Here is a 47362-nt window from a genome sequence, read left to right as displayed (position 1 = left end):
GTCATTGGTCATTGGTCATTGGTCATTGGTCATTGGTCATTGGTCATTGGTCATTGGTCATTGGTCATTGGTCATTGGTCATTGGTCATTGGTCATTGGTCATTGGTCATTGGTCATTGGTCATTGGTCATTGGTCCTTTGTCCTTTGTCATTGGTAAGGGTTTGAGCGGTATTTACATAAATTCATATCGTTGAGTTCATGTTTTCCAACCTACTTACTTTGGTTTAAAGTGAGAAGAATAATGAGTAATATGACAATGAATCGACTGCAAAAAGCTATTACAGTTTTCGGCATAACTGCCACAGTGAATGTTTTAGGTATCCTTGCTTCTATTGACCCAAACGGGACATTATTTAGTATAGCGACTGCTCAGGCGGGACAAACTGGGGAAGAGGAGGTGCTGGTTAGGTCTACAGCGAGGGATGTTCACGTTCCACTCTCAGAATCACCCCATCAACTTACCCAGTCGAATCCTGCGCCAGGAATGAGCCGTCCTGTGACGGATGACCTTGATGTTAGTCTTTTAGCTAAAACCGTTGCGAAGTTTATTCAAGCTGAACGCTATCAAACGGAATCTGAAATGCAATTCAGCTTTGAGGCACAGGGTTTTACAGGTCAATTTTCGGTGTTGGTTAAAACAATTGCCCAATCTCCCCAGCAGTTTCGCACCGAAATTTCTACACCTGAGTCGGGGGAATTTGCCCAACCGAGTTATATTGTGGTTTCTGACGGGAGTCAGGTATGGATATATAACCCAGAATTAAAGCAATACGCCGTGAGCGATTATGCACAATTTAATCAGTCGAATGATAGCTTTTTAATTGGCTTTTCTTCGATGTTATTCCTGGAAATGTCTGCCCCATTCCGGCAAGCTTTTGCTGACGGAGAAGTTTCGTCAGAGGGGATCATTGAACAGCTTGAATCAGTTTTTCAGGCGGAAGGTGATCTGCCATTGCAGGGTAATCGCCTAAATCAAGAGGGGCAAGATTATTATACTTATAGTTATCAGGATCGCGAAGCTGGATTTACGTTTACATTTTTGGTGGAACCGAATACAGCAGAAGTGACTCAGCTACAAATGAGTGGAAAAGCAGATGGAATGGATATCAAGGTGACTGAACAAATTCTTGACCGTGTACCCTCTCCTAGGGTGGCGGCTGATATCTTTACCTTTGTGCCACCAGCCGGGGTCATGCAAGTGGAATCTATGGCAATTGACATTTTTTAGATAATGTCTGAGGATTAGTAAGAGTTGGCATTTGACTTTTTTTGTACAGGACTTACGCAGCCACACCAAATATATTGGTTAAGGTGCGTTACGCTTCGCTAACACACCCTACATATAGACTTTTTGCGTAAGTCCTATTGATTCATCTTGAAGTAGATTACAACTTAATTAGCTATGACCTTGATTAATAGACCCCTGAGAATTATCGCGATCGCGTTTTTTTCCAGCCTACTACTGTTTGTGTATGGCTGTCAGCAAGCGAACAATGTGACTGAGGAACCTGTAACTGAACCTCAAGAAGAAGTGACGGAACAACAAGCTAGCACCGCTACTGCGATCATCAACAGCACAACCGATCCCTCAGCAGTTTTGGGAGAGGCTGAGTTTACCACAACGGCGGACGCTATGTTGATTGAAGTAATGATGACCAATGCGCCAGCAGGAGAACACGCTTTCCACATCCATGAAACCGGGAATTGTGCGGAGCAAGGGAATGCGGCTGGCGGTCATTTTAATCCCGATGATGTGAAACATGGATTAATTACCGAAGATGGCTTTGAAAATGCTCATGCGGGAGATTTAGGCAATATTACGATTGCTGAAGATGGTACGGGGACAAAAAGTCTAACGGTTGAGAAACTCATGTTTACTGAAGGGAATTATGCGATTGGGAATCTGTCGGTGATTCTTCATGACAAACCTGATGATTTTGGTCAGCCGACGGGTAATGCTGGCGGACGAGTTGGCTGTGGAATTATTGAGGTGACTGACTCGTAGGAGTTGAATAAAATCCAATCGGGTTAGGGATTTGTTTGCTTACCTTGAAATCCAATGGCTTGTCATCGAAGCCTTGCTCTAGCTGTTTACAATGATTCATGAAGGTAAATCCCCAATTTCTTTAAGAAGTCGGGGATTTAAATCTCAAATGACGCGATCGCAGATTGCAGCTATAATATTATCAGTGTTGTTCCCTGTGGCTGGATCGGATTATGCTCCACTTTAAAAAACTACTTGATACAATTACTTTAGCCCTTGCGGACTGGGAAACGTTACATCAGACAATATTAATCCCTAACACCTATTTCCACCACAAGACTTATTCAACCTATCTAACTTAATAATAGTAAGGATTATCGGGTTCAGGTACTGTTTCAATCTCACTCGCGTCAATCACCAATTGCCGTTTATCTTGTAATGTTTCTGTCATCATTTCTCCTTTAACTTTTATCCAGGTATCCGGTTTATAAGCGTTACGATTTCCCTTAAGTTTCACGGGTAAACTGACTGGATAAGCATCCGCTGCACAGCAGGTAATCACAAAGCGAGTTACTAATAAATAGTTCGAGGATAGGTTTTGGGGATAAACGACAAACCCTTTAACATTAACCGCTTGACCCGCATATTCATCAGGTTCAGGATAAACACTCAGGGTGCGAATCCATTCAATCAGCGATCGCGCTTCGGGTTTGCTGGCGCTGCGAAAGGATTGAGGCTGGGTGCGGGTGGTGGTTAAAGATTCCATGACACCACGTTGAATGGCTGTCTGGCTGGTGAAGACTTTGGGTTCGACTAATAACCCTAGAATCGCTGTGGCTAGCAGTAATCCTGTACTCCAACCCGGTGGAAACCAGCTAATATGTTGCATCATCGGCATGGTTTTGGGATTTCGGGGTGGTAATTGACCGATGACTTGAATGGCTTTTAACACCGCCAATACTAGCAAAAGTATCCCGGTTCCTAGAACTAAGCCAAAGTAATTCGGGTGAATGAGTAACTGTAATTCGCCAGTGATCCAGTATTGAATCAACAAAATACCCCATATTCCTAGGGTGATAATATCAAGGATGGGGAGTAAAAGACGTTGTTTTTTAATCATTGGTCATTCATCATTCGTCATTGGTCATTGGTCATTGGTCATTGGTCATTCGTCATTCGTCATTGGTCGTTTGTCAAATAATTCTCTCATGCAAAATTTAGTCAGGGCGGGTTTTGAACAAACATTATTATCAATGGCGAAACGCTAGTCCCTAAACCCGCCCCTACAAACCTTTCTAACTAACTCAGATGTAAGTTAACCATTAAGGTGAGCAAAAAGGTTAATTGGGCGGCGAGGGCAAATAAGTAAAGAATTGTCCTAGCTTTAAAGACGGAGAACATTAAACCAATTGCCTTGATGTCTATCATTGGACCAAAGACTAAAAAGGCTAATAATGAACCACTGGTAAAGGTTGAAGCAAAGGCGAGGGCGAAGAAGGAGTCAACCGTTGAACATATAGAAACGACGGCGGCTAATAGCATCATCGCCAAAATTGAGGTGACAGGACCCGAACCCAAACTGAGGATGATTTCACGGGGAACAGCGACTTGAATCGTCGCCGCGATCGCACTCCCAATAATTAACACTGCGCCTAACTCGCGTAACTCTTGCACCGTATTGTCAAGGAACAAACGCCAGCGATCGGACCAAGGCTTTCGGGCGGGGGTAGCGGCGAGTGAAGCTTGCAGAACTGTTGCATCCATGGGGAGGGGAGTTCCCGGTTGACCCAGTAAAAATGTACCGGATTGCAGGAGGGCGGGTTCCGGTTCCTGTTGCGGTGACGGTTTGATTATTTGTTCTCTGGGAAGCACCATGGAACGGGTAACAGCCTGTTGCAACAAAGGGTGCATATCTTTTTGAATGCTGAAGACGCAACCGATAACAATCGCAATACCCAGGGAAAATAAGACCCGTAAGACCACAATTTCCGGCTGATCGCGAAAAGCTACCCAGGTTGACCAAATCACAATTGGGTTAATTGTCGGGGCGGCTAGCAAAAAGCCGATGGACACCGATACGGGTGCGCCTTGTAGCAGTAACCGCCGGGACACGGGTACATTCCCGCATTCACACACCGGGAAGAAAAATCCCGCACAACTCCCCACAACCGCACCGAGGAAGGGGTTCTTCGGTAAAGCAGCAATCAACCGTCCCTCATCGACGAATAAAAGCAGCAAGCCGGAAAATAAGACGCCAATGAGTAAAAATGGGATTGCCTCGACCAGCAAACTCAAGAAAAGGGTAAAGGCGTTGTTTAGCTGACTCATGCGTTTCGCGATCGAGGGTGTTTTTACACGTAAGCGCTATTGTATCAGATAGTTTACAGCCAGTGAGGGCAACGGGGATCAAGGGAGACTTAGTACCATTCACGGTGCAATAAATCAAATCAGGATTTACTGTTCCCTGTTCACTAATCTCAACCGTTAACTTTAACTTTGTCTGACTACTTAGGACATTTCAGGAATGACAACCAATTACTTAGAATCAGAAAAGGCTCGTCTAATTGCGTTTTATCTGCCGCAATTTCATCCGATTCCTGAAAATGATCAAGCCTGGGGAAAAGGGTTTACAGAATGGACAAATATTGCCAAAGCCAAGCCGTTATTCCCCGGACACGACCAACCTAAAATTCCGGCTGATTTAGGATTTTATGACTTGCGTTTACCCGAAGCCCGACAAGCGCAAGCGGATCTGGCAAGGGCGTATGGAATTGAAGGGTTTTGTTATTGGCATTACTGGTTTGGGGGTAAGCGGGTTTTAGAACGACCGTTTAATCAGGTCTTAAAATCAGGTGAGCCAAATTTTCCGTTTTGTTTAGCTTGGGCAAATCAAACTTGGACGGGAATTTGGCACGGTTGTCCGGATCGGGTTTTAATTGAGCAAACGTATCCTGGTTTGGCAGATTATACGACTCATTTTTATACCCTATTGGAGGCGTTTACTGACCCTCGTTATATCACGGTTGAGGGTAAACCTTTATTTCTGGTTTATAATCCGGAGGAGTTGCCAGATCCGAAAATTTTTACGGACTGTTGGAGAGACTTAGCGATTAAATCTGGGTTAAAGGGACTCTATTTAATTGGAGTTTCCCGACATGAATACTGGTTTCCTGAACCTAATGGGTTTGATGCGTCTATTATTATCAATCCGGATTATGTTTTTACACAAGATTCAGCCCGAATTTTTCCAGAGAAGCAGGGTTTAACTAAAGTTAAGCAAAAGTTCAGTGCGTTTTCATCGCGGAGGTTCTACCAAAAATATAAACAGTTTTCGGATTATCCGCTACTTTATTCTTATGAAAAAGCGATTAAGTGTGCGTTTAAGGGAAGTCATCCGTATTTTGTGACTTATCCCTGTATTTTTCCGAACTGGGATAATACGCCGAGAACAGGTATCTATGGGTTGGTGTTTCTCAAATCAACGCCGGATTTGTTTAGAGTTCATCTGCAAGAGGCGATTGAAACGGTATCGGAAAGGGAATCTGAAAAGCGGCTAATTTTTATCCGTTCGTGGAATGAATGGGCGGAAGGTAATTATTTGGAACCTGATCTGAAATTTGGCAAGGCATTTTTAGAGGTTATTCGCGATGAAATTTATAGTTGAAATAAAAATCAGAATCTGCGACTGAAGTCACAGCTACACAAACTTGCGTCCGCCTGCGCGGACTGGATAATAAAGAGGTTTGTAAACCGGGATTTGGTATGATTGTTGTGTTCCCTATTCAGCAATCCAATGGAAAATTGTAGAGCGTTAGCGAGTTGGGTGCATGTCAACGCAAGTAGGTTAAGCTGTTCGGCATTTAAACCCTAATGTCTGTCAAGAATTGTAAAATCCTTGTAGTGCGTTAAGCGAAGCCATGCCGCAGGCTTTGCATCTTGCTCGCTACCCATTCCCAATTTAAATGCGTGACAGCTTAGTCCCTTGGAACGTAGGCTCTCGCCTTCTCGTACTCGCCTAGGAGAACCTGAAGAGTAGAGTAACCCAACGAGAGCGGGTGAGCTTGAGTATCTTGTGCTTTCCCTGACATGCTCCCTAGTGAGTTCACGAAAAATGGTCTTACTTTTCACGGGAAGAAACCTGCGAAAGTCTGGGCGGGTTTAGTCACATCTAGGTGCAACCGAAAAGATAGTAGTAAAACCCGCCCCTACAAAAGCGCCAGATTCCCTCGAAGGTTGTGAAGGGTCACACGCCATGTTCGACTAGCGATGTGAAGGCTCAATGTCGTGAACACTAAAGAAAAATATTCTCTTTTATTAGGATGAATAGCATTTAGGAATAGAGGTGAAAAATAACCATGTCATACAGTGATTTTACCTTAGAAAATCTAGAGAACGACTTTAATCTGATTATTCAAGAGCGAGTTGAACTCTTTGACTCAGTACAACCTGTCCCGCCTAGCCCACTATTGAGTGAAACATTAGAGGAAAATATCCCTCTGGCATTAGAGATTAATACGGAAAAAGCACGTTCTGAGATGATTATTACTCCCATCCTCATCGAAGTTCGCCGAAAATACAACCGCCAGATCAGCCTATTTTCGGGAACTGACTTTAATATTGATAAAGACAGAGGACTGAATGGTAGATGTGATTTTATTCTCAGTCATTCGCCCAAACAGTTAGAAGTGACAGCACCAGTCGTCACACTGGTGGAAGCTAAGAACGATAATATTAAATCAGGAATTCCCCAATGTATTGCCGAGATGCTCGCGGCTCAGATTTTTAACGAACACAAAAATAATGAAATTGGTTGTATTTATGGAATTATTACAACCGGAAGTATTTGGAAATTTATCAAATTAGTCAAAACGACAGTTTCTATTGAGCGCGGAGAACATTATCTGAATAACTTGGACGCGATTTTGGGGATTTTCTCACAGATTATTCAGACAACTCGTCCTCTATCTCTACCCTTAGAACTCTGAGGGTTGCGATAACGTTTGACCTTTTAAGACCAAATCCGCCTTGATCACCCCATGCAAGCGATTGAAATCGCTGCTACACAAACTTGCGTCCGCCTGCGCGGACTAGGTTATAACGGGGGTAGCTAACCCAGATTTGGTATAAGACGTTTCGCCGGAACATCTCTACTCTGGATCTCTGGCAGCAGATAATGGTACAATTCATCCCGATAAACCTAACCTTTGCTGTGTCTACCACCGTTATCGATTCAGTGCAAATTGAACGGGCTGATGTGTTGACCCGCTATTACGCTTGGCAAGCGCCAACGGTTATCATCTCAGATGGTGCTTATGGATTAGGACTTTTCCCAGGTGATCCGCCCACACCAGCAGATTTAGCTGATTGGTATGCGCCTCATATTAAGGCTTGGTCATAAATGGCATCATAGTCATGGAATTACGAATGTTTGGTCGGAACCAGCAGTTCGGGGTAAGGAACGCCTGAAAAATCGGCAGGCAAAATGTCTTCATGGAAATCAGAAGCCTTTACGTTTAATTGAACTGAACTAAATGTTTGTGCCGTTCCTGTCTACCCAATGCTTCTATCTCCTCAACCAAGTTGGGAATATCTAACTGACTCCACTTTTGTTCCTGGAGAAGTTTGGCTTGTTCCTGTGTCCATCCATAAAAGTCGAGTTCGTAAGCTGGAGACGATTTATTGGTTGTTTTCATCGGTTTATTTCGTGGCTAATCTAATGATAGTTTAGATAATTGCTGGTCAATAATTTCTACGGCTATGGGTTATCGGGTCACTACATCCTATAATTTTGATTCAGGGAAGGGGACTGGGGAATTAGATTTTTCAAATGGCTCATCTTTCAGGGGACTGATGCCAATCCATGTCTGATGGCGCAATAATCAAAGATGGCGAAATAGGGAATAACTGCTGTGCAACCGACAAAGCGACGCGAACAAATTGAACAAATTGTAGTCACCGCTGAGCAGATGCGCGATATTGAAGGGCGTATCTTTGAGGCGGGAATGCCTGTCGCGGCGTTGATGGAAAAGGTGGCGGGGTTGATTACGAGGCGGATTCAAACCCTTTATCCCTACCCGCAAACGCGGCGCGTGGGCGTGTTAGTGGGTCCGGGACATAATGGTGGTGATGCTTTGGTGGTAGCGCGGGAGTTACGGTGTCAGGGCTACGAGGTGCTGATTTATCGTCCGATTAATAAGCTTAAGGAACTAACATCCCACCATGCTCACTATGCTGAAAGTTTGGGGATTCCCTTTTATGAGCAGATTCAGCCGTTGCTGGATTGTGATTTAATTATTGATGGATTGTTTGGCTTTGGGCAAACGCGATCGCTCGAAGGAAATCTGGCGGATACGGTTAAGCAATTGAATCAACTATCTCAACCTATCCTCAGTATCGATTTACCCTCTGGAATTCACACGGATACCGGGGAAGTCTTGGGTACGGCAATTCGGGCAAGTCGCACATTCTGCTTGGGGTTATGGAAGCAGGCTTACCTGCAAGATCAAGGATTGGATTATCTGGGGGAGGCGGAATTAATTGATTTCGGTATCCCCTTGGCGGATATTTGGGCAGTTTTGGGTCAATCACCGGGACTCATGCGGGTGACTTCCTCAATGGTGCGGGATTGTCTGCCGTTAAAACGTTCAGCCGCTACCTATAAATATAAGGAAGGGCATCTGCTGCTGATTTGTGGCTCAACCCAATATTCTGGCGGTGCCATTTTAACCGCACTGGGGGCGCGGGCGTCTGGGGTGGGAATGCTGTCTGTGGCGGTTCCGGATTCGCTGAAACTGTTATTAGTTAGTCATGTGCCGGAATCGCTGGTGATTGGGTGTCCGGAAACCCCCAGTGGCGCGATCGCACAACTTCCTGATTCTGTAAACTTAAGTAAATTTAGTGCGATCGCCTGTGGTCCGGGTTTGACGCTGGATGCTAAGTCTTTGGTTCAAGGATTAATGGGGGTGGAATGTCCCCTAATCTTAGACGCCGATGGCTTAAATAGTTTGGCGGAACTGAAAACGATTCCCACGTTAATTCGGCGTCAGGGGGCGACGGTTTTAACCCCCCATATCGGTGAGTTCAAGCGATTATTTCCTGATTCGGCGGAGTTACTTCCAAATCGCGTAAGCGCGGTACAGAAGGCATCTCAGTTGAGTCGATCCGTGATTTTATTAAAAGGCGCCAGAAGTGCGATCGCGAATTCCCAGGGATCGGTTTGGTTGGTGCCAGAAAGTACACCCGCCCTAGCCCGTGGTGGGAGTGGAGATGTTCTCACGGGGTTGATTGGCGGTTTAGTCGCACAGCCCGCTACAGCCAAATTTCCCCTAGACGCCACCGTCGCGGCGGCGGCTTGGTGGCACGCCCAAGCGGGAATTTTAGCCGCACAGGAACGCACCGAGTTGGGTGTGGATGCTTTTACCTTGTCAGAGTATCTCATACCTGTGTTTCAACAAGGCAGAGGGTAGTGATGGGGGACACCTCGACTTCGCTCGGTGTGTCAGATGGGGGACACCTCGACTTCGCTCGGTGTGTCAGATGGGGGAGATTATGTAGGGGCTCACTTTCACTACTATCTTTTTGGTTACACCCAGATGTAACTAAACCCGCCCCGACTAAATGACGAATAACGAATAACGAATGACGAATGACGAATGACGAATGACGTTCCCGAAATTTGAGATATAAGAGATTCAAATAGAAAGACAGGGGTAGGATAACACCAAAGATTTTGTGAACCTTTACTAAAGTCTACAGCCGTTAGACGAAATTCTCTACTCCAGAAGTGTTTATAGCAGTAGTTTTCCGGAAGGTTCATTCCTTGAGCAGTCTTTCCTTGCCATGGTTATAGGGGTAGAAACAAGGTCAGCCATTCTTGATTCTGAGTTTTTCACTCAATCGTTACGTTTACCTTGAACACTTGCCTTGACAAATGGTCTCCGCACAGATAATATTTTTGACTTTGTTCAACAACCAACAATCATCAAATCCGGGGATTTCTTATTTGTCAAGTATTTGGCTGTCTGGCAACCGAACGATGACTAACTGAACCCTCCATCCTTAAATTCCCCATTGTGTGTTTCCCATGACTAATGAACTACTGCAACAAGTCCGGATTTTAGATCCGGTGTCTGGAACCGACGAACTCGCGGATGTGCTGATTACAAATGGCATGATCAAGGCTGTTGCACCAAAAATTGCGGACTGGTCAAGTGATACTGTGGTGCGGGATTGCCAAGGTCTAATTTTAGGGACTGGCTTAGTTGATCTTTACAGTCATTCGGGGGAACCCGGATATGAGGAACGAGAAACGTGGGCATCACTCCTAGCGGCGGCGGCGGCGGGAGGCTTTACCCGACTAGCCATTTTGCCGGATACAGTACCACCATTAGATAATCCCTCTGGACTTGCCCCTGTGCGCCAGCAGGAACATTCCCATCCCAGCCACTCTTCTCCTCACCTATATTACTGGGGGGCGATAACCCAGGGCGTGGAAGGACAACAGATGACGGAACTGGCTGAGTTAGCCGCCGCAGGCGTCGTGGGTTTCGCCGATGGGCGTCCTTTATCGAATCTGGCTTTACTGCGGCGAGTGTTAGAATACCTGCGCCCGTTACAACTACCGATAGCGTTATGGGCGTGTGACCCAAAGTTAAAGGGAAATGGGGTGATGCGGGAAGGGGCGAACTCTATCCGTTTTGGTATCCCCGGAAATCCCGCCATGTCAGAATCAGCCGCCTTATCTGCCATCTTAGAAGTGGTGAGTGCGATCGCGACTCCGGTACATTTGATGCGAATATCAACCCGTCGCGGTGTAGAACTGATTCAAGAAGCGAAAGCACGAGGGGTTCCAGTAACCGCGAGTACCTCTTGGATGCATTTGCTGCTGGATACTCAAAAGTTAAGCAATTATAATCCCAATTTACGCCTAGACCCCCCATTAGGCAATCCCGATGACCGCATCGCCCTCATCGAAGGCATTCGGGATGGCGTGATTGATGCCATTGCCATTGACCATACCCCCTACACCTACGAAGAGAAAACCGTGCCCTTTGCCGAAGCGCCCCCTGGAGTCATTGGTTTAGAGTTAGCATTACCCCTACTTTGGCAAAATTTAGTGGACACGGGCGTATGTTCAGCGTTGCAACTGTGGCAAACTCTTAGCACAAATCCAGCGTTTTGTCTAGGTCAATCCCCCGCCAAGATTGCCAATGAGCAACCCGCCGAACTGGTGTTATTTGACCCGCAGCCGAGTTGGACAGTGGCACAAGATACCCTGAAATCCCTCTCCAGGAATACACCGTGGTTTGGGAAAAAACTTAGGGGACGCACGGTTCAAACTTGGTCAGGACAGGGGAAGTAGGGGAAGCAGGGGAAGTAGGGGAAGCAGGGGAAGCAGGGGAAGTAGGGGCGGGTTTGACGGATAACTTATGGCGCCAAACCGATAACTTAACTAAACCCGCCCTTTCGTTACCCAGTTCGATAAGGAAATGTCTCGGTTGAGGCTATGCTTCCCTTGAAATATAACATTTAAATACATAACTTTATAAACCCACTTATTTTCAATTTTTGGAAAAGATCAAAAATTTATTATCTATTGCCTTTAATGAGAACGATTGCCTTAAATACCAGTGAAGCTGATCGTAAAGATCAAACCGTGTCAAGCCGTGGGCTACTTATATTGTTATACTGCCACTGGGAGATACTATTCAATCAAGACTCGATAACCAGATAACCACTCATGCAGCCCACCGACGCCAGCAAATTTACCGACAAAGCCTGGGAAGCGATCGTTAAATCCCAAGACGTTGCCCGCCGCTGTCGCAATCAACAGCTAGAAGTTGAACATCTGGCGATCGCACTCTTGGAACAAGAGGGGTTAGCCGCCCGGATTCTATCACGGGTGACGGTTGATGTGCCAAGGTTTAAGCAGCAGTTGGAAGCCTTCGCCAACCGCCAAGCTAAGGTGAATAATGTTGACCAACTCTACCTGGGGCGAGGCTTGGATATTATGCTGGATAATGCCGAGGCATCTAGAGTCGCCCTGCAAGATGACTATATTGCGGTTGAGCATTTACTTTTGGGATTAGCCGCCGATGAACGCATCGGACGCCGCTTATTTAAAAGCTTTGACCTGGATAGTACCAAACTCGAAGCCGCCGTTAAAGCAATTCGGGGTTCGCAAAAAGTCACCGATCAAAGTCCAGAATCCCGCTATGAAGCGCTAGAGAAATTTGGGCGGGATTTGACCGAACAAGCCAAAGCCGGGAAACTTGACCCGGTAATCGGGCGGGATGAAGAGATTCGTCGAGTCATCCAAGTCTTATCCCGCCGTTCCAAAAATAACCCGGTGCTGATTGGGGAACCCGGTGTCGGCAAAACCGCGATCGCAGAAGGATTGGCACAACGCATAATTAATGGAGATGTACCCGAATCCCTCAAGGAACGCCAGTTGATTTCCCTGGATATGGGGAGTTTAATTGCTGGGGCGAAATATAGAGGGGAATTTGAAGACAGACTCCGCGCCGTCTTACGGGAAGTTACCCAGTCCGATGGGCATATTGTCCTGTTTATTGATGAATTGCATACCGTTGTCGGTACCGGATCAGGTCAAGGAACCATGGATGCCGGGAATTTACTCAAACCCATGCTAGCACGAGGCGAATTGCGCTGTATTGGTGCCACCACCTTAGATGAGTACCGCAAGCATATTGAAAAAGACGCCGCCTTGGAACGACGGTTTCAACAGGTACTGGTGCGACAACCAACGGTAGAAAATACGATCTCTATTTTACGGGGACTCAAGGAACGCTACGAAGTTCACCATAATGTAACCATTACCGACTCCGCCTTAGTCGCCGCCGCGACACTATCGAATCGGTATATTAGCGATCGCTTTTTGCCCGATAAAGCCATTGATTTAGTCGATGAAGCCGCCGCCAAGCTGAAAATGGAGATTACCTCCAAACCCGTGGAACTCGAAGCCATTGATCGCAGGCTGATGCAGCTAAAGATGGAAAAGCTGTCCCTAGAAGCTGAAAGTCAGCGCCAAGGTGTCGCAGCCGTAAGTAGTGCCTATCAGTCGTCTCAGGAACGGTTAGATCTGATTGAGCAAGAAATAGAACAACTTGAAACCAATCACGAACAGCTTAACGGACAATGGCAATCGGAAAAACAACTTTTAGAAGAAATTAATGACCTGAAAAAAGAAGAAGACCAACTTCGGGTTAAAATTGAGCAAGCAGAACGCGCTTATGATTTAAATCAAGCCGCCCAGCTTAAGTATGGACAATTAGAAGTACTCCAGCACGATCGCGAAGCCAAAGAGACGATGATGCTGGAACTCCAGGCAAAGGGTTCCGCCTTACTCCGGGAACAAGTCACCGAAGCCGATATTGCCGAAATTGTCGCCAAGTGGACAGGGATTCCCCTAAAACGATTGCTGGAGTCGGAACGCCAGAAACTGTTGCAGCTAGAAGGACATTTGCATAAACGGGTGATTGGGCAAGGCGAAGCCGTGGAAGCCGTCGCCGCCGCCATTCGTCGCGCTAGGGCGGGGATGAAAGATCCCGGACGCCCTATCGGTTCATTCCTCTTCTTGGGACCCACAGGAGTGGGTAAAACGGAATTGGCGCGGGCTTTGGCACAGTTTCTCTTTGACAGCGAGGATGCATTAGTCCGGATTGATATGTCCGAGTATATGGAGAAACACGCCGTTTCCCGGTTAATTGGCGCCCCTCCAGGATATGTGGGCTATGAAGAAGGGGGACAAATCACAGAAGCCATTCGCCGCCGCCCTTACTCGGTGGTGTTGCTGGATGAAGTGGAAAAAGCACACCGGGATGTATTTAACATTTTATTACAAGTCCTTGACGATGGACGCATCACCGACTCCCAAGGGCGAACCGTGGATTTCCGCAATACGATTATTGTCATGACCAGTAATATTGGCAGTGATCATATTCTCAGTGTGGCGGGAGATGATGCCCAGTATGAGGAGATGCGGAAACGGGTAACTGAGGCATTGAGAAAGCAGTTTCGTCCCGAATTTGTCAATCGTGTCGATGATATTATCATCTTCCATACCCTGACGCGCAAGGAACTGCGGCAAATTGTCGAGATTCAACTCAAACGGATTGAACGGTTGTTAGCGGATCAGAAAATCTCCATTGAACTGTCCCCGGCGGCTCTAGACTATGTGGTGAATGTCGGCTATGATCCTGTTTACGGGGCGCGTCCTCTGAAACGGGCAATCCAACGGGAACTCGAAAACCCCATTGCCACGAAGTTATTGGAAAACACATTTGGGGCGGGAGATACAATCCTCGTCGATTGTCCGGATAACGTCCTCAGCTTTAGTAAAAAGGAAACGGTAAATTTGCCGGAACCGCAATCGGTACATTGAACAGGTTTCGTAAAAAATCTTCATCAAATTTCCCTTAAAACCTCTCCCGAATTCAGCTACTATTCAGTTATTAATTAGGATTCGGGACAGGAGCATCTCGATAAAAAAACCTTAAACGTTCGTAGTCAGCGCTTTAGCGCCATCATTAGCGCCATCAGTGCCTCAGCACTAACGACAAACACTTAAGCAGATTGTCTTCTCAACTAGGCAAAAGTGACATTTGACTTTTGACCTTTAACTTTTGACTTGTTATGTCCCTTACCTTCACCGTCGCGATTCCCACGTATAATGGCGGAATCCGAATCCCCGAAGTATTAGAACGACTGCGCCGCCAAACGGGTACAGAATCGATTCGCTGGGAAGTTATCGTTATTGATAATAATAGTACCGATAACACAGCAGAGATTGTTAAAGCTTATCAGGAAAACTGGTCTCCCGACACTCCCCTACGATACTGCGTTGAGGCAAAACAAGGAGCAGGATTTGCCCGACAGTTAGCCGTTAAGGAAGCCCAAGCCCCCCTAATTGGCTTTTTAGATGATGATAACATTCCCGCCCTCAACTGGGTGGCTGCCGCCGTTGCCTTTGCTCAAGCCTATCCCCAGTCTGGGGCGTATGGGAGTCAAATCCATCCCGACTTTGAAGTACCGCCTCCAGACAGCTTAGGACCTATCTTACCCTTTCTCGCGATCGCAGAACGCGGCGAGGAACCTTTTCGCTACGAACCCCGCCACAAATTATTACCCCCTGCCGCCGGATTAGTTATCCGGAAACAGGCTTATCTTGACAGTGTTCCCAGTCACCTGATTTTAACAGGCAGAATTCAGGGAAATATGCTCACCGGCGAAGACTTGGAAATGTTATGTTATATGCAGCTCAACGGATGGGAAATTTGGTATAACCCAGCCATGGAAATAGACCATAAAATTCCTCAGAAACGCTTAGAACGAGACTATTTAATTCCCTTTATGCGCGGCATTGGACTCAGCCGTTTTGTCACCCGCATGTTAAGTGTTAAGCCTTGGCAACGCCCCTTAGCTTTTGTTGCCTATACAGTTAACGATTTGCGGAAAGTCATCATTCATCGCCTTAAATATCAGGGTAAACTTCAATCGGATTTAGTCGCCGCTTGTCAATGGCAACTCGTTTTGAGTAGTTTAGAGAGTCCATTCTATTTATACAAAAATGGCTATTTTAATCGCCCGAACCAAATCATTACCCTGAAAGGTAAGTAAGTGGGTAGAAAAAATTCCCCCATCAATAGTGCTTGATTAAGGGGAGATAGGGAAGATGGGAACAGTAGGGGTTTGGTCTCCAAACCCCATTTCATAGGTAGGGGGAGATGGGGAAGATGGGGAAGATGGGGGAGAGATTTCCTAATCAACAAATGACGAATGACAAATGACAAATGACCAAAAAATGTCTATAGACTTTACAGTAGCGATTCCTACATATAATAGTGCCAGCCGTTTGCCGAAGCTGCTGGATAAACTGCGACAGCAAACAGGTTTAAACCAACTTTATTGGGAAATAATTGTTGTTGATAATAACAGTACCGATAATACCGCCCAAGTGGTGCAGGAGTATCAAGGGAATTGGTTACCCGGTGTTCCCTTAACTTACATCCTGGAACCGGAACAAGGTGCCGCTTATGCCAGATTACGGGCGGTACAAGCGGCGCAGGGGGAATTAATTGGATTCTTAGATGATGATAACTTACCCAATCCCGATTGGATATCTCAAGCGTATACCTTTTCTAAAAACCATCCCCAAGCGGGTGCATTCAGTGGTCAAATTCATGGGGAGTTTGAAGTTGAACCGCCGGAAAACTTTCAACGCATCCAAGCCTTTTTAGCCATTCGAGAACATGGTTCCACACCCCATCAATTTGAACCGCAAAACTTGAGATTACCCACAGCAGCGGCGTTAGTCGTTCGTCGAAAAGCTTGGCAAGAAAGCGTTCCCCAGCGTCCTCAATTAAAAGGGAGATTGGCGGGTTCAATGTTGGGTGGAGAAGATTATGAACCTCTATTGTACATACACAAAGCTGGGTGGGAAATTTGGTATCATCCCGATTTACATACCTATCATCAAATCCCAAGCTGGCGATTAGAATGGAAGTACTTACTGTCTATTTCTCGTGGCTGTGGGTTAGCCACCTGTCAACTGCGCCTGATTAATGCTACCCCTCGACAAAAACCTATCATTGTTATCCGCACGTTACTCGGTAACTTGCGTCGCGTTATCTGGCATGTGATCAAATATCGAGGACAGGTTAAACGGGATTTAATTGCGGCTTGTGAACTCGAATTTTTTTGGGGGAGTATGCTTAGTTCTTTTTCTTATTTTAAACTCATTAGATAGACAGAACAATACATTATTTTTTTTCATAGTGCTGCCTGATTTATGACTCATCTCCCACAAATTGCCTTTATTATCCCCGTTAGAAACCGAAGAAACTATACCAAGAATATCTTAACTCAACTCACTTGGCAAATTAAACAAGAAAATCGACAAGGAGTCTCTATCATCGTTGTCGATGATGGTTCCACCGATGGCACCAAGGAAATGATCCAAACTCAGTTTTCCAGCGTTTTTCTGATTGAGGCAGATGGTTCTATGTGGTGGGCAGGTGCTATTGTGAAAGGAATGGAGTATGCTATTAACGCATTAGAGGCAGACTATCTGGTTTGGTTGAATGACGATATTTGTATCACGGACAATTTTATTAACAATCTGATTAAAATTTGTGATTCTGGCAACTATGATAGCACCGTTGTTGGTGGTATTGTGTTGGATCAGACGTACACTGATTGGATTGTTTACAGTGGGCTGAAGGATAGAAAGCCTGTTAGTCATATTAATGCCTTTTCCACATCTGACGAGTTAGAGGCAGATGTGCTATGTGGTAATATTGTCGTTATTCCCCGAAAAATTGTTGATCAGGTTGGTTTTCCTGACACCGTTAAACTCCCCCATCATGGCAGTGACTATGAGTATAGTATGCGGGTCAAGAAAGCCGGATTTAGAGTTATTTTCTCCTGTAACCTGAAAGCCAGCACCGATTATACTATTAGTGACTTTACCCGCTACATGCCCTATTGGATGCAGTGGTATTTACAGCCGGATTTAGCAAGTCGTTGGAAAATCATTAAAGGGTTAACCAGTTTAAAGGCAAATCAAAATATATGGTTAATTGTGAATTTGCATTCTCAGAATCGGGAAAAACAAATGATTCCTATTTGGAACTATCTATTCTGTTATATCAATAAAGTGATTCGGTTTCTGATTGTGGATTTTTTGCCCAAAGATTATATTCAGTCGAGAATCCAAAATCATCTCCGAGAACAAAATCCACCTGCCGCTATAATCGAGGCAGTCATTCAACGAAAAGTCATCTCTGAAAAAGAGTGATTAATTTAATCAGTTAACATCGGGTTTATTATTTTTATCGATAAAATGCCAATAATTTCTGTTATTATTCCTGCCTATAACGCTGAAAAAACTATCCAAGAGACGGTTCAATCGGTCTTAAATCAAACCTTTACCGATTTTGAATTACTGATTGTCGATGATGGATCTAAAGATGCCACATTAGACATGATTAAACGCATTCCCGATCCTCGAATTCAAGTCTTTTCTTACCCTAATGCAGGTGCAAATGTCAGTCGTAATCGGGGATTAGCCCAAGCCGGTGGAGAATATGTTGCCTTTTTAGATGCGGATGATCTTTGGACACCCGATAAGTTAGAGGCACAGTTAAAAGCCTTGCAAAGCAATCCAGACGCCGCTATTGCGTATAGCTGGACGAGTTTCGTTGATGAATCCGGTCACTTTTTACATAAAGGGATTTGTGCAACGGATACAGGTAATGTGTATGCTAAACTCTTACTGGTGAATTTTCTAGAGAGTGGCTCTAATCCATTAATTTTTCGGCAATCTTTAGTTGAAATTGGCGGGTTCGATGAGTCTTTACCTGCTTGTCAAGATACAGATTTATATTTAAGATTAGCGGAACGTTATTTATTTACCGTCGTGCCAAAAATTCAAGTTTTCTACAGACGTTCTTCTCAGTCAGTATCCGCCAATATTGCTAATCTAGAATCCGCTTGGTTAACTGTTCTGGAACGAGCGTTTACGAATGCGCCTCAATCACTCCAGTATCTCAAGCGCCATAGCTTAGCTAACTTATACAAAGGGGTTACTTACAAAGCTATTGTTGGAACTCCAGAGCGAAAACAAGGATTTCTGGCAATTAAGTTGTTCGGGAATGCTGTAAATTTTGATCCGTTACTTCTGCGAAGGCGAATTTTCTGGAAAGTGATTTTTAAAATTATAATTATTGTTCTTTTCCCCAAGGCTTTGTCTAACTACTTGTTTTTTAAAATGCCAAATTTAGCCAATGTTCATGCTTTAATCGCCAAGAATAAAATTGATGTTTAAGGGAACCTTATTATCTTTGATGCTAATTTATTGAAACCTGATAGAAACATGAAAGTTTTACTACTCAATACCTGGGATAAGCAAGGTGGCGCTTCCCGTGCCGCTTACTCAACGCATCAGGCATTTCAAAAAGCCGATATCGATTCCACAATGTTAGTTTTAGAAAAAGCCAGCGATGATCCGAGCGTTATTGGACTCCAGCCTGCTAAATACTCCCAAAAAATCATCAAAGAAACTCGTCTATATCTAGACGAAATTAAATTGAAACCTTACTATTCTAAAAACCGAAAACGAGAACTTTTTTCTCCGGCTGTATCAACGGAAAATATTGCACCCATCGTCAAAGAAATTAATCCAGATATTGTCAATTTACATTGGATTTGTAAAGGTTTTCTAAATCCAGAAATTTTGACCAAATTTGATAAACCTATAGTCTGGACACTCCATGATCTGTGGCCCTTTACGGGAGGATGTCATTTTTCTGAGGACTGTTGCCGTTATCAAGAACAGTGTGGTTCTTGTCCTCACTTAGGTTCAACCCAGGAAAATGATCTGTCCCGAAAATTATGGTGGCGTAAAAAACGAGCTTGGCAACCGTTGCCTTTCACCCTAGTTGCGGTGAGTCATTGGTTAGCTAATTGTGCTAGAGAAAGTCGTTTATTTAGAGAGCGGAGAATTGAAGTGATTCATAATGCCATTGATACCCTTCAATTTAAACCAATAGACCGACAAATCGCTCGACATATATTAAATTTACCCAGCCGGAAAAAAATTATTTTATTTGGCGCGATAAATGCTACAGGAGATCAGCGAAAAGGATTTAACTATCTAGAAGCAGCCGTCCAAAAAATTGCGACAAGTGAGTTTAATGAAAACGCCGAACTTGTTGTATTTGGCGCCTCTCATTCATCCAAGGAGGCTCACCTAGGGATGAAAGCCACCTACTTGGGAATGCTTCATGATAATATTACTTTGTCTCTGGTGTATTCAGCGGCGGATGTGATGATTGTGCCGTCAACTCAAGAGGCATTCGGGCAAACGGCGGCTGAATCTCTTGCCTGTGGAACGCCAGTCGTTTGCTTTGATACCACTGGACTCAAAGAGGTTGTTGATCATCAAGACAATGGCTATCGGGCGCAGTGCTATAGCGTTGACGACTTAGTTAACGGGATTCAATGGGTACTAGGCGATGAAGAGCGATGGCACAGGTTATCCCAACGGGCTAGAGCAAAAATTGAGCAAGAATTTAGTCTGGAAAAGCAGGCTCAAGCTTATTTAGAATTGTATCAACAGATCCGGCAAGACGTATCTCCTCACTAATCCTATGAGCATTAAAATTCTTAACCGTTGTGTTGGCGTGGTTTTCGGTATTTTTGTTGTCTGTGCTACAAAGGTGCAAGCGTTTTCACTAATCAACACGAATTCGAGCAGCTATCCCAGTCCATCGATTAAACTGTTTATTCTAGCCGGTCAATCGAATATGGTGGGTTCTCGGTCTAATCTAAATGATTTACCGGATAGCTGGCGAGAACCGCAAGATAATGTACTGTGGTATGACCAGAATAATACCTGGGGGTCCTTAATCGTTCCCACAGAACCGTTCCCCTTTAGTCGCGTCTTTAACGGCGTGGGGTTTGGTCCAGAGATTACCCTGGGAACAAGAATTGCACAAGAGTTAAATGAAACCGTCGCCTTGGTGAAATATGCCAAAGGGGGGACAACTTTGGCAGTAGACTGGCAACCAGGGGGTGAACTCTACACCAGTATGATTGATCGGGTGAAGGGGGCGATCGCAGAATTTCCTGTCACCTCTGTAAATGTTGATATTGCTGGGTTTTTCTGGATGCAGGGAGAATCCGATGCTTACAATCTGGCGATGGCAAATCAGTATGAGCAGAATTTGACTAATTTTATAACTCAGGTGCGCCAGGATTTGCAGGAACCGAATTTACCCTTTATTTATGGTAAGGTTTTTCTAACCGGAACTCAAGAGACACCCTTTGGCACATTTCGATATGGGGATATAATTCGACAAGCCCAGTCTCAGGTTGATCAGCAGGTTCCAGGAACCTTTGCGGTAGAGACGATTGATCTTTCCCAGCATCCCGACAATATTCACTTCGACTCCCCTGGGTTAATGGCGTTAGGCGATCGCTTCGCGGACGAATGGTTGAGTATTCGTGAACCGTCTCCCCTGGCTTTTCTGGGTTTGAGCCTGGTGATTTTTCCTTTCCTACGCCCTAAGCACCAAGATGAAGCCTAAAGCCTAAAGGGTTGGACTTCAGGAGAGTCGTTAATCAGTATATTAAATCGGTATATTAAATAAGATTACCACTCACTAGCGGCATCACCTCTCTTGTGCTAGACTCCACTCTAGACTTATAGGGTGTATGATTCGTATGCTAGTTCTCCAAAAGTCGGCTGCTTCTCCCTTGGCATCGCTGATTAAAAAAACGAGTATAACTCAGCCAATTTATTACTATTTAAAGAATATTACCTGTATGCACTCGTTGCATTGCCAACTCAAAAAGGAGCTGCTCAGTCCAGAAATTGTATTGGTTTACCAAATGGGTAAGGTGGCTTCTTCATCAATTTTTAAATCATTAAAATCGGCAAAGATTAAGCAACCTGTTTACCAAATTCATACCTTAAATCGTGAATTGATTCAAAAAAAATGGCGAACCATCAAACTTTATCAGCCTTACATCAATCGTCCGGTTGTTGATCAGGATTTTCTCGTCAGTAAGTATCTGAGCGATCATCTTGACCAAGTCCTGAATCGTAAATTAAAGATCATCAGCATTGTCAGAGACCCCTTACAACGGAATATATCAGACTTTTTTCAAAATATTGAGCAATATTTTCCCAACTTTGCTCAACGATTTGCTTCGGGTCAATTGGGGTTAGAAGATGTCATTCAAGCCTTTTGGAAAAATCATGGGTTTTGGGGGGTAGATTATGCCGGACGCTGGTTTAATCGGGAACTTAAAGCGGTCTTAGGAATTGACATTATGGCGGTTGAATTTCCTAAGGATAAAGGTTATGTCATGATCAACTATCCTGATCGTAACATAGAAGTCCTGCTCTTAAAATTCGAGAGCTTTAATCAATGTTTAGAGGACAGCTTGTGTGATTTTTTTGCCTTAGAACAGATTGAAATTAAGGATGCCAATGTTTCGCAAAGAAAAGATTACTATCAAGCCTACAAGGAGTTTCAAGGTTTGGTCAGGTTCTCCACGGAGTATTTAGACAAAATTTACCGAAATTCCTGGATGTCTCACTTCTACACTGAAGCGGAAATTAACCAATTTCAGCTTCGGTGGGAACAGGCATATCACCTTTCATAATTTCTGATTGAGACTTGGCAACAATTGCCAACCGGGAGGATTGGTTTTGACCCAGATTTCCCGGTTGGATCGGATGGTTTGCAGATGGGATTCAAGGGTTTCTGGTGTAATCACACTCCCAAAATCCTGGGGTACACTGTCTAAGTGATGGTGAAGCAGTTGGTTGAGAACTAAATCTCCTACGTTTTGACGGTAATGGGAGTTGTCAAAATAATTATTCATTGTTTCACTAATGGGTTCTGTGGTAATACTGTTGTAACCGGAGAAATCCCAAACAGGTGTAATTTGAACAACCTCTCGTTTCCACTCTTCAAAGACAGCCCAAAGTCCAGCACTGCGAATGGCTTCCCATTGAGTGGCGTGGGAGGGGGAGATGAATAGGTGAAGCTTGATCTGGTTTTTTTGACACAAATTGATGAGTTGTTTTAGGTAATTTAACTGTTGACGAGATAAGGTATAATCTTGATAAAGGGTTGGGTCATGTAAATATTTCCTGAGACTAAATTTAAATCCTTTAACAATAGATTGTTCAGGTAAGTCATGCTGAATAAAGAAATCAGGATTCCGCATCCCATTGGCGTAATAGGGAGTAGCACTAGAGTCGGGGCGATTGGCTAACAGGGTGGTGTAACTTGTACTCAAGGTGTCTAGAGAGAAGGTTACATCCAGAAAGTCGGGGAGGGTAATATGCTGTTTTTCTAGACGAGTTTCATCAAAATCGATTTGATTTGCCCGCTGGTGATTAAACATGAAAAAGTCAATCCCAATGATTACATGGGTTAAATCGGGTTGATTTTTCAGGGCGTGTTGAAAATAGCGCAACACCTCATACATATTCGCGCCGGAAATGCCTAAGTTATACGTCGAGGAGGGGGTGGGAATGGCGACATGGTTGGGATTTAACCCTACTTCCGTGCGAGAGGAACCCAATAAAATAATTGTCGGTTTCTGGCGGGTTATGGCAATAGCTTTAAACAGCCTGACATGGTTTCGTTGTTCGGGTTTGGATTGGTTGAATCCCGCAATCGTCGGCGTCGCGATCGCGCCATAGGGATCGATGGTTAGATTAAATAGAACCACTCCCAGAAATTGGCATAGGAAAAATGTCAGCAGCCATCCCAGATATCCAGAGTAACGTTTCATTGTTCGGAACTTAAAATTGGAAGTAGAGAAATTCACTTACCTGGTTGAGAGACAGTAAACAAAAAACAGCCAGACTGGTGACAATTGCCGCCACCCACCAGGTTGGTTTAAACTGCTGTATAATTTGTTGGGTGTTGGGACATTGGCTGACAACCAGGAGTAAAAAGGCTAAGACGAGGAGACTTTTTTGCCCTCCTAGGGGGGGAAGATAGGGGAACTCTAGCCAGCCTTTAAACTCTACCCCTAGTGGGGTTAACCAGCCCAAAATCGGTTGATAGGCGGTGGGTAAAACCATGGATTTAATCCCCACCATCGTCTGTAAAATGGCTAATCCTTCCTCTAAGGTTGGGGCGCGAAACAATACCCAACTGGCGACAACCGCCCCAAAGGTGATTAGCCATCCTAGGAGTTTGGGGAGAGAAATCTGAAGCTGTTGCCAGAGACGGTTTATAGTTAGAAAGAGTCCGTGAAGTCCACCCCAAATCACAAACGTCCATCCCGCCCCATGCCACAATCCCCCTAGTAACATGGTAATTAATAAATTAATCGATTGACGCAGGCGCCCCTTACGGTTTCCACCTAGGGGGATATAAAGATAGTCGCGCAGAAAGTTAGATAGGGTAATATGCCAACGTCGCCAGAAGTCCGTGATAGACGTTGCTTTGTAGGGAGAGTTAAAATTAACTGGTAGGTGGATATTGAACATCCAGCCTAAACCAATTGCCATATCGGAATAGCCAGAAAAATCAAAATAGAGTTGAAAGGTATAACTTAATGCCCCCACCCAGGCTTCTAGAAACGTCACCGAGTCAGCATGGGTAAAAATCGGACTCACCCAAGGGGAAAGATTATCCGCGATCGCGACTTTCTTGAATAAGCCGAGGATAAATAGGGTTAAGCCTAATGCCAGGTTTTTGGGATTCCAGAGAAAATGGCGTAATCGACGCAATTGAGGTAGGAGTTCATCATAGCGTAAAATTGGACCCGCGATGAGTTGGGGAAAGAAGGAGATAAATAGACTGTAGGTGAGAAAATTGTATCGGTATGCCTTGGTTTCCCCCCGATAGGCGTCAACGATATAGGCAATTTGGGTGAAGCTGTAAAAGGAGATGGCTAGGGGTAATATGATTTTAGGCAGCGTGAACTCGGTTGCCAGGATGCTGTTGAGGGAATTGGCGAAAAAGCTGGCATATTTGTAGTAGGCGAGAAGGCATAAGTTAAAGGCAATACCGAGATAGAGTAAGCCCTTAGCGGCTGGCGTTTGTGGTTTCGCCCGTTCGATCTGGCGACCAATCCCATAATTGCCGACAATGGAAATGAGTAACAGGGGGAGATAGGCAATATTCCAATAGGCATAGAACCCGAAAGACGCGATCGCTAACCAGACGGTTGCCAATCGGAGTAGGCGTAATTTCGCCAATCCCAAGAAAAGAACCAGCGTAATTGGCAAAAAGGCGAAGATGAAACTATAGGAATTAAACAGCATGATCGCCTGATCCTACTTCTGGATGGGTTTAACTTTTTGAAACACGCCCACCCAGCCATCGGTTTGACCGATGAAGCGAAAGGAGAGACGATAGAGGAGAATTAGCGCCACAACCCAAACCAGAAACACTTTATTTTGCCAGGTGCCTCGACTCTTATGCCGCCCCTGATGGAATTGGGGAATATAGGGGCGACGGCGTAACCATAGATCTTGTAAGCGCAACTTATTGTGGGAGGTATATTGCACTTGATCATCATAGCGATCGCCAAATACCATGAGGATACCCTGGGGATAGTAGGGTTTGATATGGTCAAAGTCTTCGTAAAACAGATCGCTGAGTAAGGGTGTGGCAATAATCAGGTATCCACCCATTTTTAAGTGTTCTAGGTAGGAGTCGATAAACTCTTTTAACTCTCCTGGGGGAAAATGCTCGATAATATGAGACATCAGCAGGATGTCAAATTGCTCGTCGTGTCCCTCAAATTCCGCAACGGTGAGACAGTTCAATCCCTTTGCCCGATTCGCCGCAATTAGTTGGGGATTAATATCAACTCCCAACACATCATAGCCTTCCTCTTGCAGGGGTTTCAGCTTCTTGCCGTAGCCACAACCCACATCTAGAACTTTGCAGGATTTTTTATCCCCAGGAGAATAGCGATCGACAAACTCCAGAATTTTCGGTAAATCGTAACTATATTGGGCAAAGGCTAGTAATTGGTTATAAACTCTATCCTTGAATGGTTCAGTCATTGAGCCTCTATTGGCAATAAACGATGATTTCGGGTCTACAAACCCAGGTTGGCGTCTAGGTTCAGCTAAACCGCCAGGAGCCCCACGCTGTCCCGAAGGGCAGCGATGGGAGGAATGGCGGGAGAATTTGTGGGGCTTGCAGGCCCGGAGAATTCTCCAATTCATGCTTGTTGCTCACAGATTCCTCCTCTTCTTTTCAAAGGTTTAACTTTACTTAAAGCCGCAGTCTTGTACTTGGTTTTACTGTTGGCGTCGGGTTTTAAACTAAGGCGAGTTCCCAAGTTCTGCATTCCAACAACTTCATAAGCTTTTCCCTCAAACAGAACCAAGTCCCGTTGCTTGTAGGGATATCGCTTTTTCTTGATGGCGCGGCGTCCAGGGCTAACCTTATGAGCGCGATACTGCCTTAAGTTCTCGCTGTTGAGTTTTATACTCCTTGTCCTACGCCCCGAAGATAACTCGCTTCCAGAACGGATTTCCCCATCTCTTGAATCGCGATATTTGGCATCATAGAACTGCTCTAATGACCGTTTGTTGCGGCGAATCTGTTCAAGCATTAACGGCTTAACTACACGAGTTTGAGTTGTTCCACCAGCGATGACAAACGCATCGTTATGATGGGATTTTTCCATCTCTAACTCTCGGCGTTTCCCTTTGGTGATGTAACCAAAGGTGGACTCGTACCGCCCTTCTTCTGTTAACCGCCACCGCACCAAAGTCATGAAGGTTTCACCTTTAAATGACTTGAGCTTTGGTTCCCATCCCAACAGAAACCCTTTCTTTTGGTGGTTTTTGGCAGTATGACACTTGGTACAGAGTGTTATCAGATTGGCGGGTCTATCTGTGCGGTCAGGGGGATTCTTGATTTTCTGGATGTCAAAGGCTGCGACTTCAATTGTCACGCTTTTAACAGGGAGAATACGGCATATCTTGTCAATGAGATGATCATGGGTATCTAGCTTGTGCTGGATACTTGGTGCCAACCAGCCTTCCTTCCTTTTTCGATTGGAAAAACGCGGCTTTCGATATCTGAGTCGATTCCTCCGAGTGCGACGATACTTACGCTTTTCGGTAACTCTTTCTGAGACACCCTTAAGCATTTTAAGTTCGCCACCGATGAGTTCTTCTTTCTCATTTACGGCGCTAAAGCCAATGTTTTCGTACCCTGCATCAATACCCAAATCGACTGGCTGAGTGTACCCGCTTGAACCGTAGACAAGTTGAATCGTGAAAGGGTCACGTCCAACTATCTTGGCTTTACCGCTTTTAAGCAGTAATCTGGCTTTTCTTGGGGTTGTGGGCATCAAGGGACGCCCATGCTTGTTGATAACGTGGACTTTCATAAACCTAATAAACAGAGTTTCACCTTGCGGTGTGGTTTCCTTCGCCAAAGTTTTCACGAGGTTTGTCTGTTTTTACACTTTCCCTACCCAACAGGAATGTTTAATAAAAACCGCAGAGCGTGGAGCTAGGAAACGGGTTGCCAACCCTATACTTCACGATGCATAATATTCTCGGAAAACGTAGTATTCCTTGCATAACGGAACACTGAGGCTAATCAACAAGGCTCAAGAACTCTTCTCAAGCCCACGCCGTCCCGAAGGGCGGCGCTGGGTTGTTGACTACGGTTATAACATTATCAAGGGAAGGCAACAGACACCAGAGAATAGGGAAACGTAGCCCACCCTAATTTTCAGCTACGGTGTCCCAGCTTCCAGACGTAGCATGCTACGTCTCTACATGCTTCCCCTGCCCCTCTGCCCAAGTAGGGAGATCCGAATTCTAGCGGTGGGCAATCCTATCCTTAAATTAAGGCGCGATCGCTCACAATCATCTTGAGAGTCGAAATCTATAGTACCTAACACCTATGACTGTACTCGAACAGGGACAAATCACAATCCATACCGAGAATATCTTTCCGATTATCAAGAAGTCTCTCTACACAGATCACGAAATCTTCTTGCGGGAACTCGTCTCCAACGCCGTAGACGCCATCCAGAAGCTGAAGATGGTGTCCTACTCCGGGGAAGTGGATGGGGATGTGGGGGAACCAGAAATTACCATTTCCCTGGATAAAAATAATAAAACCCTCTCCGTCTCCGATAACGGGATTGGCATGACGGTTGAGGAGGTGAAAAAATATATTAACCAAGTCGCCTTCTCCAGCGCCGAAGAGTTTATCCAGAAATACCAAAAAGACGCCGACCAACAGATTATCGGTCACTTCGGACTTGGCTTCTACTCCTGCTTCATGGTGGCAAAGAAAGTCGAAGTTGATACCCTCTCCTACCAAGCCGGTGCCCAAGCCGTACATTGGTCCTGTGATGGTTCGCCCCAGTTTGAACTGTCGGAATCGGACCGCAGCCAACGAGGAACCACCGTCACCCTAACGCTACAAGATGAAGAAGCCGAATACGTCGAACCCGCCCGGATTCGCCAACTGGTGAAGACATACTGCGACTTCATGCCTGTACCGATAAAGATGGAAGGCGAAGAAATCAACAGTCACCAAGCACTGTGGAAGCAATCACCGCAAAATCTCAAGGATGAGGACTACTTAGAATTTTATCGCTATCTGTATCCGTTTCAGGAAGACCCGCTGCTGTGGGTGCATCTGAAGACGGATTATCCCTTCCTCCTCAACGGGATTCTCTATTTTCCCAAACTCAAGCCCGACGTAGATGTCACCAAGGGTCATATCAAGCTATTCTGTAATCAGGTCTTTGTCAGTGACCATTGCGAAGAAGTCATTCCCAACTTCCTCATGCCCTTACGGGGGGTAATTGACAGTCCCGATATTCCCCTGAACGTCTCCCGTTCCGCCCTCACCAATGACCGCACAGTACGCCGCATCGCCGACTTCATTGCCAAAAAAATCGCCGACCGTTTAAATGAACTGTACAAAGAACAACGGAGTGAATATATCCGTTGCTGGCAAGATGTCGGTACCTTTGTTAAATTTGGGTCTCTGAATAACGATAAGTTCAAAAAACAAGTCGAAGACATCATTCTCTACCGCACCACCGATACTGGGGAGTCAGCTAGCCAAGGGGAGACGCCTGAGGTGGAGGTGCAGTCTCAAGAGGACGATGCTTGGCAAGATGTGAGTTCCGCCGCTGCGAATAAAGATGAACAAGGACGCACTTATACCACGCTGCCAGACTATCTGGAACGCAACAAAGTCAAGCACGAGAACCACGTCTTCTACTGTACCGATGAAGCCGCCCAAGCCACTTATGTGGAACTGCACAAGAATCAGGGGTTAGAAGTCCTATTTATGGACTCGTTTATCGACACCCACTTTATTAGTTTCCTCGAGCAGGAATATTCTGATGTCAAGTTCTCGCGGGTGGACTCAGAGTTAGATAATACCCTAGTTGACCAAGATAAAGCATCAGACATCGTTGACCCCAAAACCAATAAAACCCGCAGTGAATTGGTTAAGGAGATATTCGAGAAAGCAATAAACAAGCCCAAAGTTAATGTTAAAACCCAGGCGTTGAAATCCGATGATCCCCAAGGGACTCCTCCAGCCATGGTATTGTTACCAGAAGCCATGCGACGGTTGCAGGATATGACCGCCTTATTGCAGCAGCAAGCGGCACAGTTTCCCGATGAACATATTTTAGTCGTGAATACGGCGCACCCGCTGATTGAGAACTTAGTTGAGATTAGTCAAGGGAGTATTGTTCAAGGAACTGGTTCATCTCCCAGTGGGGAACTAGCAACGTTAATTTGTCAACATGTATATGACCTAGCTTTAATGGCGCAAAAAGGCTTTGACGCCCAAGGGATGAAATCCTTTGTCGAACGGTCAAACCAAGTCTTGACGCGATTAACCAACCGTTAGAAACCGTAGGGGCGCACCGACGTGCGCCCTAAAATAGAGAACATTCTTCAACCGAACAGCAAGTAACGACAGTAATGAAAATAGAAGACTATTTTGACTTTTTAACGGCAAATGATATCCGAATTAAAGGCTCTCGCATCGGGATCGAAACCATATTGCATGAGTATATGTATCGTCGCCAAACTCCAGAGGCAATTGCTCAAATTTATCCCCATCTTACCTGAGAACAAATATATGCAACAATTCTCTATTATTTACAACACCCAGAAACGATAACCCAATACATGGCAGACTGGCTAAACCATTGTCAAGAAGGAGCCAAAAAACAAGACGAAAACCCACCGGATTATGTACTGAGGTTGCGCCAATTCAAAGCCCAAAGGGGATAACACGGTACCAAAACTATCAAAATCGTATCACAGATAAAGGACGGGAGAACGGAAGCCCCCGTACTTTAGTCGGGGGATGAAGTTCGACGCGGCGAATAAATTCGCCGTCATTTTTTTTGGTTTTCGATGTAACGTCTAACTGTTGTATTGCTAACATTGCCAGCGGTAGAGACAAAATACGAGTGAGTCCACAGAGAAGGAAGCTTTAAGAGTATTGGAAACTCTTGTCTTAGCAATCGGGAACTTCTGCCTTTGATAGCCTTAATGACTTGATGGGCGGCTACTTTTGGTGGAGTATTGACAAATAGATGAACATGATCAGGCATAATCTCCAAGGCTATAACCACCCACTCTTTTTCTTGGCAAACCTCCCAAATAATATCTCGTAATCGCTTTTCTACGTCTCCAGTCAACACCTTTTTTCGTCGTTTTGGCGTCCAAACTAAGTGATAATTGACCATAGAAACCGAGTGGTTGCTTTTTCTGTACTGCTGCATATCAGTCAAATCATGCTATGATTATTTTGTTGATAGTGTAGAGCTGGCGACAGTGTTTAGCCATCTATGATTTTAAGCTACGTCTACAAACTACGTCCATCTGGCAGTCACAGTGCCAAGATGGAGTCGTGGCTTAATATGCTACGCAGCAGTTACAACTGGTGTTTGGCTGACCGAATTGAAACCTATCATCAACAGTTTATCCAGGGACTCTATTGCAGTTTAAGGACTAAAGCCGAAGCTTACCCATTGACCTGCTGCATCATCAAAAACGGCGCAACAGGGAACCCTTGGAAAAATAATGGCAAAAAACGCAATGCTGGCACAATCCAAGACGCTGCACTGGTAGATCTCAAAACTGCCCGTCCTTGGTATAAATCAATAGACTCGGACGTATTGCAACGCAATATTGCCCGGTTGAACACCGCCTATAAAAACTTCTTTGATGGGCGGGGTTTTCCGGCGTTTAAAAACCGCAGTAACTTCCGGTCGTTTGAGTATAAGCCGGGTCGGGTTAAGTTCAAGGGAAGTAAGGTCTATCTGCCTAAAATTGGCTGGATGCGCTTTTTCAATTCCCGCCCTATCCCTGATGGATTTGCTATTAGGAGTGTAACAATTCGCCGCAGAACCGATGGATGGTTCATAAGTGTGCGCCTGGAGGACAAGTCAGTCCCAATGGCTACCCCTGGACCAACATCCGAAGTAAAAACGGCGGTTGGGCTGGACATGGGGTTAACCAAGTTGGTGCATTGCTCAGACGGAAGTGATATCCCCAACCCCAGGTTTGCCACCAACCAGAAGACTAAGCGGACTCTCTCGATTCGCCAACGGCGTGTCAGCCGGACAAAGAAAGGCTCGGTAAGCCGTAAGAAACGGGCTGCTGAAGTAGCCAAGCTACACAGTAAAGTCTTTAACCGCAGGAATGCCTACCAGTGGCAGGTTGCTAACAAACTTGTCAAAAAAGCCGACGCCGTTGTAGTAGAAGATCTCAACATTCAAGGAATGGTGAGGCGGTGTAAGCCTAAGCCAGAGGAAGAGACAGGACGGTTTTTGCCCAATGGTCAATCAGCCAAACGGGGATTGAACCGTTCTATCCTGGATGCCTCATGGGGAGAGTTGATCAACAAGATTCAGTACGTGGCTGCGAAGTCAGGAAAGGTCTTGCTCAAAGTAAACCCGCGAGATACATCCAGAGAGTGCAGCGTCTGCGGTCATATCGATGAAGCTAATCGGGACAGAGAGCGGTTTATCTGTACCAGGTGTGGTCATTTTGACCACGCTGATCAACAAGCTGCACGAAACATTAAGCGTAAAGCCGTTGTTGAGTATGGCTTGAAATTAATAACAAAAAAGGTACCCACGGACTGTGGGAAACCCAAGCAGCTAAGCCTGTTTGAAACGTCCAGCGTTGAATTAACAACGCCTAAAAGGAGAAAACACGACACCCGTAAGGGTGAACGTCGTGTGCCTGGGAACCTGGGAAGACAGTTAGAACTGTTTTCTCAGGATATGTGGAATGTGAGTTCCGCAGAATCCCCCTTTTTCTAAAAGGGGGAGTGTCAAGATATCATAGAGAACGGACTATAATTAAAGGATTACCATGTCGCGCAAATGTCAACTCACCGGGAAAAAAGCAAACAACGCCTACGCCATCTCCCACTCCCACCGCCGCACCAAGAAACTCCAACACGCCAATCTGCAATCCAAGCGCGTTTGGTGGCAAGAAGGCAATCGCTGGGTTAAGCTAAAACTTTCCACCAAGGCGATTAAGACCTTAGAGAAGAAAGGATTGGCAGCCATGGCAAAAGAAGCTGGGATTAATCTTCATCACTATTAATCCACTTGAGGGCGTGCCCCTGTCATCCGTATCCACTTCAGCCACAACCCGCCCTGCCTGATCCTAGGGGCGGATTTAGGAACTCATACCAAGTTGCGTTCTATCATGTCATTGGAGAGCGAAGCGAAGAATCTGGACAGATGCTTCGCGTCACTCCGTTTCACTGCGTTTTGCTCAGCATGACAGATTCTACCTTAGACTGCAACTTGGTATCAATGTGGAAGACCACCGATACCATTTATAACAAAACCCGCCCTGACTTCCCCAATCCCCAATCCCCAATCAATAAATTTCCCTCAGGGGTGATAGGTTTTCTTTGACGAATGGGTAAGCTAGTGATACAAGGTTGATGACTGACGCTGAGGCACTCTGTACCTTAGTAAAGTAGAGAGTCAAATTTAATTCTAGAGGCAGATGGTAGAGTTTCCCGGTTCAACTTACGCTGATTAGTGGTACTGATCCGGAAAACAGGAGTAAGGTAGGTCATGTGTGACACCTTACAGACAATCAGGACAAGCCGCGTTGGCTCAAACCGAAAGAGTCTTCGCTTCTCCGTTTACGTCCGACGTTTATTCATAACTATTAGTAACTTATCTTTCTACTTCCCGCCCAGTCTGACAGGAAATCGCTATGTCAACGACCAAAAAGCTGATCAAAACTGCCCAACGTCTACTCCGCAATGTTTTGCAGGTAGGAAAAAGCCTGACGAAACAGGTGATGAACTGGCTGTTGCGGAATTTATTTGTCTTCAGACGTCACCCTAATGCCTCACAAGCCGGATTTGTTCTGCCTACGGTAATTATGGTGATGCTAGTCGTCACCCTGTTGACAACGGCGATTCTCTTTCGTTCCTTTGACCGGGCAAAAAATGCCTCGAATGTGCGGATAAATCAGGCAACCCTCAGTGCTGCCGCTCCCTCCCTAGACCGGGCAAAAGCCAAAATTGAGGAGTTGTTGAATGATCCCAATTTACCACGGGGAACACCAGGGGATACTGCCTTTAAGAAGGTCATCGAAGGTAGTGATCAGCAGGGTGCGCTTCCTCCTGATATCTTCGACCTTCCTGATGAAACCCGCTTAGAGATAAAAGATGATCAGAATAATACGGCTAATACGGGCTGGCTATTTCCTGTAGATACTGATAACAACGGCAAGTTTGACAGCGTTACAGTTTATAGCATCCTCTACAAATACGGAGACAAAAACGACAGAACGCATCTAAAAGCCAGAAGCCTGCCGATGACTACTGGGAATGTTAATCCAGCCTGCGCTGCCGCTGAAGGTACCAGTGCTAGCTTAATCGGTGGTGGCGGTTGGGTAAGTGTAGAGGGAACCCTGAAAAAAAGTATCTTTGTCTATGTCGCAACTGTACCGATAACAGATAAGCAGATCCCTGGCTACAACACCGACGACTACGAAATCTATCAAAAAGGGAACAAAGGCTTCTCTGCCCTAGAGTTACAAACGGATGTCGCACGAGTTCCTCTATCTAATAACGCCGTTGTTTATGAAGATGATGTAGAGATATTTGCGGGGACGGAATTTAACTTAAATGGACGGATTTTTACGAATAGCAATTTATTTGTCGCCAATTTAGGTAATGGTTTAACCTTCCGGCAAGTGAGCAGTCCAGATTCCTGTTTTTACGAAGAAGAAAATAGCAAGATGGTGGCGGGTGGACATGTTGGTTACGGAACCATCGCTCCAGTAGAAGGCAGCAGCAAGGGTAGTGTCAATGTTCATCTATTCCAGGGAAGAAACAAAGACCCCAAGTATGAAACTCTGAGTTCTCAAAATCAGTCAGCAACAGAAACCCCCGATAAAATTGGGTATAACAACAATGCGTATGAACAGCGAATTGCCAAATTGATTGAGGCGGCGGATGGGAAAACCCTGCCCCAAGCCGTCGAAGATGCGATAGCTGACTTTATAAACGAGGACGGACTGGACGAAGACAAGGCAAAAGAAAAGGCGTTAGACCGCTACTTTAGAGAGCGCACACGGCGGGTGCCTTATGCCGAAGTTGGCTTGGGCGAAGACGACACGATTACCATTAGCGTGGCAGGGGATGATGAGACATTACGCCCGTCCCAGGAGTTAATGTATCCCTACGACCCCTACGACCCTGATGATGGCAATAGGCCGACCGCTGCCAATGTGAGCCTAAAGACGGCGGGCAATAAACTCAAGCCAGCCGCGACAAAATTTGAAAACCAGGAACAACAAGGGACTGAAGAATTTGTCGGCGATCGCGTGCTTATGGGTCATAACCTCCCCGAACTGCGCTATGACGAACAAGAGGAAGAATGGTTGGGCAAAAATGATCCCCAAGACATTGTGGGAACGGTATGGGATGAACCCGAAGAAGGTCCGCGCCAGCGCAAAACCCGGGTGACTACCTTGGCAGATGCCGGAGATACAACCCGCGATGGCTTCTGGGAAAATGCCGCTGCTGATCAACCCGAAGACAGCTTTGATCCTCGGGGCGGGCTGCGTGTAGTGACCAGTGCTGGAGTTTATTTTCCCGACTTAGCACCTGGGGAAACGTTGGCTGATCATGGCTCAAACATTGTTTGGCCCGACTGGATGCCTGTGGTTAATCCAATCGATCCTACAGTCGGTGCTACGACCACTTTACCAGCCAGTCTAGTCCCCTATGAGAACCAAAATACCAAATCGTTAACTGATATTGAGACGGATTTTGGGGCGGATTTAATAAATGATTACGACTCCCTAGACGGAAAAGATGGATACACTCCGATAGAAATCGATTTTATAGCTAACCTTGTCCCACATCGCAAGCGTCCGTTCTTACGCATGCGGGCGGCTGCTGTTTATCACTACACCCATGAAAAGGGGGAAAAACCAATCGCCTGTGTTGCCACCTACTATGATCCCACCAACTGGCTCACTGCCAGAAACTTAGGCGACGCAGGGGGTTCATTACCAGCTCTACGGGGTCCGCGTGATGTAAGTGGTGATATATCCTTAGACTCCGGCAGCAGCTTACCCAATGGTATACCGAGAATAGATACAGGAGCAGGTGGCTCCCGCTCGATCAACGGAATTACCTTTGAACCTCCAGCATTGACAGGTAACAACGAGGTCATCAGTTATCTCAGAGACCAGGTTTATCCCAATGGTCGCTATGTCAATCCGTTACTGCGACAGGCGACAACTTCAGGTGGGACTCTAATTGCCGACCCTAGCCTGGCTGAGAGCGCCGCCTACCATTCAACTCAATGCGCTTTGCAAATTTATGGCACAGCCAGTGGTGCAGCCGGATTAGGCAGTATTAATCCCACAGAGACACCGACGACGGGTTACGAACTCCCTCATGGTACGATTCGGGAAACCGCTTTTCTAGATGCGCGACAAATTAAGGCAGTTGATCGGGGAGAGCCAACGAGCGAGAGTCCAACAGAGATACTACTACCCACCGGCAATTACGACCTGCCCATCGAACAGCGCTATCCCTTAGAAATCCGTGCCACGGTTCTGGATCTTGACAAGCTGCGTCAGAGTAAAGCGCCCGACTCACCCCATGGCGATAAGGAATACATGTTGCCTAACAGTGGGATTATCTACGCTACCCGTGATGATGCCTTAGCAGATGCTAGTGATATCGAGTTTGAGCCTACCGGGAATGGAGATGTGCTAACTCGCGGAAATTCCAAACAGAAACTCGCCGCCACAGATTTCCGGCTCGACCCCACTCGCCGTCCCAATGGCATTATGCTGATCAATGGGGCGAAGCTCTACCGAGAGCGCGAGTTTCGCGAAGTCGAAAAAGGGTTAACGGTTGCTAGTAACTTACCGGTTTATATCAAGGCACAGCCAGCCGAGGATGGAAAGACCTTAGAAGGGTTTAATCCGCACCAAAACCAATCAGCCCAACTCCAACAAGAGTTTACGGGGACTCCGATTACGCCGAATTCGACTGATGCTCAATTTTACGGTCGTCGAGAAAATCAGCTCAACAAAAACTTTGCCTGTCGGATAAAGGATGATCGGTTACCCGACTGTAAAGAGGGGGATGAATGGCGACCAGCGACAGTGCTGTCTGATGGCATCACGCTGCTTTCGAGTAGTTTCCGGGAAGGCTTCCGCAATGAGGGAGACTATGATCTGAGAAATAATCAGATTGATAATGTGGATAATTTTCCGGGTGAGCCACCTAGACTTGGAGGGCTAGAACTGGCAAATCCCAACAAAGATAACGATCCCGACGGAGCCAACCGACCTGATATATTGTCTCACCAGACAATCGCTGCACGGCGCTTGTGGAACGGGTTCTGGAATAACGACTTTGCCATCAACGGACTATCAAGTGGTACTAATACCAATTATTTCCCCCCACAGACTACAGGTTATCCCACCCCTCCTAGTACTCCATTAAACGATATTACGCCAGCGGCTTTTCCATCGGGTCAAGGAGCAACTGATGATTATTACTCAACTGCCAGCGGCACTCCTAATGGTAATCCACCGTTGAACAGTTCATACTTCAATAACATGGTCACGCCCGTGCAACGGCGTTTATCTTCTGGCGGATTTGTTCCTGAGTATGTGATGGAATATTGTCCAAAAACTCTGATTTCCGAGTGTCAGCCAACCGACTGGATTATTGGAACTAATGCTAATCGAGCACTCACATCATGGGATATCTTTGCTGCCAATTATGATAATGATTCAGACAATGATATTACGAAGAATGATGTTTTGTCTGATCCTAACAATCTTACTTCAAAAACGAAACTTGTGGCAGGTACGACAGCCGAACAGGCTCAAGGAAACGCCATTGGCAAACCTCGTCGAGTTGCCTTTTTACGAGACCAGAACGGCGGTCTGATTTTTGATAGCCAAACCCATCCAATTCCGCTGGGAATCTCGAAAAGTGGTGAGGTGCAACCCTTCCCCTATAATCAGGTAGACAACTCTAATCTACTGCAAGCTGATACTGGAGTTTCAATACCAGCAAATATAGAGCTTTGTGCAGTTGGAACACGCAATCCTGCTAACAATAACAAATGTTTAGGTTTTCCCAATCTAAGTGATGTTAGTAACATCCAACTTCCCCGTAATGCACCTACTGGAAACTCTTTATGGTATGCCACAGTAAATGATGCGCCAAACAAGGTGAGTAGCCCGTTTTTCCGTTACGACTTTCCTCTCCTCTACCGAGGGATTGCTGATAGGAATGACCCTAGCGAAATTTACAATGAGGAGGGTGAGGCGTTAAGTCCTTTAGATATTAATGGTATTTGGCTCAATGGTCAACCGCTGCTATTACCCGTCCTGCAACTGCAAGCCACAACGGAAGATCAACCGATAGACCCTAGTAACAGTAAACATCGCAGGGCTGGGGATAGGAACTTCTGGCTACCCTGGGCAACTGTATCTAAAGCACCTGAAAATACCACCATTTTCAACCTAGTACTGGCAACCAAAGACTCCCCCTCCCGCCCAGCCAAGGGTGATCATGAAGGGGATATCGGCGGTGCTCTATCTATCATGCCTCGCTTCTTGGAAAACTGGGTAGTTGGAAATGAACCAGATCAAGCGGTTCAAATTGATGGCTCATTTATTCAAATTGGGCGCAGTTATTATGGGACAGCCCCCTACTATCAGCTTCCGAATAAAACTGATGCTGATAACAGTTTGTTTGGTGACCTGGGTTACCCCCCCTTCTATAACTCAGGTAACCAACAAAAACATCCAATTTATGTAGCAGCAACAAGAAGTTGGGGATTTGATGTAGGACTGTTGTCTCAGATTCCTGACCTGTTCGGTCAAAACTTTGCCATCCCACCTGACGACGAACCGACCACGTTCTTCCGGGAAGTGAGTCGGGATGATCCGTGGCTTAAGCCCCTATTGTGTGCCAAAGCCCTAGATCAAAACGGTAATACTGGTGATTTCGCCCTGCCGGAAACGGAACGCCCCAGTAGCTGTCCCTAATCAACCCGAATCTCTTGTCGATGCTCCAACTCACTCAGTAGCAACCATGAAAAACCCCAAGCTACACCCTAACCTCCAAGCCACTCAAGCTGGATTCACGATTATTGAGTCCCTACTGGCGCTGATGTTAGTCAGCATCCTCATGGTGGCACTCTCCCCCGTCATTGTCCTCTCGGTTGCTACCCGGGTGCAGGCGCGGCGGGTGGAACTGGCAACGCAAGCGGCAAGAACCTATATTGATGGGGTACGGGCGCAGACGATTCTCGACCCCCCCATCAGTAATCTAGAATTTAAAGATATTGCTGCACCGAAGGCGACAGGAACATTAAAGTGCGATGACAATATTGACTACACAGATTACTGCCAAACCCCATCGGGGCAAACTGTTGCCAATGTAGATGACGTTGAAAAAGAGGTGTGTGAGGACGCCCAGTGTACCACCACAAAAGATGAACAAATAACTGTAACTACACTCTACTGCGTTGATCTGGATGAAGAAAAAGGGTGTAGCACCGACAGCACCACCGATATGATTGTGCAAGCTGTGGGGTATCACAAAGATGAGTCGGGAGACCCCCAAGCACGCTATGACAGATACAATGACACAGGTTACGAGTTGGGGATTCGGGTTTATAGAGCCTCTGCGTTTAAAGAATCGGGCAACCTGGAAAAGTCTGTGGGCGATAAATCCCAGCATAAATCCCAGCAAGCAGGTGCAGCGGCGGGGGTATTCGAGTCTCAACTCCCCCTGCTGGAAATAACGACAGCGATTAGCCCGAGGCAGCCCAGTTTAAGCGATTTAAGGAACTTACTTGATGACTCATGATGAGTAATTCTTCGGGTTGTGACTTGTGATCATTATTACCCTACCCAAAAACCTATGCTGAGTTCCCTAAGATTTATCCTCAAAAGCCAGTTAAAGCGTCAGTCGAATCGGGGTGGCTTTACCCTGATTGAACTGTTGGTGGCGATTATTATGGCGGCGTTGATCATCACTCCTGTGCTAGGATTTATGATTAACTTCTTGCAAACTGACCGCCGAGAACAAGCCAAAACCACCACCGAGCAAGACATCCAGGCAGCCCTTGACTACATTGCTCAAGACATGCAGCAGGCGATTTATATCTATGACAAAGATGGATTGAACGGAACGGGTATTCAGGGCATTAGCGAGGAACTGGCGAGTTTGCCATGTCCTGCTGATGCTGATGAGTGTAAACCCATTCTCGTCTTCTGGAAACGGCGATTTTTGTCAAGAGAGGTGACAGGGCAGATAAATGATCACTTTGTTTATTCCCTCGTCGCTTATTCTATAGCTGATAACAAAAATGATGCCAATGGAACCTGGTCGCCCACTGCTCGCATCCTGCGCTATGAATTTCGGGATGGCTTAGATATTGATCCTGAGAATAGAAACGGGGATGAGGTGCAATCTAACCCAGCAGGATTTGCACCTTTTAGCCTTGCAGGTACAGGCAGCTTAGCAAATAAGATGAACAGATGGGGTGAAGATAGTGGTAGCGCCAACGCAAACTGGGGTACACCAGGGGGTTCACCGCCATCCGCTACTTTAATCGACTACATCGACGAACCCGATTCAGAAGCGCCACTGATCGAGTGTGAACAGCTAAGGGGTGAGCAACGAATCCCAGCAACTGATGATGATGATCCGAATGTCGGCTTTGTCGCCTGTATCAGCACATTACCATCTGATTCATCCATCCCCACAGGACGAGTTTATATTAGAGGCAATGCCTTAGCACGAGTTCCAACTCTGAAGGATGCGGTGAAGAATGAGGACGACTACAAGAAGTATTCGACATTTTTCCCGAAATCCAGTATTCAAGTACAAGGAAACAGTTTTCTATTCACCCAATAAGCGCCGTCGCTAGCCAACTATGAATCATCTAACCTTAATCAAAAAACTACAGCAAGCCTCTGAGCCCAAGCAGCGTTCCCAGGGCGCTGAGGCGGGATTTAGCTTAATTGAACTGATTGTCGTTGTACTGATGATCGGAATTTTGAGTGCGATCGCGGCTCCGGGTTGGCTCGCGTTTGTCAACCGTCAACGGGTGGCTAAGGTTAATGATGGCATATTTGTGGCGTTGCAGCAAGCGCAGCGGGAAGCGAAGCGGACAAAGCGTAGCTATAGTGTGAGTTTTAGACGCAAGGATGATAAAGCTCCTGAAGTTGCTGTTTATCGTGCAGAAGAAGATGACGGGGATAAGATAACTCTGGGCAACAACAGCAATGCTTGGAAACCCTTGAGTCAGGGTTTAGATATTAAAGACGGACAAGTTATCCTCTGTTCCAATATCGGTGATGAGAATAAAGAAGAAAATTCAGCCACCTGTGATTTGTCAGATGAGAAAACAATCACGTTTAATTATCAAGGAAATCTAGACAGCAAGGACGTAGACGGTCCAGAAATTAGAGATGGGATCGGCATAACAGTCGCCATCCCTAAAAGCAATAATAACAGCGAACCCATTGAAGCAACTGCTCGCTGCGTCGTCGTTAAAACAATCATTGGCTCAATGGTACTCGAACAAGGAGACAATTGTCCGCAGTGATTAATCAGTTGTGTTCCTATCTCTAAGATCCGTTAAGTTGTTAATTTATATTAAGTTTCAAGACAGAAGAATTCATTAACTAAACATTTTTGACATTCCCCTGTTCAGAAAAAAACTATTGTCGCAAAATAGCAAAAGGGAGTTGCCAGAGGAGCATCTCATTTTTGGAGAATTGTAGCCGATTATTCATCAGGTCAGATAGCAAGATGCTCTGGTTACGATGAGTAACCTGCTTATCAATTTTATATGGAATCGGGTAGACTTGGCACGGTCAGAGTTTGCCATTCTCAACGGAGCAATAGCGGAGTGAAGAATCTTACCAGATACTTGACTCAGGACGACGCGAACTCTGAAAAAGTACCATTCTGCCTCACCTAGAAAGCGGGTTGCTGGCATCGTAGCAGGGAACTTCCGACAGGTTAGTTCGATAACGGTGGATTTACGATGCTACATAAAAAATTAACCCCAAAACCCGTACCTAACGCCACGGCGGGATATACGTTAATGGAGGTAACGATGGTCGTTTTGATGATTGGGATATTAGGTGCGATCGCGGCTCCGGGTTGGCTACGGTTTGTGAATGTACGACGCTTGAATACAGGGCAATCTCAAATTTACCACGCGATGCAAGAGGCGAAACGAAACGCTACGCGGGATAAAGTGAAATGGCAAGTGAGTATCCGAGAGGTGAATGAGCAGGTTCAGTGGGCGGTGCATCGAGCTGAATCAGGGTATTCTATCCCTAATACAGTGAATTGGCATAACCTCGATCCCCATATCCAAGTTTACAAAGATCAAAATGACAAAGATCAATCTGAAACAACGTTACACAAAGACAGTCCCAATGGACCCTGGCACGTCCAGTTTAATTACAAAGGTAATACTAATGGACAAATGGGGCAGATTACGCTAGTCCCGAAAGACGATAGCCAGATTCAACGTTGCGTTTATGTGTCTACCTTAATTGGTACGTTGCGGATGGGTGAAGACAATGATAAACCTCGGAATGATAAGTATTGTTATTAGGCTCTAGCCCGTAAACGAAATAGAATCAATCTACGGCGTAGGGGAATAACCCCCTCACCCCCAGCCCCTCTCCCACCAGGGGAGAGGGGAGCAAAAAGGGAGTGGTTTTTCAAAGGTGCTTTTGAAGCGTCTTTATGTGATAGTTACCCTTCTGCATCCCCCGGTTTGGTGTATGGATATTAATTCTCTGCTGCAACCCTATCAACGTTTTGGTGTCCATTTGGGTTTGGAACGTATCCAGCGACTCTTGGCGGCGTTGGGGAATCCCCATCAGCGTGTGCCGATGATTCATGTGGCGGGAAGCAATGGGAAAGGTTCGGTTTGTGCCTATCTTTCCTCGGTTCTCAGTGAAGCGGGTTATCGGGTGGGACGCTATACGTCTCCTCATTTAATCGATTGGACAGAACGCATCTGTATCAATCAACACCCCATTTCTACGACAGAACTGGTTAATGTTCTGGAACAGGTGCAAGCCGCGATTCCCCCAGATACCGAAGAGTCGCCGACGCAGTTTGAAGTGATTACGGCGGCGGCTTGGTTGTATTTTGCCCAGAAACAGGTGGATGTGGCGGTGATTGAGGTGGGATTGGGGGGGCGTTTGGATGCGACGAATGTCTGTGATCAGCCTTTGGCGACAATTATTACCTCGATTAGCCGGGAACATTGGCAGGTTTTGGGTTCGACGCTGAGTCAAATCGCCACGGAGAAAGCGGGTATTCTCAAACCCAATTGTCCGGCGATTATTGCCCATCTTCCCCCAGAAGCCAACGTTGTTGTCCAATCTCGGATTGAGGCGTTAAATTGTCCGGTAACCTGGGTAGAATCGGCAAAGGAATTCAACAGGCAAAATGTAGTCAGGGCGGGTTTTGAACAAAGGTTATCATCAATCGCGACACCTAAGTCCCTAAACCCGCCCCTACAAACACAAAATTCTGACTCGCCATTATGGGCAAGTTATGAGGGGATAATTTATCCATTGCCCTTGCTGGGGGAGATTCAGTTAACGAATTCTGCTGTGGCGATCGCGACGCTTCAATCTCTAGTGAACCAAGGGTGGCATATCCCTGATTCTGCTATTGTTTCGGGGATGGCAAAGACGCAATGGTTGGGACGTTTACAATGGACCCAATGGAAGAATTATCGCCTATTGGTGGATGGCGCTCATAATCCGGCTGCGGCGATCGCGTTGCGTGAGTATGTGGATACCCTAAATACGCCTGTAACGTGGGTAATGGGAATCCTGTCAACTAAAGAGCATGAGAGCATTTTAAGGGCATTACTGCGATCGTGCGATCGCGTTTATCTGGTTCCTGTGCCTGATCATAGCTCAGCCGAACCGGAAGAATTGAGTGCGATCGCGCGATCGGTTTGTCCTAATCTTGCCGATTGTCACACTTATCCTAACTTAGAGGCTGGACTACAAGCGGCGACAGAAACAGCTTCTGATTCTACCATTATCCTGTGCGGTTCTCTTTATCTGGTGGGTTATTTTCTCGGTTCGTAGTGGTGCTATCTTCGCCGATATAGCAATTTTCGGTTTGATGCGATACATCGTTAATGGCGCAAGCTTTGCGCCCCTACATTTGCCCTACATTTAGGTGTACCTCACGCGCTGGAAAAGCGCTATATAATTTTAAGGTTAGTTCCTGCGTTGGAGCGATGAAGGGCTAAAGCCCTTACTACAAACTACAAACTATCCCACATCTCGGCTGCATCAGCCACCGCTTCTTCTACCTCCTTTTCCCCTAACATCGCCGCTTGTAAATTCTCATAAATTGCGGCTTGCAACTTATTTAAATCATTCATTGCTGGTACTAATACCTCCGCCTCTGTCAACTGATTGGCACTAATCGCCCGTGCTTGTTCTACGGGTGAAGCATTCGGATTACTTGACAATTGTGCTTGATACTGTTCCACCGCTGCAATGGTTGACGGTAAAACATTTGCGGCTTGAGCAAACGCTAACTGATTCTCGGTATTTGTCACAAATAGAGCAAATTTTACGGCTTCCTCTGGAATATTCGTATCCCTTGGAATGACTAAATTCATTACCGCCACATTCTTTTTCCCGGTTTTTCCGGTAATTTGAGGGGATGTCGCCGATACTTTGGCAATGTCGGGGGCGTTGGTTTCAATGGTTTTTAAGAATTCCGCACCGGATGCTAGTAACGCTGTCTCTCCCCCTTGATATAATTCAATCGCATTCCGATGTCCTTGGGTGAGAACTTCTCGTGGTAAGAGTTCTTTTTGATACAAGTCTACCCAATACTTAAATGCAGCCTTTCCTTCAGGCGTATTAAAGGCGGCTTTTCCTTCTGCATCGACTAACTGCACGCCCATCTGAACCAATGATTCCAGAACTTCACTGGAATCATTGGGGATAAAGGTGACAAAAAAGGCATATTTCCCGGTCTTATCTTTCACTTGTTGGGCAACCTCTGCCAGTTCAGCATAGGTTGTGGGCGGTTGACTAATTCCGGCTTGTTTGAGTAAGTCTTGATTGTAAATCGTCACCCGTGTGGTCAGATACCAGGGAATACCAAAACTTTGATTATCAATGGTACTCGCTTGCCAGATTTTGGGCAAATAGTGCTGCCGAATTTCATCGGGGATTGTTGCTTCTAACTCTAACCAAGCATTACGAGTGGCAAGCTGGGAGGCAAAGCTGGGATTTAAGTTAACCACATCGGGTGCTGTTTTGGCGGATACGGCGGTTAAGATTTTACGCTCCATTTCTGCCCAAGGGACATCTACCCAGCGCACGTTTACTTCTGGGTTGTCGGCTTCAAAATCTGCGATGACTTGGTTAAAATACTCGGTAAACTGAGGCTGAAGCTGCATCGTCCAGAACTCTATTTCTCCATCGGCTGAGGGTGCGGGGGCGGGGCTACAGCTTACCAGCCAACTTAACAGCCATCCCAACAGGGCAAATAGTCCAAATTGTTTCCAGGTTTTGATCTGAATCATTGATAGTAATTGATTGTTAATGGTTGATTGTCCACCCTACTACTGGACATGAATTTGTCAAAAAAAATCAATCCCTTGTTCCCTGTTCCCTGTTCCCTTCCCTCTCTCATAACTGAATCCATCGGGTAATATCGCCCCCGTTAATGTCGCACCACGCAGGTTAACCTGATCCATATTGGCATCGAGTAAAACGGTTTCTAGTAAAATTGCTTCAGTTAAATTAGACCAGCATAGTTTGGCGCGATATAAATTTGCTTTACTGAGATTAGCACCTCGTAGGGTTGTCCAACAAATACTCACTCCTCTGAGTTTAGCCCCAATCAGTATCGCTCTGGTCAAGTTAACGCCATTAATCCTAGCCTGACTCAAATCGACTTCTGTTAAATCTGCCTGGGTAAAGTTAGCACCATGTAAAAGGGCTTTGTTCAGATTTGCCTGTTGTAACTTGGTCTCTAGAAAAATCCCATTGGTTAAATTCGCCTTTTCTAAATTAGCGCTAATTAACGTAGCGGATGAAAGATTCGTGCGGCTGAGTGAAGCGTCAGTCAATTTTGCGTGATTTAAGTTAGCTTCCCGCATGATCGCCTCACTGAGAATCGCTTCCGAAAGATTGGCACGACTGAGGTTTGCCCCATTTAATGTAGATGCTCGCAAACTAGCATTGATTAAGTTGGCTTCACTAATGTTAGCTTGGGTTAAATTACTCGAAATTAGATTCGCTTCACTTAAATCTGTGCCACATAGGGTAGCTTGAGTAAGATTTGCCTCTCGCAGGTTGACAAGTTTGAGAGACGCCCCAGTCAGATTACTTTGGCTTAAGTCCGATCCTCGCAGGTTGGCATGAGTCAGATCAGCACCAATCAGGGAGGCGTTTCTAAGATTAACTCGTCTGAAGTCCCGTTCCCCTACTGCATATCGTTTGAGCAGTTCATCGGCATCCATAATCGTGTTTTGATTGCCTAGGTAGATGTGCATCAAAGGCAGTGAACTACTCAGGCTTACTTCGTTGAAGCCTGAGCTTCTGGTCTCACAGGGGATTGCGTCAACTTAGACTTGCGTCCAAGTTTCGGTCTCACATCCCCTCCACCAGCAGCAGTCCCAGTCCCTGAGACCGATAAAATTCTGATACCTTCTGCTCTGATATTTGCTGAGGCGTTGCCGTCTCTATCGTGGTGAATGCCGCAGCTAGGACAAGTCCATGACCTAACCTCTAGTGGCATCTCATTAACTTGGTAGTGACAGTTTGAACAGAGTTTTGAGCTAGGGAACCATCGATCAATTTCTACGAATACCTTACCCTCTTTTTCAAGCTTGTAAGATAATAAATTGATGAACATTCCCCAGCCTACATCAGAGATTGCTTTGGCTAGTTTATGGTTCCGAACCATGCCCTTAGTATTCAGACTTTCGACTACAATGACTTGGTTTTCGTCAACAAGCTTTGTAGATAACTTATGCAGGTAGTCTTGACGGACATTACTAACTCGCTCATGAACCCTAGCAGCCATTTTTCTGGCTTTATCTCTTGACTTGCTTCCCTTCTCCTTTCTCGCTAATTTTCGTTGCTTTCTCTTGAGATTGCGCTCATGTTTGGCTAAATGCCTGGGATTAGCGTATTTAGAGGTCTTGACCCCATCATTGACAATGGCGAAATCCTTTAACCCTAAGTCAATCCCGGCTACTTTACCATCGGCGCTAGCTTGTGGGTTATCCCCTTCTAACTCAGTCAAGACAGATGCATAGTATTTACCCGATGGCGTCATGCTAACCGTTACTGTCTTGATTGTTCCCTCAATTGGTCGGTGTATTTTAGCTTTGACTATGCCAACACGACCGGGAAACTTGAGACAACCATCAACAACCTTAACCGACTGGGGATACTGAATAGATTGCTTATTTTTCTTGGCTTTAAACATAGGATATTTAGCCCGACGTTCAAAGAAGTTTCGATAAGCACTTACTAGATTTAATGTTGTTGCCTGTAATACCTGAGAATAACATTCCGATAGCCATTCAGTATCCTCCTGTTTTTTGAGCTTAGGTAGGAAAGCATTCAATGCGGACTGACTCAAGCCTTTACCCGTTGCTTGATAGGTTTCAATACACAAGTTGAGTGCATGATTCCACCACCAACGAGCGCAGCCAAAGTGTTGAGCTAGTATCACTTGCTGTTCAATTATCGGATATAGCCTAACTTTGACGGCTTGATGTCGCATTGTTTTAACTTTTTTTTACTATTATACACATTTTCAGTAAGATTCTCCGGATAATTGGAAATTGAGGAACGAAATTTCCCGCTGTCCATCCTCACCCAAGGGCGAAGTAGGGTGAGGACTTTCGCGGTCACGTTAAGTGATTAAGTTTACCGTAAGGGATTCATGATTGGTGAGTCGTGAGTGATAATGAAGAAATTGTCCTGTGCAGGGGAAGCTTGTAGAGACGTGCCATGGCGCGTCTGGGAGCTGGGGTTGTAGAGACGTGCCATGGCATGTCTGGGAGCGGGGGTAAGTGTGCTAACAAATGACATAAGACAAATGACCACCCGAATCGCGAGGGGCTACCCCTTCAACGAAGTAAGGGGTAGGGGGATAGCGGAAAATGCGAGGGGTCAATCCCCGAAGTATTTTCAATCTCTCTCTTTCTATCCCATGAGGTGGTATAGTTTAGCCATGAAACAAGTTCTCACAATAGTTGTAAAGCTCCAA

At 45.8% G+C, this 47362-nt stretch carries 38 protein-coding genes and 1 pseudogene; 26 read left to right on the top strand and 13 right to left on the bottom strand.

Annotated features, from left to right (window positions below; translation table 11 throughout):
- Positions 1-242 precede the first annotated feature (242 nt).
- Both RIG27_RS28330 and RIG27_RS28325 read left to right on the top strand, forming a co-directional pair.
- On the top strand, positions 243-1229 hold the full coding sequence (locus tag RIG27_RS28330) for a LolA family protein (RefSeq protein ID WP_446350471.1): 987 nt from the start codon (positions 243-245) through the stop codon (positions 1227-1229).
- A gap of 174 nt (positions 1230-1403) precedes the next feature.
- Positions 1404-2006, top strand: coding sequence for a superoxide dismutase family protein (locus tag RIG27_RS28325; protein ID WP_446350470.1), 603 nt, complete (start codon positions 1404-1406; stop codon positions 2004-2006).
- A 337-nt stretch (positions 2007-2343) separates the two neighbouring features.
- On the opposite strand, the gene RIG27_RS28320 is transcribed toward RIG27_RS28325, so the two are convergent.
- Complete coding sequence (locus RIG27_RS28320; protein WP_446350469.1) at positions 2344-3105, bottom strand: TIGR03943 family putative permease subunit; 762 nt, start codon at positions 3103-3105, stop codon at positions 2344-2346.
- Positions 3106-3284: 179 nt separating this feature from the next.
- Positions 3285-4313, bottom strand: a complete 1029-nt coding sequence (locus tag RIG27_RS28315; RefSeq protein ID WP_446350468.1) for a permease — start codon at positions 4311-4313, stop codon at positions 3285-3287.
- Positions 4314-4509: 196 nt separating this feature from the next.
- On the opposite strand from RIG27_RS28315, the gene RIG27_RS28310 reads away from it, so the two are divergent.
- The 3 genes from RIG27_RS28310 to RIG27_RS28300 all read left to right on the top strand — a co-directional run bounded on the left by RIG27_RS28310 (position 4510) and on the right by RIG27_RS28300 (position 7383).
- Entirely contained in the window at positions 4510-5649 is a 1140-nt protein-coding gene (locus RIG27_RS28310; RefSeq protein WP_446350467.1) for a glycosyltransferase WbsX family protein, read from the top strand.
- 691 nt (positions 5650-6340) lie between these two features.
- Complete coding sequence (locus tag RIG27_RS28305; RefSeq protein ID WP_446350466.1) at positions 6341-6970, top strand: hypothetical protein; 630 nt, start codon at positions 6341-6343, stop codon at positions 6968-6970.
- A 188-nt stretch (positions 6971-7158) separates the two neighbouring features.
- The gene (locus tag RIG27_RS28300) at positions 7159-7383 is read left to right on the top strand and encodes a hypothetical protein (protein WP_446350465.1); all 225 of its coding nucleotides are present in this window, start codon (positions 7159-7161) and stop codon (positions 7381-7383) included.
- Positions 7384-7498: 115 nt separating this feature from the next.
- On the opposite strand, the gene RIG27_RS28295 is transcribed toward RIG27_RS28300, so the two are convergent.
- A complete protein-coding gene (locus RIG27_RS28295) occupies positions 7499-7678 on the bottom strand; it encodes a DUF29 family protein (protein ID WP_446350464.1) in 180 nt (59 codons plus the stop codon).
- Positions 7679-7894: 216 nt separating this feature from the next.
- Here RIG27_RS28295 and RIG27_RS28290 point away from each other — a divergent pair, with 216 nt between their 5' ends.
- Positions 7895-9451, top strand: coding sequence for an NAD(P)H-hydrate dehydratase (locus RIG27_RS28290; protein ID WP_446350463.1), 1557 nt, complete (start codon positions 7895-7897; stop codon positions 9449-9451).
- Positions 9452-9567: 116 nt separating this feature from the next.
- Here RIG27_RS28290 and RIG27_RS28285 read toward each other — a convergent pair whose 3' ends face one another.
- Positions 9568-9801, bottom strand: a complete 234-nt coding sequence (locus RIG27_RS28285; RefSeq protein ID WP_446350462.1) for a hypothetical protein — start codon at positions 9799-9801, stop codon at positions 9568-9570.
- Positions 9802-10068: 267 nt separating this feature from the next.
- Between RIG27_RS28285 and RIG27_RS28280 the strand changes: the two genes are divergently transcribed.
- From RIG27_RS28280 to RIG27_RS28235, 10 genes are all read left to right on the top strand, one after another.
- Complete coding sequence (locus RIG27_RS28280; RefSeq protein WP_446350461.1) at positions 10069-11346, top strand: dihydroorotase; 1278 nt, start codon at positions 10069-10071, stop codon at positions 11344-11346.
- On the top strand, positions 11325-11486 hold the full coding sequence (locus tag RIG27_RS28275) for a hypothetical protein (protein ID WP_446350460.1): 162 nt from the start codon (positions 11325-11327) through the stop codon (positions 11484-11486). The genes RIG27_RS28280 and RIG27_RS28275 overlap by 22 nt, the downstream gene beginning before the upstream one ends.
- A 238-nt stretch (positions 11487-11724) precedes the next feature.
- The gene (clpB, locus tag RIG27_RS28270; RefSeq protein ID WP_446350459.1) at positions 11725-14388 is read left to right on the top strand and encodes an ATP-dependent chaperone ClpB; all 2664 of its coding nucleotides are present in this window, start codon (positions 11725-11727) and stop codon (positions 14386-14388) included.
- 251 nt (positions 14389-14639) lie between these two features.
- Entirely contained in the window at positions 14640-15623 is a 984-nt protein-coding gene (gene hpsE / locus RIG27_RS28265) for a hormogonium polysaccharide biosynthesis glycosyltransferase HpsE (protein WP_446349356.1), read from the top strand.
- A 166-nt stretch (positions 15624-15789) separates the two neighbouring features.
- Entirely contained in the window at positions 15790-16752 is a 963-nt protein-coding gene (gene hpsE / locus RIG27_RS28260) for a hormogonium polysaccharide biosynthesis glycosyltransferase HpsE (protein ID WP_446350458.1), read from the top strand.
- Between the two features lie 42 nt (positions 16753-16794).
- Positions 16795-17802 (top strand): glycosyltransferase family 2 protein, encoded by a 1008-nt coding sequence (locus tag RIG27_RS28255; protein WP_446350457.1) that lies wholly within the window; start codon positions 16795-16797, stop codon positions 17800-17802.
- 45 nt (positions 17803-17847) lie between these two features.
- The gene (locus RIG27_RS28250; RefSeq protein ID WP_446350456.1) at positions 17848-18831 is read left to right on the top strand and encodes a glycosyltransferase; all 984 of its coding nucleotides are present in this window, start codon (positions 17848-17850) and stop codon (positions 18829-18831) included.
- 48 nt (positions 18832-18879) lie between these two features.
- A complete protein-coding gene (locus RIG27_RS28245; RefSeq protein ID WP_446350455.1) occupies positions 18880-20151 on the top strand; it encodes a glycosyltransferase family 4 protein in 1272 nt (423 codons plus the stop codon).
- A gap of 4 nt (positions 20152-20155) precedes the next feature.
- On the top strand, positions 20156-21094 hold the full coding sequence (locus RIG27_RS28240; RefSeq protein WP_446350454.1) for a sialate O-acetylesterase: 939 nt from the start codon (positions 20156-20158) through the stop codon (positions 21092-21094).
- A 127-nt stretch (positions 21095-21221) separates the two neighbouring features.
- A complete protein-coding gene (locus tag RIG27_RS28235) occupies positions 21222-22178 on the top strand; it encodes a putative capsular polysaccharide synthesis family protein (RefSeq protein WP_446350453.1) in 957 nt (318 codons plus the stop codon).
- Here the strand turns inward: RIG27_RS28235 and RIG27_RS28230 are convergent.
- From RIG27_RS28230 to iscB, 4 genes are all read right to left on the bottom strand, one after another.
- Positions 22173-23321 carry a hypothetical protein gene (locus RIG27_RS28230; protein WP_446350452.1) on the bottom strand — a complete coding sequence of 383 codons (1149 nt, stop codon included), beginning with the start codon at positions 23319-23321 and terminating at the stop codon, positions 22173-22175. The two genes, RIG27_RS28235 and RIG27_RS28230, sit on opposite strands and share 6 nt — an antisense overlap.
- Positions 23322-23331: 10 nt before the next feature.
- Positions 23332-24807: an MBOAT family O-acyltransferase gene (locus RIG27_RS28225; protein WP_446350451.1), complete on the bottom strand. Its 1476-nt coding sequence runs from the start codon at positions 24805-24807 to the stop codon at positions 23332-23334.
- A 12-nt stretch (positions 24808-24819) separates the two neighbouring features.
- Positions 24820-25557: a class I SAM-dependent methyltransferase gene (locus RIG27_RS28220; RefSeq protein ID WP_446350450.1), complete on the bottom strand. Its 738-nt coding sequence runs from the start codon at positions 25555-25557 to the stop codon at positions 24820-24822.
- A gap of 161 nt (positions 25558-25718) precedes the next feature.
- Positions 25719-26948 carry an RNA-guided endonuclease IscB gene (iscB, locus tag RIG27_RS28215; RefSeq protein ID WP_446350449.1) on the bottom strand — a complete coding sequence of 410 codons (1230 nt, stop codon included), beginning with the start codon at positions 26946-26948 and terminating at the stop codon, positions 25719-25721.
- Between the two features lie 476 nt (positions 26949-27424).
- On the opposite strand from iscB, the gene htpG reads away from it, so the two are divergent.
- Together htpG and RIG27_RS28205 are read left to right on the top strand one after the other, a co-directional pair.
- Positions 27425-29407, top strand: a complete 1983-nt coding sequence (htpG, locus tag RIG27_RS28210) for a molecular chaperone HtpG (RefSeq protein ID WP_446350448.1) — start codon at positions 27425-27427, stop codon at positions 29405-29407.
- Between the two features lie 74 nt (positions 29408-29481).
- Positions 29482-29796 (top strand): annotated as a pseudogene (locus tag RIG27_RS28205) (DUF433 domain-containing protein).
- A 107-nt stretch (positions 29797-29903) separates the two neighbouring features.
- Here the strand turns inward: RIG27_RS28205 and tnpA are convergent.
- A complete protein-coding gene (tnpA, locus tag RIG27_RS28200; protein ID WP_446350447.1) occupies positions 29904-30293 on the bottom strand; it encodes an IS200/IS605 family transposase in 390 nt (129 codons plus the stop codon).
- Positions 30294-30359: 66 nt separating this feature from the next.
- On the opposite strand from tnpA, the gene RIG27_RS28195 reads away from it, so the two are divergent.
- The 8 genes from RIG27_RS28195 to RIG27_RS28160 all read left to right on the top strand — a co-directional run bounded on the left by RIG27_RS28195 (position 30360) and on the right by RIG27_RS28160 (position 43194).
- Positions 30360-31841 (top strand): RNA-guided endonuclease InsQ/TnpB family protein, encoded by a 1482-nt coding sequence (locus RIG27_RS28195; protein WP_446350446.1) that lies wholly within the window; start codon positions 30360-30362, stop codon positions 31839-31841.
- Between the two features lie 52 nt (positions 31842-31893).
- Complete coding sequence (gene rpmB, locus RIG27_RS28190) at positions 31894-32130, top strand: 50S ribosomal protein L28 (RefSeq protein ID WP_446350445.1); 237 nt, start codon at positions 31894-31896, stop codon at positions 32128-32130.
- 630 nt (positions 32131-32760) lie between these two features.
- Complete coding sequence (gene hpsA / locus RIG27_RS28185; RefSeq protein ID WP_446350444.1) at positions 32761-38091, top strand: hormogonium polysaccharide biosynthesis protein HpsA; 5331 nt, start codon at positions 32761-32763, stop codon at positions 38089-38091.
- A 46-nt stretch (positions 38092-38137) separates the two neighbouring features.
- Complete coding sequence (gene hpsB / locus RIG27_RS28180) at positions 38138-38917, top strand: hormogonium polysaccharide secretion pseudopilin HpsB (RefSeq protein WP_446350443.1); 780 nt, start codon at positions 38138-38140, stop codon at positions 38915-38917.
- Positions 38918-38971: 54 nt separating this feature from the next.
- Complete coding sequence (gene hpsC / locus RIG27_RS28175; protein ID WP_446350442.1) at positions 38972-39970, top strand: hormogonium polysaccharide secretion pseudopilin HpsC; 999 nt, start codon at positions 38972-38974, stop codon at positions 39968-39970.
- Between the two features lie 19 nt (positions 39971-39989).
- Positions 39990-40664, top strand: a complete 675-nt coding sequence (locus tag RIG27_RS28170; protein ID WP_446350441.1) for a pilus assembly FimT family protein — start codon at positions 39990-39992, stop codon at positions 40662-40664.
- A 444-nt stretch (positions 40665-41108) separates the two neighbouring features.
- Positions 41109-41690 carry a pilus assembly FimT family protein gene (locus RIG27_RS28165; RefSeq protein ID WP_446350440.1) on the top strand — a complete coding sequence of 194 codons (582 nt, stop codon included), beginning with the start codon at positions 41109-41111 and terminating at the stop codon, positions 41688-41690.
- 172 nt (positions 41691-41862) lie between these two features.
- Complete coding sequence (locus RIG27_RS28160) at positions 41863-43194, top strand: bifunctional folylpolyglutamate synthase/dihydrofolate synthase (RefSeq protein WP_446350439.1); 1332 nt, start codon at positions 41863-41865, stop codon at positions 43192-43194.
- A 182-nt stretch (positions 43195-43376) separates the two neighbouring features.
- Here the strand turns inward: RIG27_RS28160 and RIG27_RS28155 are convergent, their stop codons facing one another.
- From RIG27_RS28155 to RIG27_RS28140, 4 genes are all read right to left on the bottom strand, one after another.
- The gene (locus tag RIG27_RS28155) at positions 43377-44657 is read right to left on the bottom strand and encodes an ABC transporter substrate-binding protein (protein ID WP_446350438.1); all 1281 of its coding nucleotides are present in this window, start codon (positions 44655-44657) and stop codon (positions 43377-43379) included.
- Between the two features lie 57 nt (positions 44658-44714).
- Positions 44715-45632, bottom strand: a complete 918-nt coding sequence (locus RIG27_RS28150; RefSeq protein WP_446349386.1) for a pentapeptide repeat-containing protein — start codon at positions 45630-45632, stop codon at positions 44715-44717.
- Positions 45633-45655: 23 nt separating this feature from the next.
- On the bottom strand, positions 45656-46873 hold the full coding sequence (locus tag RIG27_RS28145) for an RNA-guided endonuclease InsQ/TnpB family protein (protein ID WP_446350437.1): 1218 nt from the start codon (positions 46871-46873) through the stop codon (positions 45656-45658).
- Positions 46874-47019: 146 nt separating this feature from the next.
- On the bottom strand, positions 47020-47184 hold the full coding sequence (locus tag RIG27_RS28140) for a hypothetical protein (RefSeq protein WP_446350436.1): 165 nt from the start codon (positions 47182-47184) through the stop codon (positions 47020-47022).
- Between the last annotated feature and the right edge of the window lie 178 nt (positions 47185-47362).

This window comes from Coleofasciculus sp. F4-SAH-05 (assembly GCF_040222985.1).
GTDB classification, from domain to species: Bacteria; Cyanobacteriota; Cyanobacteriia; order Cyanobacteriales; family Coleofasciculaceae; genus Coleofasciculus; species Coleofasciculus chthonoplastes.
This window is presented reverse-complemented; position numbering and strand designations above follow the sequence as displayed.

Coding starts and splice junctions, on each gene's coding strand:
- RIG27_RS28330 (WP_446350471.1), top strand. CDS start 243: ATGAGTAATATGACAATGAATCGACTGCAAAAAGCTATTACAGTTTTC.
- RIG27_RS28325 (WP_446350470.1), top strand. CDS start 1,404: ATGACCTTGATTAATAGACCCCTGAGAATTATCGCGATCGCGTTTTTT.
- RIG27_RS28320 (WP_446350469.1), bottom strand. CDS start 3,105: ATGATTAAAAAACAACGTCTTTTACTCCCCATCCTTGATATTATCACC.
- RIG27_RS28315 (WP_446350468.1), bottom strand. CDS start 4,313: ATGAGTCAGCTAAACAACGCCTTTACCCTTTTCTTGAGTTTGCTGGTC.
- RIG27_RS28310 (WP_446350467.1), top strand. CDS start 4,510: ATGACAACCAATTACTTAGAATCAGAAAAGGCTCGTCTAATTGCGTTT.
- RIG27_RS28305 (WP_446350466.1), top strand. CDS start 6,341: ATGTCATACAGTGATTTTACCTTAGAAAATCTAGAGAACGACTTTAAT.
- RIG27_RS28300 (WP_446350465.1), top strand. CDS start 7,159: ATGGTACAATTCATCCCGATAAACCTAACCTTTGCTGTGTCTACCACC.
- RIG27_RS28295 (WP_446350464.1), bottom strand. CDS start 7,678: ATGAAAACAACCAATAAATCGTCTCCAGCTTACGAACTCGACTTTTAT.
- RIG27_RS28285 (WP_446350462.1), bottom strand. CDS start 9,801: ATGAACCTTCCGGAAAACTACTGCTATAAACACTTCTGGAGTAGAGAA.
- RIG27_RS28280 (WP_446350461.1), top strand. CDS start 10,069: ATGACTAATGAACTACTGCAACAAGTCCGGATTTTAGATCCGGTGTCT.
- clpB (WP_446350459.1), top strand. CDS start 11,725: ATGCAGCCCACCGACGCCAGCAAATTTACCGACAAAGCCTGGGAAGCG.
- hpsE (WP_446349356.1), top strand. CDS start 14,640: ATGTCCCTTACCTTCACCGTCGCGATTCCCACGTATAATGGCGGAATC.
- hpsE (WP_446350458.1), top strand. CDS start 15,790: ATGACAAATGACCAAAAAATGTCTATAGACTTTACAGTAGCGATTCCT.
- RIG27_RS28255 (WP_446350457.1), top strand. CDS start 16,795: ATGACTCATCTCCCACAAATTGCCTTTATTATCCCCGTTAGAAACCGA.
- RIG27_RS28250 (WP_446350456.1), top strand. CDS start 17,848: ATGCCAATAATTTCTGTTATTATTCCTGCCTATAACGCTGAAAAAACT.
- RIG27_RS28245 (WP_446350455.1), top strand. CDS start 18,880: ATGAAAGTTTTACTACTCAATACCTGGGATAAGCAAGGTGGCGCTTCC.
- RIG27_RS28240 (WP_446350454.1), top strand. CDS start 20,156: ATGAGCATTAAAATTCTTAACCGTTGTGTTGGCGTGGTTTTCGGTATT.
- RIG27_RS28235 (WP_446350453.1), top strand. CDS start 21,222: ATGATTCGTATGCTAGTTCTCCAAAAGTCGGCTGCTTCTCCCTTGGCA.
- RIG27_RS28230 (WP_446350452.1), bottom strand. CDS start 23,321: ATGAAACGTTACTCTGGATATCTGGGATGGCTGCTGACATTTTTCCTA.
- RIG27_RS28225 (WP_446350451.1), bottom strand. CDS start 24,807: ATGCTGTTTAATTCCTATAGTTTCATCTTCGCCTTTTTGCCAATTACG.
- RIG27_RS28220 (WP_446350450.1), bottom strand. CDS start 25,557: ATGACTGAACCATTCAAGGATAGAGTTTATAACCAATTACTAGCCTTT.
- htpG (WP_446350448.1), top strand. CDS start 27,425: ATGACTGTACTCGAACAGGGACAAATCACAATCCATACCGAGAATATC.
- tnpA (WP_446350447.1), bottom strand. CDS start 30,293: ATGCAGCAGTACAGAAAAAGCAACCACTCGGTTTCTATGGTCAATTAT.
- RIG27_RS28195 (WP_446350446.1), top strand. CDS start 30,360: ATGATTTTAAGCTACGTCTACAAACTACGTCCATCTGGCAGTCACAGT.
- rpmB (WP_446350445.1), top strand. CDS start 31,894: ATGTCGCGCAAATGTCAACTCACCGGGAAAAAAGCAAACAACGCCTAC.
- hpsA (WP_446350444.1), top strand. CDS start 32,761: ATGTCAACGACCAAAAAGCTGATCAAAACTGCCCAACGTCTACTCCGC.
- hpsB (WP_446350443.1), top strand. CDS start 38,138: ATGAAAAACCCCAAGCTACACCCTAACCTCCAAGCCACTCAAGCTGGA.
- hpsC (WP_446350442.1), top strand. CDS start 38,972: ATGCTGAGTTCCCTAAGATTTATCCTCAAAAGCCAGTTAAAGCGTCAG.
- RIG27_RS28170 (WP_446350441.1), top strand. CDS start 39,990: ATGAATCATCTAACCTTAATCAAAAAACTACAGCAAGCCTCTGAGCCC.
- RIG27_RS28165 (WP_446350440.1), top strand. CDS start 41,109: ATGCTACATAAAAAATTAACCCCAAAACCCGTACCTAACGCCACGGCG.
- RIG27_RS28160 (WP_446350439.1), top strand. CDS start 41,863: ATGGATATTAATTCTCTGCTGCAACCCTATCAACGTTTTGGTGTCCAT.
- RIG27_RS28155 (WP_446350438.1), bottom strand. CDS start 44,657: ATGATTCAGATCAAAACCTGGAAACAATTTGGACTATTTGCCCTGTTG.
- RIG27_RS28150 (WP_446349386.1), bottom strand. CDS start 45,632: ATGCACATCTACCTAGGCAATCAAAACACGATTATGGATGCCGATGAA.
- RIG27_RS28145 (WP_446350437.1), bottom strand. CDS start 46,873: ATGCGACATCAAGCCGTCAAAGTTAGGCTATATCCGATAATTGAACAG.
- RIG27_RS28140 (WP_446350436.1), bottom strand. CDS start 47,184: ATGTCATTTGTTAGCACACTTACCCCCGCTCCCAGACATGCCATGGCA.